Genomic DNA, 57,671 nt, shown 5'->3' on the forward strand with positions numbered 1-57,671 from the left:
CTTGTCTAAAAACATTTGTGCTTACTTTGAAAATCGCTATTCTTTAGAAGAACGTTTAGCTGTCAAATCGGTTGTCATCGATTTAAATGCCAATTACCAGCTTTTCATCAGACGACTTTTTCCGCATGCTAAAATCATTATTGATCGCTTTCACATTGTTCAATTGGTAAATCGGGCTTTCGATCAGCTTAGGGTTACAATTTTAAAGCAACAAAGCGATAAGCATAGCCGGATTTACAAAGCTTTAAAAATCAATTGGCGTTTGTTTCATAAAGATACTGAAAAAATCAATCGTTCAAAAACGCAATATTTCAGAGGGCTTAACGAATATATGACACAACAGAACCTAATTGATTTAGGGCTTAGTACTAATTCAAAGCTTAAATATACCTATGAAACAGCTCACCAAATCCAAGAAGCAATTAAAAAACAAGATTCAAAAAAGCTCAGACAAGTGCTAACTAATTACCAAAAACAACAATCTCCAATGGATACTTCAATTACAACCCTGAAGAAAAATTTGAAATATGTTTCAAACAGCTGTGAATCAGCGTTTCCTAATGGGCCGATCGAAGGCATCAATCGCAAAATTAAAGCACTTAAACGGATCTGTTACGGATTCAAAAATATGGACCATTTTTATGCCAGAATTCTTTTAATTGTAAAATAAAGAAGCCCCCTATTCAGAGGACTTCATGGTTCCACCAATACGATTTGACGGAGACCCAAAAAACCGACTACTCAATTAATATTGATATAGTCGGTATTTTTGTTATGCGCTAATAAAGCTTATTTAAAAGGTAATTAATAATTGTTAGCTCCCTGCTTTTCAGCTGCCAAAGCCCGCTGACGATACTTAGGGATCTCTGCTTCGGAACAACGGACAAATCTGCCAGGTACGATTTCTCGTAATTTACGAGGCTGATCAGGAAGATCTTTTTCCTGACTAGCATCATAAACAATTTGTTTCCGCTGACGTTCGTATTCAGGATCAGGAACTGGCACGGCGGAGATTAAGCTGGCAGTATAATCATGCAGTGGATGTTCATAAACATCATCGGCTGGCCCAACTTCCAACAATTTACCATAATGCATAACCCCAATACGATCAGAAATATATTTGACCATTGATAAATCATGGGCGATAAACAAATAGGTTAAGCCATGCTTTTCTTGCAATTCTTTTAATAAATTAACTACTTGCGCTTGAATTGAAACATCCAACGCTGAAATTGGTTCATCAGCAATGATAAATTTTGGCCGAACTGCCAGAGCACGGGCAATGCCAATTCGCTGTCTCTGCCCGCCGGAAAATTCGTGAGGATAACGACTAGAATGATCACGATTTAAACCAACTGTTTCCAAAAGATCCTCAACAATTTGACTGCGTTCTTGATCATTTTTAGCTAAATGATGAATATCAAGCCCTTCCGCAACAATATCCTTAATCTTCATCCGCGGATTTAAAGAAGCATAGGGATCTTGAAAAATCATCTGCATTTTGCGCCGAAAAGCTAAGAATTCCTTACGTGTCTTTAACTTGCTAATATCCTGACCGTCAAAAATGATTTTCCCAGCAGTTGGTTGGTACAAATGAATAATACTGCGTCCCGTTGTTGTTTTACCGGAACCGGACTCGCCAACTAAACCGAAAGTCTCACCTTCATAAATATCAAAACTGACATCATCGACCGCTCGGACTTCGTTAGCTTTTCCCACATTAAAATACTGTTTTAGATGCTTAACTTCTAAAAGCTTTTTACGATTTTCTGTCATGGATATTCTCCTCGGTCTTTATTTGGCTTTGTCTTTCATCATTCCCGCATAAATCTTCCACCGCCGCTGAATTTCCGCTGGAGGAGTGATCTTAGGTGCATCAGGATGCAACAGCCAAGTTGCTGCATAGTGGGTATCTGTTATCTTGAAAAATGGTGGCTTTTTTTCTGCATCGATCTTCATTGCGTATGGATTACGAGCTGCAAATGGATCTCCCTTGGGTGGATCCAGTAGATCCGGCGGTGTTCCTGGAATAGCCTCCAGTTTTGTACTAGAAAGCGTCGGCATCGAATTCAATAGTCCCCAAGTATAAGGATGCTGCGGATCAAAGAAAATCTCATCAACTGTGCCGTATTCAATAATTTCCCCAGCATACATAACAGCTACGCGATTCGCCATTCCTGCGACAACACCTAAATCATGGGTAATAAAGATAATTGAAGTTTCAATTTTGGACTGCAATTCCTTCATCAAGTCTAAAATCTGCGCCTGAATCGTCACATCTAAAGCAGTTGTCGGTTCATCAGCAATTAAAATTTCCGGATAGCAAACCAACGCAATTGCAATCACAATTCGCTGACGCATCCCGCCGGAAAACTGGTGCGGATAATTATTGATTCGCTGTTCAGCATCTTGAATGCCAACTAGTTTCATAATTTCTAATGCCTGCTGCCAGGCTTTCTTTTTATCCATGTGCTTATGCTTAATTAGCGGTTCAGCAATCTGCTGGCCAATTTTCATTGTCGGATCTAATGAAGTCATTGGATCTTGAAAAATCATTGCAATATCTTTACCACGAATATTTTGCATTTCTTTTTCAGTTTTTTGCAGCAAATCTTGACCATGATACATGATTGAACCACCTATCACGCGCGCATTATTAGCCAATAAACCCATAATACTCTTCGTAGTTACTGACTTACCTGACCCAGACTCACCAACAATCGCTAAAGTTTCACCCTTATTTAGATGGAAACTAACATCACGAATTGCTTTGACTTCTCCGGCATAAGTATGAAAGTCAATTTTTAAATTTTTAACGTCTAAAATTCTCTCTACCATGCTGCCACCTACCTTCTCGTCTTCGGATCAAATGCATCACGCAAGCCATCACCTAGCAGGTTGAAGGCAATCATCAAGACACACAAGACAATTGCTGGATACCACATTTGATACGGCAAAAACTGGAAGTTCTTTTGGCCATCGTTTAACAGCACCCCTAAGGATGTCTGTGGCGAGCTGATCCCGATTCCAATGAAGCTTAAGAAAGCCTCAAAGAAAATGGCAGTTGGGATGGTATACATCGTTTGAATAATAATGATACTCGAGAGATTCGGCACCAAATGCTTGATCGCAATCTTGACCGGCGATTCTCCTAACGTTCGTGCTGCCAAAACATACTCTTGTGATTTCAGTGAGAGCGTTTCGGCGCGAATCATTCGGGCCATCGTTGTCCAACTGGAAATCGCAATTGCACAAATAATTGACGTCATTCCAGGTTTCAAAACCAACAGCATCAAAACAACAATTACTAAGTTAGGAACTGAAGAAATAATTTCGATAATCCGCTGCATGACATTATCGACTCGGCCACCTTTCCAGCCGGAGATAATGCCATAAGCAACTCCAATCGTCAAATCAAAGAAGGTCGCCACAAAAGCCACAATCAAAGAAATTTTTGTTCCATAAATAATTCGTTCAGCTAATGAACGTCCCAAATAATCTGTTCCTAAATAGAAGTATTTATCACTTGGAACATGATTTTGCTTGTATTCATCAACCCATTGACCACTAACTTTTAACTTGCCATTAAAACCGTTAATATCAATGCCCGGAATTTTTGCTGGCAAATTGGCATACTTAGGAGCTGACTTAACCAGTGAATCATGATCAATAAATGGTGTTGAACCAAAAGCAATCACAACCATTACCACAATGATCCATAAAGAAATTACCGCTCCTTTATTCTTTTTGAGCCGCAGCCAAGCATCTTGTAAAAAAGTCAATGATGGGGCAGCGATTTTTTCATTATCAAGCGACTCTGCTTTAGGTAACGGCTGAAAACTATCTGCGCTTAATTTGATTTTTTCTTCCATGCTTAATCCCCATTTCCGCTTAATCGAATCCGTGGGTCAATGATCCCATAAACAATATCTGTTAACAAAATTACCGCAACTAATCCCGCTGAAAAGAGCATCGTTACACCCATGATTGTCGGATAGTCATTAACCAAAATTGATTTAACAAATTGTTCACCAATTCCTGGAATTGAAAAAATGTTTTCAATGACCATTGAACCAGTCATTAAAGCCACTGTATATGGTCCAATTAAAGTAACTAACGGAATCAGGCTATTGCGCAATGCATGATGATAGACGATTCCAAATTTGCTCATGCCCTTCGCTCGGGCCAGTTCAATATAATCCGAGTTTAAAACGTCGACCATCCCTGTCCGGACAAACCGAGCTGTTTCAGCCAACGGTCCAACACCCAAGGCAATCGTCGGCAAAACCGTATAGCTAAAGTTGCCCCAATCAGCAATCGGAAACCAGCCAAGTTTTAAAGCAATGTAGTATTGCAACAAAACTGCCAACACAAAGTTAGGAACTGATTTTCCAATAATTGAAACAATGGTGGCAGTTGTATCAACCCACGTATTGCGATTAATAGCCGCAATTGAACCAATGATAATGCCAAAGAAGACTCCAAAAATCATCGCTTGGGCGCCTAATTGAGCTGACGGTCCGATCCGACTAGCAATCAAGTAGGATACTGGTTGATTGCTAAATTGGAAAGATGTTCCTAAGTCGCCATGCAACATCCCCAAAATATAGATCAAGTATTGTTGCCAAACTGGTTTATTCAAACCATATTGTTCGTTCATGATGTGAATCTGTTGCGGCGTCATTTTCTGCTGATTTGAATATGGTGTCCCTGGCATCAATTTCATTAAGAAAAAGGTAATGGTTGCTACCAGAAAGAGTGTCAAAATCATGTAGAAAACACGCTTAATAAGATACTTTCGCATATTTTCCCCTCGCATTCTCTAATATGCACCTTAATAATTTCTTTAACGCGGCTTAAAGCTAATAATTGGGGGAATAACCGCAGACTCAGTTAATCCCCCAATTATTATATCATTATTTAAACAATTTATTTAGCAATATAGGCATCTTTAAAGTTATAGTTGACACCCGCTGGATTGTAAATTACACCTTTAACCTTTGATTTAACTAAAGTTGCATTTGCTTGCTGGTAGATTGGCGCAATTCCTTGATCTTTCATCAAGATCTTTTCAGCTTTAACCAAATCATTCCAACGTTTGTTAGCATTGCCAGCATCCGTTGTCTTCGAAGCTTGGATTAACTTATCATATTCCGTGTTCTTCCATTTACCATTGTTATATGAGTTATCCGAGGTAAATAAGTCTAAGAAACTGATTGGATCAGAGAAATCAGCACCCCAGCCAGAAACCACAACATCAAATTGACCATTCTCTGACCGTGATAACCGAGTCTTGAAAGGTACATTTTCAACAGAAACTTTGGCACCCTTTAAGTTTTCTTCAATTGCACTTTGTAAGAACTGAGTCGTATTATTGCCGGCATCGGTATCATCACTTAAGATTGAAAAGCTCAAGTTTTTAACCCCAAGTTCTTTCAAGCCTTCAGCCCATAATTTCTTAGCTTCAGCAATATTAGATTCGGTTCCTGATTTAACATAAGCTGCCGTGGCAAAGTCAACGCCATTGTGTTTAGCCAAGCCAGTCGAAACATAACCCTTAGCAACTGTTGAACCATCACCTAAAACTTTGTTAACAAATTGTTTCCGGTTGATGACCATGGAAATTGCCTGCCGGATCTTTTGATTCTGGAATTCCTTCTTAGTCTGATTGAATTCAAGATAGAAAGTTGTTGCACCGCGCCGAACAACGTAATCCTTCGAGCCCTTCAGCTGTTTAGCTTGTTCAGCACCAAGGTTGGTTTCATCAAGTTTGCCTGATTGATACAAATTATAAGCAGTTGTGTTGCTCTTGTTGACTTTGAAATTGATCGCTGATAACTTAACATTCTTCTTATCCCAGTAATCGTTGTTTTTCTTCAAAGTCCAGCTTAAGTTTGAACCAGTCCATTTTGTCATCTTGAATGGTCCGTCATAAACCATGTACTTCGAAGCTGTTCCGTATTTGCTGCCATATTGTTTAACAGCCTTTTGATTTTGTGGGAAGAAAACCGGGAAGCCCATCAACAGTTTAAAGTATGGTAGTTTTTTCTCTAAGGTAACGGTTAATTTATAATTGCCATCTGCCTTGATTCCCAGAGTTGAAACAGCTTTTTTACCGGCCATGATTGCATCAGCATTTTTAATCCCGCTAAACAAATAAGCATATTGGGAAGCTGTCTTAGGATTAACTGTCCGTTGCCAAGAATAAACAAAATCTTTAGCAGTAACCTTATCACCATTACTCCACTTAGCATTTTTACGTAAAGTGAAGACATACTTCATGCCATCATTTGAAACCTGTGTTTTAGTTGCTAAACCCGGCTCAATTTTACTATCCTTGCCTAACCGATAAATACCTTCCATTGAGTTATTCAACATATCAAAACTTACAACATCCGTTGCCTTCGAAAGATCCATCGTCGGCAGTTCTGAATTTTCATTCCAGTTCAAGACTTGCTTTGAAGCCGTGCTGCTCGACTTTGAACCACAGGCAGCTAAAGCAACTGCTGAAAAAGCAACAACTGCTGCAAGCTTGGCCAATTTGTTCAATTTCATTTACAACTACCCCTTTTTTGTCCAGTAAAGAAACATTATTTATAATGTCTTTGATTTTACTAGATGTAAAGATTAAATTCAAGTAAAGAACTTATATTGTTCTTAATAAAAGATCATTTATTCAAATTTCTTTTGAATCCACACCTCTTTAATTACTATGAACAAAGCAATTTTAAATTATTTTAATTTTCATAAATCTCAAATTGAATTTAATTTTTCTGAGCTCAAAAATAATTTTATTACTAAGATTCGCTAATTTACTTTCAAAAGTTAATTTTTTTATTATCGAAAGGAGTTTTTCTTAAGCAAACTAGCTTTAAAACCTCAATTTTTAATAAAAGATGCTACAATTAAAGTATTCAGGAGGAAATTATGACAAAAATTATCATCACTGGCTTAAATTTAAAAACCGCCGACTTCGATTACTCAATGCAGGAATTCGCTAATTTAGCCCAAGCTGCGGAAATGGATGTTTGTCTTCAATTGACCCAAACCACCGATCACCCGAATGCCGGAACTTATTTGGGCAGCGGTAAAGTTGCTGAATTAGCGGCTGCGATTCAAGCTAATCAAGCCGAAGCCTTATTGGTCAACGCTCAGTTATCGCCAACCCAGTTAAGAAATATTGAATCTCTAGTCAAAGTTCCAGTTATTGATCGAACTGAATTGATTCTCGAAATTTTTTCTCGGCGCGCCCAAACTAAACGTGCGCAATTACAAGTTGAAATTGCACGCTTAAAATATCAATTGCCACGCTTACGGGTCTCTGGTTTTAATAAGCTTGATCAACAAAACGGCGGTGGACAAGGTGCAAACCGTGGTGCTGGGGAAACGCAGCATGAGTTGACCAAAAGAACCTTACAAAAAAGGATTACCCAGCTGACTCATCAATTACAAGAACTTGCCACTGAGCAAACTACGCAAAGCCGGGCCCGCAAGCGCTCTGGTTTGCCATCGGTGGCTTTGGTTGGCTATACTAACGCTGGTAAGTCAACAACTTTTAATGGTTTGGTGAAACTTTTTGGTGAAAAAACTGCCCACCAAGTTTTAGTCAAAGATCAGCTCTTCGCAACCTTAGACACCTCTATTAGAAGACTGACTTTCCCTGATCAAAAAGCATTGCTACTCAGCGATACCGTCGGCTTTATCAGTCAACTGCCAGCTGATCTGCTAGAAGCGTTTAAAACTACCTTGGAAACTGTCTTAGATGCCGATCTTTTAGTCCAAGTTGTCGATTGCAGCCATCCAGAACACCAAAAAATGATCGCTGCTACCAATCAAACGCTCCAGGAAATTGGAGCCGATGCGATTCCGATGATCTATGCTTATAACCAAGCTGATAAATTAGAAATTGCTTATCCAGTCACTGAAGGCCAACAAATTACTTACTCTGCAATGGATTCAAGATCGTTGAAAATGTTGGCTGAGCTTTTAAAGCAGCAATTGTTCAAGGGATATCAAAAACTTGATTATTTAATACCTTATACCGCAGGAAAATACGTTGAAGAACTCAATCAGCAAGCTCATGTTTTAAAGACCAGCTACACGGAAACAGGAACTTTGCTTCAAGCTGAAGTTTCACCGGTTCAAGCTCAAAAATATGTTCGTTTCCAAAAACATTAATCAAAAAGACTAGCTAATTAAATCAAAGCAATCGATTTAATTAGCTAGTCTTTATTTTTATTTCGTCCGATATGCTAACTCAACTTTAAGTCGAAACGGTCGTTCTTCCTTCATGACACTTGAGCGCCCGGCAAATTTAATTGGCCCACCATAAATTGCAGCAGTGGCAACAAACAAGTGATATTTTTCAGCTGCTTGTGCTGCTGGCATTAAACCAATTGTTTTGATTTGACCAAGTTCTTTTTTTTCGATTTGATTGACGCCACCAACTAAAAACAGTTTTTTTGCTCGTCGCTGTAATTCAAAATACGGCAAAGCAATTGGCTCAGGTAAAATTGCAACTGTCTTACCCGGTTTTTTTGCCCGCAAAATATCACTATCACTTAAGCCACCATAATCTAACTGCAAATAATTCTGGGCAGCTAATTGCTTAACAATTTGATTTAAGCCGGCCTGCTCGGTAACTGAAAAGACTAATTCGGCTGGCAAAACCTGTTCATTCGTAAATAGGCCATTGGTTTGCACATACCCCGGCTGAGGACGACTAATCGTTTTAGGCTCTGACCGTGGCCGTAAGTGCAACTTAGCTTCCATCCAAGGAGTAAAATCCAAGCGCGAATTTTTCTTAGTAAAATAGTAAATAGCATTCAAATATGCTAAATATGCTAATCCAAGAAAAGCCAGAATAAATAATAATCCGCGAACCCAAAAACCGTTCGAAAAAAAACGTGAAGCTACATATAATAAATAAAAATCACCAATTGATCCCAATACGGTATAAACTTGATTTTTTAACCGGACATTCATATTGATATAACCGAGATAACTGCTGATCATTCCAATAAAACTAAACACACTGCTTCCCTCCTAGTTATTGGCTTTGAGTAGCTGTTTTAGCACTTGAAGAGCTGGAAGTACTTGTTTCTTGCTGATCCGTCGACTGACTGCTGGATGCTGACGAAGGCTGACTGCTGCTAGACTCTTCCCTTGGAGTTGAACTACTTTGTTCATCTTGGTTTTCAGTTTCATTTTGCTGACTTGACGATTCTTGAACTGAACTTTCAGCCGATGTTTGGCCAGCTTTTTGACTTGATTGCTCCCTCATAGAAGAAGTTTCTGACTTATCGCTTGACCTTGACTTACTACTGTCATCTTTAATTGAACTAACTGAGCTAGATGATCCCGACACATTACTGCTAGTAGTTGATGAAATTTTAGCTGGTTGTCCCTCGGAAGTATGAGTAGCTGTATTGACTACGACATTTGTCGCACCTAAAGCCAAAACAATCGACATAATAGCAAAAGGCGTAATGAATGGTGGCGTTGAACTTGCCATCTAAATCGCTCCATTTCTAATAAATTCCGTTATTGAATAACGTAAGTCATTTTTTTTGAGAATGCAAGGTTATTTTTTTGAATTTTTTACTAAGCTTGCACATTTAGAACATAACCCATACAGTTCAAAATGATGACCTTCTATTTGACATCCTGGTAATTGTTCAGCAAAGAAATCCATTGGACACATTTTGAGTTCCTGAACTTGGCCACAGCGGCGACAAATAAAATGATGATGATGCTGATGAACAAAATCACACTGGTATTTGACCATAGTATTGCCATTTTTAATCCGTTGTTCCACAATGCCCATTTCATCAAATTCTTTAAGGTTACGATAAATTGTATTATGGCTCATTCCCGGATACAGTTGGTGTAAATATTCATCAACTGTTGTAATATCAACATATTGATCGCGAAAGCCACTTAAATACTTTAACAAGCTCTGACGTTGCTTAGTAATCCGGTAACCATTTTTTTGTAAAATCTTGATTGCTACATCAACCACTGCCTTCATACTCCCTTTAAAAGATAACAATTACTATTAAGTTAAGTATACCACAGGCCAATTTAATTGTCCGAATGTACGTTTGCTTGAACTAGCAACTGTGCAATCAATCTGCGGGTAGTTTCCCACCTGTTATTTTTCAATATCCAGCATTTGCCCTGCAAACCTGCTGGCAGTTTTAAGTCACGCTGTCCCTCACGGCTTTGCAAATGCAAGCGGCCATCCACCCCGCGCTGCAGCAGTCGCTGATCTAATTGTGGCGCTGAACTAGTGATATACCAGCAGATTGCTTGGCGACCAAATTTCTGCAAATAGGTTTCCGCTCCTTTGGTATCAAGAATAATTACCGCCTGATCAGCAGCTTTCCAAACAAGCTTCAAAGCTTCAAGCGAAGAACCATACCAATAATGATCGTACTTAACGTATTCCAAGAGTTGCTGAGCAAAAAATGATTTCTCGGTTTCAAAGTAATAGTCCCGTCCAGTCTGCTCATTAAAACGAGGTTTCCTGGTTGTGTGGGTAATGACCCGTTTAAAACCAGCGGCTTGCACTAAATAATTGGCAATTGTTGTTTTTCCGACTCCTGGTGGCCCACAAAGAATCAATATTTTCTTCATAAATTCTAACTCCTATGCAAAAAATTTGAAAAAATCCTCGCCCAGTCCTAAGTTAAACTTGTGGTGGTTGATCTCTAAATAGATTGTACTACCATTATTAATATTTTTTAGGAGGGAGTTAGATGGATTTTTGGAAAAGAAATCACAAATGGTACTCTTTAGCCTTAGATACCAAAAAACAAGTTTTTATTGCTCAAGCAAATGCTGATCCACAGTTAAAAGTTGAAGCTTCAACAATCGAAGGAGCCTTAAATCAATTAAAGCAATTAACAAAGGATGCTCATGAATAAATTCAAAGCTAATTTGATCAACCGTTTTTCATTCAACCCATCGCCTTAGGTTAACAACCAGGCGATGGTTTTTTAATTGTTTTCTTAACTAAACTTAACTTTGAAAATATATTTGACATTTTACTTTAATTATGGGTAATATCATTAAGTATAACATTTTATTCTTAATTAAAGAGGGGATCTAGTTGAGTCTTAAAGAGCGGATTTTCAGGAAGGAAAGTTTGACTCGCTATCTGGATAAAGATGGGCGTTTAGTAAAATCAATGGGGGCTGGTGACCTAATTGCATTGGGAATTGGTGCAGTAATTGGCACTGGGATCTTCATTCTTCCAGGAACTGTAGCAGCTTTGCATAGTGGTCCGGGAATTATCCTTTCCTTTGTGATTGCGGCAATTGTTTGTTCAACAGCAGCGATGTGTTACGCTGAATTTTCTTCAGCTTTGCCAATTGCAGGAAGTGCTTATTCATTTGGCAATGTAGTCTTTGGTGAAATTATCGGCTGGTTTTTAGGTTGGGCCTTGATTCTCGAATACATGCTGGCTGTTGCCGCTGTTTCTACTGGCTGGGCCGCTTATTTTAACTCATTTATCGCCGGCTTTGGGGTCAAGCTTCCTCAAGCTATCAGCGGCTATTTTGATCCGGCTCATGGGACTTATGTTAATTTAGTTGCAATTTTAATCGTCTTATTGATTTCATTTATTTTATCCCAAGGAGTCAAGACTTCCGTTCATATCAATAATTTGATCGTTTTGATCAAGATCGCAATTATTATTATTTTCTTGCTAGTTGGGATGTTTTATATTAAACCGGCTAACTGGCATCCCTTCTTGCCATTTGGAATCAACGGCGTTTTCACCGGTGCCAGTCTGGTTTTCTTTGCTTACTTAGGTTTTGATGCCGTTTCAGCCTCCGCTGCTGAAGTTAAAAATCCTAAGAAAAATATGCCAATTGGAGTTTTGGGAACTTTGATCATTTGCACGATTCTTTACATTTTGGTTTCGATCGTCTTAACTGGAATGGTTTCTTACAAGAAATTAAATGTTGCTAATCCTGTTTCTTTTGCCTTGCAATACGTCAATCAAAACTGGGCTGCTGGCATTATTTCCCTAGGTGCTTTAGCCGGTATGTTCACCATGATGGTTACCATGATTTTCAGCAGTTCGCGGTTAATTTATTCAATTGGCCGCGATGGCCTATTGCCAAAATTTCTTGGTGAGGTCAGTCCCAAGCACCGCATCCCTAGCAATGCAATGCTGATCGTGACAATCGTGATTAGTTTGATGGGAGGCTTTGTTTCTTTAGACCAGTTAACTAATTTGGTTAATATTGGGACTTTGATTGCTTTCACTTTTGTCTCAATCGGAATTATTCCTTTACGTAAACGTCAAGATATTCCCAATAACGATGGTTTCAAAGTTCCGTTTTATCCAATCTTACCAATTATTTCCGCCTTATTATGCATCTTAATGATGACTAAATTGTCAATTGAAACTTGGATCGCCTCAATCGTTTGGTTTATTATTGGGATGATCATTTACTTTAGCTATGGTATTCGCCACAGTCAGTTAGCTAAAAAAGATTAACGCAAAATATTAGCTGCCGTTTAGTTTAAAACTAGCCGGCAGTTTTTTTGTTATAATGATGCTAATAAATGGATTCCTGGGAGGCCTATTATGTACAATAATCAATTTGCTCGGTTAAAATTATCATTACCCGCTAAAATCGCTGAGCTAAAAAAAATTGCTTTTTTAGATGATCAACTGCTAGCTTTGCAAGATCCCACTGAACTTTGGCGGCAATTGCTTAGCAAAGCTTTTCCACAAGCAAAATCTTCAACTGCTAAACAAGCCAAACTTGCCTCTTTAGCAGCTACTGCTGACAAAGATTTATTAACTTATTTAAAAACTGAACAGCCCGTCACTGTCACGAGTTTTTATAATGTTGCTTTACAGTTATTGGGGTTTTTGCCAGTAACTGATTTTGAACTCGACCAACCGTTAAAAATGATGCGTCAAACTAATCTCTCCTACAATGAAGTGCTGCAAACACCCCAAGATGTGATTGCTGCTTGGTATGATCTATTAACTACTTCAACTAAACTAGGCCAAACTTGGTTAGATAAACTGGCAGGTGATGGATATTTTGCTAACTGGCAAAACGTTACCCAACCGCTTTTCTTCAACGGCAAAGCGCAGCCGATTTTTGCAACTTCAAAATTGCTTTATGAAACAGTCTACGTCGAAACCGATTTGGATACTGACGAAGATGGTCAGGCTGATTTAGTCAAAGTTGATCTGATCCGGCCAGTCGAAACGCAAACTGGTTTGAAAGTGCCAGTTTTATTTACGGCCAGTCCATACAACCAAGGAACCAATGATCAAGCTGCTGATAAATTGATGCATAAAATGAACGTCCCACTGACTCACAAAAAGCCGGGTAGCGAAGACTTAACGCCCCCAACTGTTCCAACAGCAACTCCTAAAAAGCGGCCTGTCAATGGGATAACGCCGACTGCTCAAGAAACTTTTAGTGATGAATTTGGCTACAGTTTAAATGACTACTTTTTAGCTCGTGGTTTTGCCGTTGTTTACTCGGCTGGAATTGGAACTAAAGATTCTGACGGCTTGCGAACTTGCGGTACCGCGGCTGAAACACAAGCGGCCAAAGCTGTCATCGAATGGCTGCATGGAGATCGCGTGGCTTTTGTCAGTCGCTCCTCCCAGCAAGCAATCAAAGCTTGGTGGTCAAATGGTCAAGTTGCCATGACCGGTAAATCATATTTAGGGACTTTGGCTACTGCGGTCGCAACCACTGGAGTCAAAGGCTTGAAAACGGTAATTGCTGAAGCCGCCATTTCCAGCTGGTATGATTATTACCGTGATGGTGGTTTGGTCGTCGCTCCTGGTGGATTTCCCGGTGAAGATGCTGATGTTTTGGCCTTGGAATGTCAAAGCCGTCAGCAGGTCTACGGTGACTTTTTGCGGGTCAAAAAAATAGCAGCGCAAAAATTGACGGCCATAACAGCTGGTCAAGATCGTTCTAGTGGTAATTACAATGCTTTTTGGGATCAACGCAATTACTTGAAAGACTTTTCGAAAATCAAGGCTGATGTTATTTTGGTCCACGGTTTAAATGATTGGAATGTCAAGCCTCGCAATGCCTATCAATCCTGGGAGAAGCTTCAAAAATTGCCCATCAGCCAGAAGTTAATCTTACATCAAGGTCAGCATATCTACATTAATCAGCTGCGTTCGCTAGACTTTACTGATCTGATGAATCTTTGGCTATCATATGAACTTTATGGGATTGCTAATCAGGCACCGCAGCTCATTCCCCAAGTTTTAGTTCAGGATAATACCCAAATTGAAAAATGGCAGGCTTACGACAATTGGAAGACAGCTAAAACAGTTAAGTTTTATTTAAAACCAGCGCAATTAACTACTGACCAGTCTACTCAACATATCGTTAGTTTTAATGATCAATTACCAGCTGAAAAATTCACTTACTACCAGCAGCAGCCAGCTGCCTGGGAACATGACTTGCTTGAATCTAAAGCAACCTCGCCATTGCAAAAACATAAGCTAATCTTTACTAGTCAGCCGTTACCACAAGATGTTTTATTGCGCGGTGTGCCACACGTTAAGTTGCAAGTCGCGGTTAATAGCGATCATGGTTTACTAAGTTTAATGCTGGTCGATTACGGTCAAGCTAAGCGGCTGCGCTCAGCTCCCAGTGTGCTGTCAATGGATCAATTGCAACTGGGATACCATTGGCAAACTGCCAGTCCAGTTGATTTTCGATTAGAAAAAAATCCTAGCCCTTGGAAAATGATCACCAAAGGCCATCTAAATCTACAAAATCGCCAACATCCTTGGCAAGTTGATGAATTAAAAGCTAATACTTTCTATTCACTTCAAATTGATTTGCAACCAATGTTTTATCATTTGCCAGCTGGACGCCAATTAGGGTTGATCGTTTATGCAACTGATTTTGGCATGACTGTTCGTGGCAATCAAGATCTAACATATTCATTGCAATTGGCAGATTGTCAATTAGAACTTCCAGTAAGTAACTTTTGATCTTTGTTTGCAAATTAAAATCTATGCTATGATTAAGTTAAACTTACTAGGAATCAGGTGGAAAAATGAAACAAGGAACTACAATTTTAACTTTAAATAATGGTTATCATCTCTGGACTCATACCGAAGGCCAGGGTAAAATCAAATTGCTTTGTTTGCATGGCGGACCAGGAGGTAATCATGAATACTATGAAAATTTTGCTGACCAGCTAAAAGAGCTTGGGGTGCAAGTAACGATGTACGATCAGTTGGGATCATGGTATTCTGATCAACCAGATTTTTCTAAGCAGAAAAATATTGATAAGTTTTTAAATATGGACTATTTCATCAGTGAAGTCGAAGAAGTTCGGCAACAACTTGGACTTGATCAATTTTATCTAATTGGTCAATCTTGGGGTGGAATTTTAACTCAGGAATACGCCTTGCGTTATCAAGAACATCTTAAAGGCATCATTATTTCCAGTATGACAGATAATATTGCTGAATATGTCACCAATATCAATGCGATCCGCGAAAAAGAATTCTCAGCAGCCGATCTAGCTTTCATGAAGGAATGTGAAGCAAAGAACAGCTATGATAATCAACGTTATCAAAGCTTAATTGATGAACTGAATCGCGGCTACGTCGATCGCAAGCAGCCACCGGCCATTTCACACTTGACTAATACAGTGGCAACTGATGTCTACAATTATTTCCAAGGTGATAATGAATTCGTTGTTACCGGCAAGTTAAAAGGCTGGGATCGCCGCAAGGAGATTCATAAAATTCAGGTGCCAACTTTATTGACTTTTGGCGAACACGAAACAATGCCATTAGCAACTGCTCGCCGAATGGCCCAAACAATTCCACATGCTCGTTTAGCGACAACTCCTAATGGCGGTCATCATCATATGATCGACAATGCACCAGTTTACTTTGATCATTTAAAGCAATTCTTACGTGATGTGGAAAGTGGTAATTTTACTGATTAACCATGAGGCATCGAGTTCAAATACTCGGTGCTTTTTTGATCAGCTGGTTGAGTATAATTAGCTCAAGCAGTTGATTTTTGCTATAATGATTTTCGAAATGTGAAGACAAAATCGCCGGGTTTTGTAAAAAAATAGCGTTGGCAGTTGACAGGCGATCCTCGGATAAAGACTGACAACAAATTGGGAGGTTATTTTTTTGCAACAGCCATCATTATTACGTGAAAGCACTGGCTATATTTTACGAAATATTGCTGCTTCACTGGGAATTTCACTTTACGTAATTATTGATACTTTGTTTATTGCAACTGCTGCTGGTTCTATGGGGTTGGCAGCTTTAAATATCGTTTTGCCAGTATTTAATTTTATTAGCTCAATTGGTTTATTGCTTGGGATCGGTGGTTCAACGATCTATTCCATGAATAAGCTGCGCCAGCCGCAAAAAGTCGCTAGTCTTTATGGTCAGTTGCTGATCTTTGGCGTGATTTTAGGAATCAGTTTTACCTTGCTTTGCAACTTAGCTACTCGGCCATTATTGTTATTTCTAGGTGCGAATCAGCAAACATTACCATTGGCAAGCAGTTATTTGCGTATTATTTCATTAAGCACCACTTTTTATATCATTAATTATCTTTCAGTCAATTTTGTCCGCAATGATGGCAATCCTCGGCTAACAATGCTGGCGACTCTGTCAGAAACCAGCCTGGTGATCATTTTGGATTACTTGTTTATTTTTGTCTTTGGCTGGGGAATGAATGGTGCTGCCTGGGCCACTTTATTTTCACCGACGAGCAGTTTATTGATTTTGACGCGCCACCGAAAATTTTCGGGCCGCCAGCTGCAGTTGATTTTGACTTGGCCGCGTCTAACCAATCTTTGGCAAACAGCTAAATTAGGTTTCCCTTCTTTTTTGACCGAAATGAGTACTGGGGTCAGTATTTTAGTTTTTAATCTGGTTTTAGGAAAATTAGCTGGCAATTATGCAATTGCTGCTTATGGAGTAATTGCCAATACTGCGTTAGTGCTTCTGGCCTTCTTTAATGGAGTAGCCATGGGAATTCAGCCGCTAATGGCCCGCGAGTTTGGTCAAAGACATTGGCCGCAAATTAAAGCGATCCTGAAAGAAGGGATTATAATTTGCTTTTTGATTGCTTGTTTAGGCTATTTAATTCTTTTAATTTTTAAATATCCAATCATTGCTTTATTTGATCAAAGTCACCAGCCTCGTTTGATTACCTATGCCGCAGCTGGAATTCCGCTTTATTTTATCAGCACTTTTTTTTCCGGGATCAATCTGTGTTTGATGATTTTCTTGATTGCGATCAATCAGCCAAAATATTCTTTTTTCTTATCGCTAAATCGGGGCTATTTGATTTTGCTACCAATGATCCTACTAGCAGGAAAACTGGTTGGCTTGCAAGGAGTCTGGTTAAGTCTGCCACTTACAGAATTAATTGTCTTGCTACTTGGCAGTCTGTTCGTCCGTAACTTTTGGAAAAATCCACCACTAAATTAAGGAGCTTTAACTAATGAAAATTAAACGTGTTGATCATCTAGTTTTAACAGTTACTGATATTGCTAGGGCCATTCGTTTTTACCATGAGGTTTTTGATATGCCGATCATCAATTTTAACGCTCAGGGCGAACCAAATTGTGTTCGTTGTGGTCACCAATTGCTAGAGTTTCAAACCACTGATCGGTTGCCGAAATTAACCGCCGCTCAGCCGACCAGCAGCAGTGCTGCAATTTGCATTGTTAGCGGCGACAAGCCTGAAGATGTCTGCAATCACCTTAAGAGCTACTACATTCCAATTATTGCTGGCCCAGTAGAACAAGTTGGTTCCGAAGGCAAAATGACTGCAATTTATATTCATGATTGTGATCAAAATTTAATTGAAATTGCCAGTTATAAAGATCGGTAATTTAACTTATTTTCTTCAAGTCGTTAAAATCAGCAATCAAAGACCAGTCTCAAAATTAACTCTGAGACTGGTCTTTGACTATTTAAATTACACTTCAAAAATTTGGCCACTTATTTTTCAAGCCACCCGCCATCGATCGGCAAAACGACTCCATGAATATAGTCTGCTGCTCGACTAGCTAAAAAGAGCGTGGCCGCGGCAACTTCATTTGGCTGAGCCCAGCGTTGCGCTGGTGTTTGTCGCGCAACGGCTTTAGCCATAGCTTGATCCCCTGCAAAATCAGCTTGATTCATTGGTGTTTGAATTGCTCCGGGAGCTAAACAGTTAGCCCGAATGCCAGCAACCGCGTAATCATAATCTAATTGTTTAGTATATCCAATAATTGCATGCTTAGCAGCTGTATAGGCTGCTCCACCACCACCAGCAACCAGGCCAGCGATCGAAGCCATATTGATGATCACTCCTTGCCCTTGAGCAAGCATTGCTGGTAAAAATTGATTGGTCAAGCGAAAGACACTTTTCAAATCCGTATCTAAGATCTGATCCCACAGTTGTTCTGTTGTCTTAAGCGTTGGTCGATAAGCATCCAAGATTCCTGCCGTATTCAGTAAAATTTTGACCGCTCCATCAGCAAGAATTTCTTTGGCCGCTGATTTGATTGCAGCCGCTTGACTAACATCACAGTTTAAAAAATGAAACTGCTGCGGATAAGTTTTTTGAAAGGTTTTAACCAATGTGCTGGATTTTTGGTCTAGGCCCCAAACTATCGCCTGGTGCTGTAAAAATGCTTGCGCTTGGGCCGCTCCAATCCCAGAAGCGACACCGGTAATCACGATTTTTTGGTCCTTAAATTCCGAGAATTGACTCATTGTTCATCAACTTCAATCCAATCAGTTGCTAATAGATCACAAGTTGTCGGTTGAAACATTGACCAAGCCGGTGCTTCTGCCGTTTTGATCAAAAAATACGGATTAACTGGCTGACCAGCAAATTTTGGTTGAGCTATTAATAATATATACTCTTCAGAACCCGACCAATTTTGCCGAACCAGCTTTTTCCCTTGTTTTAAAAGTGATAGTGCTTGTTCAAAGGTCATTTTTTCACCTGCTTACTTGGTTAAATCGACTTTAGTGCTGATGATTCCAATTAAAATTGCACCAAGAATCATTGAACCTAATTCACCGAGGGCAACGCTTAAATAGGTTGCCCAAAAAGGTGCTTGACTGATTACATATAGTTCCAAGGCAATGATCCACATTGAAAAAGTACAAATAACAACGGCAATGGCTAATTTTTGCCAGGTCTTCTTGACGAGCTTACTCAATAAGTAACTAATTCCCGTCATTAAGAAAGTTTCCAGTGAGCCGAAAATGACATCGACCGCCCCTAAACTCGACCAGAGATTAGCGATCACACAACCCAAAGTCAAGGCCCAAACATAACGTTTATGAAAGACAGCTAAGTTATTTAGCATTTCCGATAAACGAAATTGCACCGGACCGTAGCTGAACATAATTAAAGCAATCGTTAAAACAACGTAAATGGCAGCGACTAAAGCTGCTTTAATCAAGCCAACCAATTTTTGATGTGAATTATCCAATTTGATTCCCCCTAGTTTTTTTATGGTGGGATGGTTTCGAACCACCAGGACGTTAATGACGCCGATGAAAATTATACCAAATTAAGTTAAAAAGATAAAGTTAGCTTATTTTTAAAATCCCAATAATAAAAGTCATAAAATCAGTGCTGAACTTCTTGATTCAAGCCTTGATTTCATGACTTCTAAAGCAAAGTAAATTAAATTTTCACAAAATAAATTTTTCAATTGCTTCCGCTACAGCTCCATGATTATTGTCAACTTGAGTAATATATCCTGCAGCTTGTTTAACGAATTCCTTGCCATTGGCGACACAAACGCCCAGCCCAGCTTGTTCGATCATTGGCAGATCATTACCATTATCACCAATCGCCATGATCTCTGCCGGTTTGATTCCCAGTCTTCGTCCCAATTCAAGTACCGCTTGACCTTTATCAGCCGTAATTGAATTAAATTCAATATAACGATCCGATGAAAAAGTAATATTCATTGGATAAGCAAAACTGGTTTGCACTTGCTGACGCATTTGTTTTCGCTGCTCTTCAACCGGAAGCAAAAAAATTATTTTCATCAGCTCAGCCGATTTCAAAAAATCCATTGTTGGCCGCTGACACTCACTCCAATTATTAACTCTGCCAGTAATGTATGAAATTTCAGCAGCATTGATGTTCCAAATGTATAAACGGTCTAGTGTATAAACATGCACACAACAGCCCTGACTGATCCCCAACTCAAAAAGTTGCTTGACTACTTCAAAAGGCATTGGTTGCGTCTGCAAAACTCGATTTTGATAATTTTCAACAATTGCCCCGCCATTATAGGAAATCACAAATTCATTTTTTTGCTGAAGCAAACCTAATTGTTTCAAATTATGCTGCACCGTCAAGAAACTGCGTCCGGTGTTCGGCACAAAATGAACTCCCCGAGCAACGGCTGCTTTAATGGCCTGCTGATTATCAAGCGTGATTTGTTTGTTATCTGCCAGCAAGGTCTCATCTAAATCACATGCGATTAATTTATACATTTAAAAACTCCCCAATTCTGCTTATTGCCGTAAACGATTGATGATCACCGTAACAATGATTGCTCCAAAAACAATGGCCGCAAAAATTCCAGCTGGGATCTCAATATCAATCATCGGAATTGATAAAAACAACTTAACAGCAATCACGGCAATCAAACCATATGCCATGATTTCGAGTTCCGGAATGACCTTCATTAACTTGATGATCACCTCTGCAACTCCACGCATACATAAAATTCCGATCATTCCACCAATCAGTACAATCACGGGATTGCTCGAAATTGCCAACGATGCTAAAACAGAATCAATTGAAAAAACAATATCCATCATTTCAATGGATATTACCACTGACCAAAATAGCGATAAGCCACGTTTTTTCCCTGCTTTCTGTTTTCCCGACGATGGTTGATGCGGATGAAAGCGCCGATAAAAATGATTAAGCGATAAATACATTAAATAACCCGCTCCCAGAATTTTGATTTCCCAGAAATTAATTAAATAAGTCCCAATTCCGATAATCAAAAAGCGGAAAAGATAAGCTCCCCAAAGGCCATAAAACAAAGATTTTTCCTGTTGAGTTTTAGTTGGCAACACTTGAGTCTGAGCTGCCAAGACAATCGCATTATCAACTGACAGCAAACATTCGATCAAAGCCAATGACAAAATGATCAGCCAATCCTCACTTGATTCAATTACAGTTGACCAATTTCCTAAATCAAAAAATGGTCCATAAAGTTTGGTAATAATTTCCAACAAAGATCTCCTTCTCTATAACTAAGCTAATTAAGCGGCAAAGTCAAGTCACTCTTGTCAGCAGCTGTCTGCTTTTTCGTTTTAATTGGATGCCGTCCTCGCAGATAGCTTTTGATCAAACCATAGACTTCTTGACGCTCCTTAGCTGATAATAAGTTTCCTTCTAATGTCAACTGCGTATTCATCGCAAAAATATCTGCCAAATCAAGTTCTTGATAAGCTCGACCAACTAAAAAATCAACTGACACGTTAAAAAAACACGCCAGTTTTAAAACCTCCAGATAAGATGGCGTATTGATTCCTCGTTCCCAGCTGCCAATTTGCGGCCCAGAATTTGGTTTGTTGCTGACTGAAAAATCCATCTCATTCAATTGTTTGGCCAGTTCATTCAAAGTCAAGCTACGACCTCTCCGTAGTGCTTTTAATCTCTCAGGAAACATAACGTCACTCCTTTTTTAAGCATAACACCATCACGACAAAGTTGATCGGAAAATAGCTAACTAAAGTTCGACTAATTGATCGGCTGCCAGTAAATAGAGATACTTATGGTTAACTGGTCGCTGCAAAATTTTTTCTAATGCTTGGCTGTACAAATTCAATTGTCCCCGATAACGTTCACAGATTTGCTGCTGTTTGGTTTGATCATGTGGCAAAACAAAATCTGTTTTATAATCAAACAGCAATACTTGATCAACGGTTGACAAAAAGCCATCAATGATACCATGAACCAAGATGTCAGCCGACTTTTTCGCAACTGGCAACAATAATGAAAAGGGAATTTCTCGTTCAACTTGTTGCGGATGAGCTAATAGCTGTCTTCCTAAAGAACTGGCAAAAAAATTCAGGATTCGCTGACGATCAATCTGACCAGCAATTGATGATTCGATCAGACCTTGATTAGTCAACTGCTGAATTAGGGCCTCCAGTGATTCTTGCGTCGGTGACTGACTTAAAGAAATCTTTTGCAAGACTAAATGAACTGCTGTCCCAATTTGCGTAGCCACTGGCTGCTTGGCTGTTGTCATAAATTGTGGCAACCGCAAATCATTTGAAACCAGCCGGCGGGCGCGAGCGGGCGGTGTCGGCCGATCCACCTCCATAAAATCCAATTCTTTTTCATCAGGATCATTAAATAACCGTTTGATTTCCGAAACCGACTGATACGCTGTTGTTTGAGTCAGCTGCCAATCAGGATAAACGTAACTCAATTGCTGCTTAATTGCGTTTAATTGCTGCTGATCAGCTGACGAAATGTGCGATAATGACTGACTGGGCTGCTGCTTAGGTTCAATTGCCAATTGATCTGGGGTGATCCATTTCAACAAAAAACTGGTTTCAAACCCTGTTAACTGCGGTAACTGCCTGATTAATGGCTGGTTGTCGGACGCTAGAGCTTTAAAATCGGGATGACGAATCAAACTGGCTCCGATCCAATCCATCAAGGAACTGGTTTTTTGCCGGATATTAGTCGGCAAAAGCAGCTGAGAACTAGCTTGAGCTGCTGTCCAAGTACTGATTGCCAGTTGCGGATCAGCATAAGCACCAGTAATGATCAACTTTTGCTTAGCTCGCGTTAAGGCAACATACAACAGTCGCATCTGCTCAGCTGCTAGTTTAATTTGAGCTTGATCATCAAACAATAACTTTGGTAAGGTTGGAACTTTGACTCGCGTCTTTGGATTAAGCCAGGTAATGCCAATGCCACCTATTTGATTAAGCTGGTAGCTGCGGCGTAAATCTTGCTGATTGATTTGATGGGTTGCATTAATCAAGAAAACAACTGGAAACTCCAAGCCTTTGCTGCCATGAATCGTCATTACCTGAACCGCATCTAAGGTTGCTTGAGCTGGAGCAGCAGCTAAATCATGCTGTTGCTGCTGCATTCGCAAAATAAAGCGAATGAACTGAAATAATCCTCGATAACTCATTTTCTCATAAACACTGGCCCGCTGATACAGCGCATGCAAATTAGCTTGACGCTGGGTTCCTCCCGGCATCCCGCCAACATAATCCAAAAAACCAGTTTTATCATAGATCCGCCAAATTAAAGCTGCCAATTCGTTGCGGCGCGCAAAGGTCCGCAAGTCCTGCAAAAGCTGGATGAACCAATCAATTTTTTGATATAAACGCTGACTAAAATCATTAGCTTGTGCTGGATCAAAATTTTTCCAAAAATGTAAAACCGACGTGTAATAATCATCGGTCCGATCATTGATCCGCAAATAAGCTAGCTCATTTTCTTTCAAACCGACGATTGGTGAACGCAAAACACTGACAAGCGGGATATCTTGATATGGATTATCAATGATCTGCAAGAAAGAAACCATGATTTGAATTTCAATAGTCTGAAAATAATTTTGAGCGTCTTTGATCATAACAGGAATTCCTAATCGCTGAAACTCATCGAGAATCATTAAATTATTATTCCTAGTTGGCACCAACAGTGCAATATCTTGATACTCAATTGGGCGAACAATGGTTTTTCCTGCCACAACTGTCTTGATTTGCAAAGGCTGCTGTTTTAATTTCAAGATTCGTTTGCCAATGAGTTGAATCTCGCCTTGAGTTAAACTCTCTGCTGAAAAATCTGACTGATAAGGCTCCATCGCTGATGACGCTTGAGCCGATGTCGCTTGGGTTTGATCGGTATACAACAAAATCTCAACTGGATCTGTTGGTAAATCATCATAATACTTAGCTCCATATTTCAATTGTGCAGTTTGATAGTAGTTGATCCCACCAATTCTTTCATCCATTAATTGGGAAAAAATTAAATTGTTAAATTCATCGATCGTTTTACTGGAACGAAAATTGTCCGGCAAAGTAATCAACTGACCCAAGGCTGGAGTTCGCTGATAGCTGTGAAATTTTTCTAAGAACATGGTTGGATCAGCCTGGCGGAACCCATAAATCGATTGCTTAGCATCACCAACCATAAAAAGATTGCCAGGCTGAGTCTGCGCAATGGCTTGCAGAATTGCCTCTTGCAGCTGATTAGTATCTTGATATTCATCAATCATAATTGCTTGATAATGCTGCTGCAAATCAGTTCTGACCTGTTGACCGATTGGTGTTCGAGTTGTTAAGATCTGATAAGCTAAGTGCTCAATGTCACTAAAATCCAAGAGCTGCCGCTGTTGCTTAGCTTGGCGAAACGCTGTCATAAAGTCTAAGACCGTTTGACTCAATTCAGCTACCAGCTGCTGTGCCTGATGCGCAACTTGCTGCAGTTGGGTTTCATTTTGACTGAAAAAGCCAGTTCTCAGTTTTTCAAATTCTTTCTTTAAAGCTTGCCGTTGTGTTGTCAGTTGCTTCTTGACTAGTTTTTGCTCATCAGTTAATTTTTGTGCTGCCGAGCGAGCCGGCTTAAAATCCCAAACAGCTGCCTGCAAAGTATCCCAGCTGACTGTCTGCAGCTGCTGTTTTAACTCCGTCACTTGTTGCTGATCGGTTGTAACTGCGGCCGCAAATTTTTTTAAGCCATTTTCAGTTGCCTGTTGTTCTAGTACCCCAAGCTGCCGTTCAATCGTTGTCAATTTAGCTTGCAAGAGCGGTGCTAACTGTTTTTGATAAAAACTGCTTTGTTGAAAACCACCAGTTTGCGGCCAAGCATAAGCAGCTGGCAGCTTTTTGACCCAAGCAATCGGCTGCGGCTGGGCATTAGCATATTCAAAAACCTTCATCACAACTGCACTTAAGCCGTCATCGCTGCGATCATTCGAAAAGTTCTGCGTCAACTGTTCAAATGCTGGGCGTTGCTGACCATATCTTTTTTCACGTACTTGCGCCCAGACATCTTCTGCCAGCAGCTGCCGTTCAGTTTCATCCGTTAACTGCCGAAAAACCGGATCTAAATGGATTACGTAATAATATTGCTGGACTAAATGCAAACAAAAGGCATCAATCGTGCTGATATCCGCCGTCTTTAATTTTAAACGCTGCTGTAATAACCACTGTTTGCGTTGAACATCTTTACTGTTTAACTGAGCCAGTTCTGCCTGCAGAGCCTGTTCGATCCGTTCTTTCATTTCCGCCGCAGCTGCTTTCGTGAAAGTTACCACTAATAACCGATCAATCCCGACTTGCTGTTGAAGCAGATTTAAAACACGTTCCACTAAGACTTTGGTTTTCCCTGACCCCGCTGAAGCGGCAACTAGTATGTTTTTCCCGCTTGTTTGGATCGCTGCCTGCTGTTGGGGAGTATAATTGATTTTTTCAGACAAAGTTTATTTGCTCCTTTCAGCTTGAATCTTTTCTAAAACCTCAGCGGCTGACATTTTACTAAGCTGATGGTAATTATTTTCCGCCAGCATTGCATCAAACTGCATGATAGCCTTGAAAGGTGAATATTGCATAGCTGACCGCTTATCTGGCCATAAAACCGGATCGATTGCTAAGTCGCCACTAAAAATCTTGGCCGCTGCTTGTTGGATCAATAGTTCATTATGCCACAACAATAATTTCAACTGATTTTTAGTAATCAGCTGCGGATCATTCTTGCCGGTTGCTGCGTAACTGCCGTCTTTTCTTCGCCGAAAAGGATAAACCAGCGAGACGCCGGACTTATCTTGAGTCAATTCTTGATCTAACAGTTCCAGCAGCTCTGGCTCGGCTAATAAAAGCCCCTCGTATTTATTTTTCTTCAACCAAGCCTGTTCAAAGGGCGTTTGCAAGACATCTTTTAAGTCCAACTTAGGATCTTGTAAATGCAGATAAACTGCCCCAGCAGGGTCGGGCTGCATCTTTGGCAACAACAAATCAAAATTCTTAATCAAAGCATCCAAGTAGGTCAGCATCTGCAAAGAAACACCGTAATATGCATCGCGAAAATTAAACTTATGCTGACTTGATTTATAATCGACGATCCCCAAATAAGTTTGCTGATCCTTTTGCAGCAGATCAATTCGGTCAATCTTGCCACGCACTCTGACTGCATGCTGTTGCGAAAGCTGAAACTCCAAAGGCCGCAAACCTTCTTGACTGCCAACTTGTCCGAACAAGACTTCAGTTTTAAAAGGCCGTACTTGTGAACGCTGCAACTGCTGATGGATTGTCCAGCTAACCTGCCGAATTGTTTTGGCTAATTGTCGGCTTAAATACTGCATGCGATTGGAACTGTTCAAGATCTGAAACTGCGGCAGCCGCAATAGCTCCTGGGTAATGGAGCGAATCTGTTGTTGGAGCTGCTGAGACGAAATTTCTGCAATACTCGTGTGCTGGGCTGCTAAATTGCGATGCAAATGATCTAAGGCTGCATGGAAGAACTCACCTGTATTAGCCGGCGAAAGTTCAAAGACATCCCTCTCCTGCAATCGCAAACCATATTTTAAGAAATAAGCATACTGATTAGTATAAAATTCTTCCAGTTTAGAAATCGACGTATTGATCGTTTTGCCATATAAGCCATCCACAATCTTTGGCTGAAGCTTTTCCGGGACATTACGATAACTCAAACTGGCAAAAACCCGCTTAGCCAGCTGGCCAACTTGAGGGTCTTGCTTCAACCACTTAGCTAAGGGCTGAAAACTAAGAGGCAGCTGTTTTTGATTCTTGCGGGCCAAGTTTAGCAGCTGACTGAGCGTTGTCCGGGAATTACCTACAAAAAAGCGGCCGAAATCTGTCACAGAGATCCCAGCTGGCGGTTCGGCTGCTATCAGTGGACAATCCAGCGCAAATTGAGCTGCCAACTGTTTCAAATATGGTGAGGCTTTTAATTCCTGACCATCACTTTCTTGTTGCGGATACGACAAGACCAAGCGTTTTTTTGGCAGCATAAACGCCAAGTAGGCCAGATAGCTTTCACTAGCTAATTGGATATTGCTGGTTTGTGCTAAATCAGCCTGTTCAAGCGGCAAATAATCAGCCAGCTGCAACCGATCACTGTCTGATAATAATGCCGGCTGAGTCGTTTGATCTGGCATAACTGCACTCGTTGCTCCGATCAAAAAGGCCGTCTGAGCATTTTGCAGTTGGGCCATCCCAGTTTCAGTGATCGTAACCTGGTCAAGGGTGGATGGCACTTGGCTATACTGAGCACCAGCAAAGCCATTCAAGAGAAGTTCTTTAAATAACTCTAACTCAACCGGCCGATCACCAAAAATTAACACATATTCATCAAGCATTTGGACAAAGGTGTTCCAAACTTCTTCTGGACGGCTGGCCGCAGCCAAATCCCCGGCAGCAATGGCTTGATCACGCCAAGTCAGCAATTGGCGGGCAACTCCAGTTTCAACTAAAAAATTGACTAAAATCTCAGCTGCCTGACGTCCAGTATGAGCTTGCATTAATTTTTCAAAAAAGGGGGGGAGCGTTGCTTGCACAAAATGACGGATCAGATTGACTTGCTGAGTCTGTTTTTCTTGTTGGCTGGTCAAAACTTGGTCCGTATCAGTCGTTTCAAAACGAAAGACCTGCCAGTCGGCTGACTGCAACCAAGCCGATCCATTTAAGCCGGTTTTTAAAATCCAATTTTCTGTCAAATCCAAGCAGTCACGAAACTCTCCCAAATCCAGCGGTTGCCCAGTGGCAGTTTGTGGCAATAAGAGTTCAGTCTTTAATAAGCGCATCACATCATCGTATTGATAATGATTCGCTTGAATATCAAATAAAGCACTGATCAATTCAACTAACGGATGCGAACTCATCTCATGTTGAAGATCAATAAAAAATGGGATCCCAGCTTGTTGGAAAATTGGTTCAATGATATTGCGATATAAATCCAAATGCCTTGTCATAACGACGAAATCACGATAATGTCCCTGTTCTTGCTGCAAAAGCTGACGAATTTTGATTGCCACTTGCCGGACTTCCGTTTGCCGATCAGCCGCTTTAAAAAGTTGCAGTGAATCAGTCGACTGAGCAGCTGATGTTGGAACAAACTCCAAGCGTGAGTTACGAATCCAATAATCTTCCAGGTTCAATAGGGAAGTCGATTCAGTTTTAGGAGCATTGGTAATCGGCAACAGTTTGACCGAAGCTTGGGAGCGCGCCAAAGCTTGATAAAGACAACTGGAACGATAAAATAGTGAATTGGGATCCTGCTTAGTCAAAAAGCTTTCTCGATCACCAACTAAAGCTAGATTGACTTCTGCGGCTTTTTTGATCAAGACTTCAACCAATTGTCTTTCTTGCTGGTTAAAATGAGAAAAACCAGCAATATAAAAATAATCATGGCTTAAATCACGCTGTTGCAGATTTTCGGCCAATAAATTCAAAACTCCTTCATTTCCAATAAATTGCTGCTGGCTTTTTTGCTGGTATTCCTGATAAACCAACGTTAAATCATGCAGCTTAGCCTGCAAATTTGCTGACAGCGGCGACTTAGCTAATTGAGTCAATTCTGCCGTTGTCACCAGATTTTGCTGTAGTTCGCTTAACTGGGCAGCTAATTGACTGACAAAACCGATCTGTACTTGGTTAGCCTTAAAAATCGTCAGCTCAGCCTGTTTGTCTTGTAAGATTGCAGCCACCAGCATTTGATTGCCGGCTTTTGACAATCGGGGAATTTTAAAGATCGGTGTGTCTTTTAAAAAATACCAGGCTAAACGAGTGAAGGAAAAAGTTTGGACATTTTTTTGTGCATAAAGTCCTTGATTACCGGATGTTTGGCGCAACTGTTTTAAAACTTTAACTTCAGCAGCAAATTTAATGTGATTTGGTACCAGGTAAAAGAAGTGGCCTTGCGGATCAACACGGCTTTTTTGAGCTAAACGATCAATCAAAAAGTGATGATGATCACAAGAAGCTTTCCCAAAATAAAAATTTACGCTCATCTTGCATTCTCCTTTGCTGCTTTTATTTTATCATCAATCAACTCTTCGCACGTGCTTGAGCCTACAAAAAAAGCAGCTGAAATCATCAACTGCCCCACCGAAAACTTATGCCAACGAATCCCATGGTGCCAAATTAATTGGTGTCTGTTGTAAAATTGCCAACTCTTTAGACTGTAGGAATTCTTTTTTTACGATTACTTCATAAACAAAATCATCAAACCAGCGATCACTCATTATGAAATACCCTTGCTGGCCATTTTTTTCACCCCAGCTATTTTCTACCTTCCATTTTGTCGGCCGACCAGCAACTAGATCAACACCGACTAAAGTCATTGCATGCGAAACTGCCGCCTCGCGACTTCGCAACCGATCTGCTTTAGAAAGATCTAAATCCGCTCCAAATAATTCACCACGCTGATAAAATTCTGGCGCTAAAATCCCCTGCTGGCGATCTGAAGCTTTTAAAACATCATTGCCAAACCAAACCGTCAGTCCAGCCTTTAACTGAGCAATGGCTGCCTGTTTCAAAGCCGTGATTTCAGTATTAACAAAAGCAATTTTTTGGCCGTCAAAAATATAATCTTCACTCGGCAGGCCATAAACTTGCCCGAGTTGATGATCAGGTGCATTCGTCAAACAAACATAATCATCAAAGTCCCAGGTAAAATATTTTTGAAAAAACTGCTGCGCGGTTAGCTTTTGATCATAATGATATTCCTTTTGATCATCACGATATTCAAAATCAAATTCAGTAGGCGGCTCGCCAAAGGCAAACACGAGCATTCGATAAACAACACTCAAAAATTCCATTTTTAACTGCCGAAGTTCTTCAGCGCTCTGCCCGCTTTCTTTGGCGTCCCTTAAAGCTAGTCCATCTTTGCGCAGCTTCAAGTTCAAAGCATCATTAATCTCAGCTGTATTTTCACTATTATATGTTTCTGGCATGACTGCTTGCGGAACAACTCCATATTTATTGATCAAGGCCGCTGCATTGGACCACTGACCGCCATCACTATTTGGTTCGTCAAAAAGATTCATTACTCGCCGATCAGCTAAAGGCAACGCAGCTGTTTCAAGCACACTTTCATAAAACTTATTAGCTTTTTCCAAACGATCGTAAAATGAATTGTAATTTTGGGACAATTGAAAATCCTTAACTTGATATTTCTCAGCAAATTGATGCCGCAAAGTATTTAAGGTTGAAAACAGCCAGCAACGACCGCTTTTTTTCTGATTAGTAACTTTACCAGTCTTGACTTCAACTGAAAAAACTTGGTTCAGATTCTGCCGAGCAGCATAATTCTCACTTGCAGCGGCCACTCCATTTTTTTGGACCGTCCGCGCGAGAATTTGAGCTTGCTTTTGAGCTGCAAACTTCTTTTTCAATTGTGCTAAGTCAGTTGGTAGAATATCTTTTTCCATAATTATACCTTCATTCATTTTAGATTAGGTTCAGTATACAAGATAATTGGCCGCGACGATCGTGGCTGGACTTGCCGGGCATTAGCTTGCAAAAATTGCTGATGAAGCTGTTGCAGCTGAAATTTAGCGGCTGACAATGGTCGCTGGAAGACCCACCATTCAACTCCCCGCGTCAATGGTTGGGGTAGTTAACGAGCCTAAATAATTAAAAACTGCTCACGAATGCTGTTTTTGGATCTCAGGCAATGCCAATTTTACCGATAGCAATCGTTTTTGCCCCTCATTGAAAGAAAAGTGCTGATAAAGTTGACTTTGCCAAACTGTTTGGTGCAAATAATCAAGCATGTCTCGCTCTCCTTTTAATTTCCATTAAAGATTTTGTTTAGTGAATAAAGAATCAACTGACTGATTATGATAAATTAAATCAATTGCCTTAGCAAAGGTCTTTGAAACAGAAAGAACCCTTAATTTAGCAAATTGTTTTTCTTCAGGAATTTGAATCGTATCACTCACCACAACCTGTGTATATTCTGAATCCTGCAAGCGTTCAACTGCACCCTTTGAAAAAATTGGATGAGTTGCACAAGCATAGATATCAGTTGCCCCAGCAGCTTTGAGTGAGCGCGCAGCCAAGGCCATTTTGCGGCCAGTATCAATCATATCATCAAAAACGATGCACCGGCGACCTTTAACATCACCAATAATCGTGACTTGATCATCGAGGATCGACTGATCTTCATCACCGCGTTTATCAACAATGGCAATTGGCGCTTTCAATAAAGTTGCTAAGTTACGAGCAGCTTTAACACCGTTATGGTCTGGAGCAACGACCACTACGTCATCTTTAATACCAGCTTGGGTAAAGTACCTGGCCTGAACAAAAATTCCTAATAAATGATCAACCGGGATATTAAAGAAGCCCTGTAATTGACCTGCATGCAGATCCATCGTCACTACCCGATCGGCACCCACCATTTGCAAGAAATTAGCAATTAGCTTAGCGGTGATCGGCTCACGTGGCCGAGCTTTGCGATCAGCACGAGCATAACCATAATAAGGAATTACAATATTAATGGTCCCGGCACTTGATCTTCTTAAAGCATCAATCATGATCATTAATTCCATAAAGTTTTCATTGACTGGGTCGGAAATTGATTGGATCACGAAAACATCTGATCCGCGAATACTTTCATTGATGCTGATTTGAATCTCACCATCACTAAAATGCTTAACAGTTGCCTGACATAAAGATACCTGCAATTCATCGGCAATTTTTTGTGCCAATGGTAAATTTGAATTCAAAGCGAATAATTTTAAGGCCGATCCCGCCTGTTTTCTGCTCATGACTGCCTCCAAAAAATAATTTATTTACTATAATTATAATCAAATCAAAAGGTAAATTCTATCTTTTTTATTGGTCTACTGACGAATCTGTCCCGTGCCGCGAACCTGATACTTAGTTGTCGTTAATTCAACTAATCCCATTGGCCCTCGCGCGTGAAGTTTTTGCGTTGAAATACCAATTTCGGCTCCAAAACCAAATTCAAAACCATCAGTAAAGCGTGTCGAAGCATTGACATAAACAACAGCCGCATCGACCTTAGCTAGAAACTCTTGACTTCGTTGATAATCATTAGTAATAATCGTCTCAGAATGCTTGGTTCCATGCTGATTAATGTGATCAATTGCGGCTGTTAGCGAAGGAACGATTTTGATTGCCAAGATCAAATCATTATATTCGGTATCCCAATCACTGGCAGTTGCAGGAATCACTTGCTGGCCTAAGAGTTGCTGCACTTGAGCATCACCACGTAACTCAACCCCAGCAGCTATCAACTTAGCAGCTACTTGCGGCAAAAATTCAGCCGCCGCTTTTTCATGAACCAACAATTTTTCCATTGCATTGCAGACCGCTGGGCGTTGACATTTGGCATTGAGAATAATTTTTTCAGCCATAGCAAAATCAGCCGTCTGATCAACGAACACATGACAATTACCAGCACCAGTTTCAATTACTGGAACTTTTGCATGTTGAACTACCGCTTGAATCAGCCGAGAACTGCCCCGCGGGATCAAAACATCTATATACTTGGTTAATTGCATCAGCTGATTAGCTGTTTCATGTGAGGTATCTCTAATTACCTGAATAGCATCCATTGGCAAAGCTAATTTTTGCAAAGCTGTGCGCAAGATTTGACCAATTTGTAAATTAGTCCGAATTGCTTCTTTACCACCACGCAAAACAACAGCATTCCCTGACTTAAAACATAAAGCAGCAGCATCAGCAGTTACATTAGGCCGAGCCTCATAGATAATTCCCACAACACCTAAAGGAACTCGCTTTTGAACAATTTGCAAACCAGCATGATTCACCCAGCCACGCGTAACTTCACCAATTGGGTCCGGCAATTGGGCAACTTGTTCAATCCCCACTGCCATTTGTTCGATTCGCTCAGGAGTCAAACGTAAACGATCAAGAAACTTACTTGGTAATTTTTGACTAGCTTGCAGATCAGTTTCATTGGCGGCTATAATTGATGCTGCTTGTTCTCTTAACTCTTGCGCAAGTGCTAACAAAGCTTGATTCTTCTGAACAGTTGTTAACTGACTCAAAATAAAAGCTGCGTGTGCTGCTTGTGAACCAATTTTTTCTAAATCATAAACTACCATTGATTTCCTCCTTAACTAAGCCTAAGCCTGAAAAAGCGTACCTAGTTCTTGACCGGCAACTAATTTAAAAATAATCGATGGATTAGCACCATTGGCTAAAATTACTGAGCCACCTGCAGCCATTAGTAACTTAGCTGCCCGGAGCTTAGTCAACATTCCGCCAGTACCCAATTTAGTGCCATGCCCACTTGCTTGAGCGAAAGTCGCCGCATTAATCTGTTTAACTCGTTTGATTAAGCTGGCATCAGCATATTTACGGGGATTTTTATCAAAAAAGCCATCAATATCTGATAACATGATCAAAAGGTCAGCCCCAATCATTTTGGCAACGATTGCTGAAAGCTGATCATTATCACCAAAGCGGGTATGGTGATCCAATTCATCGACTGCGACAGCATCATTTTCATTAACAATTGGAATTATTTTATTTTTTAATAAATTTTCAAAGGTATTTAAGACGTTTTGCCGGCTTTTAGGATAGTCGACAACATCATGAGTTAATAAAACTTGCCCGATTTTTTGACCATAAACTGCAAAACGCTGCTGATAAACGGTCATCAACTGCGTTTGTCCAACTGCCGCGACCGCCTGCTGTTCAGGAATCGCAACTGGACGTTTGTCTAACCCTAATAATCCTAAACCCGCACCGATCGCACCAGAAGAAACCAAAACGATTTGTTTGTTTTCGTTGACTAAGCCACTTAAGGTATAGCATAATTGATCGATTGCTTTTAAATTAAGTTTGCCATTTTGATGGATTAAGGTACTCGTCCCAATTTTGACAACGATTCGTTTGCTGACAATATGTCGCATAGTCCTAATTACTCTCCTTTGAAATTTGCTCATTATTTTGAGGTGTGTCTTTATTTTCTTCAACATGCCGGCGAACTTCCAGCCAATCAATATAATTTCGGTTAAAATCAGTAATTTTTAAATCAAATTGTCCTAGTGTAATTACCATATCCTGCTTAATTTGATAATTTTCCAATAGATAACCAGCAATCGTAACACTATCTGACTCATCAAAGTTGCGATTTTTAGCACGGAAAAACCGTTCAAAATCGTATAAAGTAGTTTTACCAGAAACTTTGTAAGAACCACTCTTATTTTTAATAATATACTCACTCGAAACGTCATCTATTTCATCTTTAACGACCCCAAACAACTCTTCATAAATATCCTTGTCCGTGACAATTCCGCTTGTTCCACCATATTCATCTAAAACAACGACGATTGGCGTCTTTTTACTGATCATCTGCTGCAAAAGTTTTTGAATTGGTGTTACTTCAGGAACAGTAATGATCGTTCGCAATAACTTGCTGACACGAACATTAGCATCAACTTGAGCCTGACGAATCAAATCATAAATATAGACGTAACCTAAGATCCGATCTTTATCATTATTAGCAACCACTGGAAAACGACTAAAACCCTTGCGCAAATAATAATTGATTACCGTTTTGACAGTATCGGTGATATCAACAACTTCCAAGCTAGTCCGATCGACCATGATATCTTTAGCAACTTTATCGTTAAAGTCAAAGGCTCTTTGCATATAAAGCAGGTCATTTTTGTCAAGCTGTCCTCCGCTGACTGCATTCCGAGATAATCGCAGGATCTCAGCTTGTGATAAAACATCATCACTTTCATCAGCCGGCTTGAGTCCCATCAAATGAATGATTACTCCAGCCGAAGCATTCAACAATCTAACAAATGGATAAAAAATGATATGGAAATAATGCAAGGGATTAACAACCCGCATCATCATTCTCATTGGCATATCAATGCTCAGGTTCTTAGGAACGATTTCGGTTAAAACAACCTCTAAATAAGTCAACAATAAAACTCCTAAAATCGCTCCAATAATGCTGAGACCGCTGCGCTCGATCGGAGTAACCTTTAATAAATTAACAATCAGCAATTCAATTGTTTCTTCACCGATCCAGCCGAGAATAATCCCCGAAAGTGTTACTCCGACTTGAGTTGTTGACAAGTACTCATTTAAGTTCTGCACCATTTTTAATGCGCGCAAGAGTTTGCGCCGGTTTCCTTTGCCAGCTTCCAAGACACTCTCCAAGGCACTTTTTCTAGTTTGAACTAAAGCAAATTCCGCCGCCACAAAAAAAGCAGCAAAGAAAAACACAATTAGGATAATAAGCAAGTTAATTGCTAGCTGACCATCCGTCAAATTTTCATTCCCCATTTCATCAAGATTACAAGTAATATCATAACATTTTTTCAACAATCTTTGATAGCCTATTAACCTAAATTACGGCAATCGTGAAAATTTTGTTGGTTTTGTTAAAAAAAATAGCGTTGTATTTCAAACAACGCTGTTTTTTCTTTTCTAATCAACTAGTTTTTAGCTTCTCGACTGTTTTCAAATATTTGCTGCAAGTCTGTTTGCAAAACCTGAGCAATTTTCTGAACTAATGATTGTTGTTTTTGTTCAGCTTCACTAACCATGCCACAGCTATCGATCCGTAACCCTGAAGCATTAATTTTATCAGCAATAACAATCAAATTAATTATCACATCTGTTTGTTTTTCCAAATTAAAAAAATTATCAATATGCTTGACATTGGCAAATGGCAGATTAATGATTCCCGTTTCAAGCAGGATCGAAACTGTTTGTCCATTAAAATTCAACGGCTGTTCGAGTCGGCTCAACGCTTGCTTTGTCAACATTTTTTCAAATTGCTCAACTAATTTTTGGGTGAGTCGTAAAACAACTGATTGATCAGCTGCTTCCGTTAATTTTATTTGTGGCAGCACTTTTTCTTGGTAATCTTCATTTTCCACCTGGTGGATAAAATCAGCGACCTTGATTTTCATATATTCACATCCAAACTGCTTTTATAATATCAACTTAATCCTATTCATCTTAAAAGCTAGTTTACGGATTGTCAAACTTACTTGATATTTAATTGCTTAATAAATTGTCACTGATTTTTGCAAGAGCCGACTTTTGCCCCCTAGCAAGACATGCTTGACTTCAAGGGCAAACTGCTGGCGTGAAAGCGGCTGCCACTTTGCCAAGTAGTGGCCAAGCAATGGTAAATGCTGACCAAATAATAGCAACTGAGCTAATATCCAAGTGCTTTGACGCTGAGGATGATAAATCAAGCTTGGATAAAGAAAGACTGCTCTTGTTTTCAGTTGCTCAGTTAATATTTTTTCAGTTTCACGTTTAGTAACTAAATAATTTTTCAGCACTCTTGGAGCAGTTTGGGCTGATACAAACAGCATTTTTACTGATCGATTTTCCTTAATTGCTGCTACTAGCGGTAAAATTGGCTTAATTGTCAATTGCTGATACGCTTGCTGGTTTTTAGCCAACAATACTCCTAATAAATCAACTACCCAATCTTGATCAGCAAGGATTTCAACCCACTTGGGCGTTTGTTTTTGCAAATCTGCCCTCAGCCATTTAACTTGCGGAAATTTTTCTTTTAATTGTAAGCTTCCACCTGAACGAGAAATACTAGTGATGCCAAATTGCGGATCCTTAGCCAGCTGCTCTAATATTCCTTGACCAACAAAACCGGATCCTCCTAGCAAAACTATTTTAATTGTCATTTTCCCACCACCAATTTTGACTATCATACCAATTTTAAAACTAAAAATAAAATAACAGGCCTCGTCGTAACGAAACCTGCTATTCCAGCTAAACTTTATTTTTAGAAGAATTGCCGCATAATATCTTTTAACGGAGGTAATTCAGGAATCTTCCAATAATTTTCAAGATACTCCTGACCAAATTTCATGTAGCCTTTAGCTTCATCCATGACGATTTTGCCTGGCAATGGAGCATTATCTTGAACATAAGCATTAATCAAAACTGGCTTGTCAGTCACTTTATAGGCCTTATCAAGCGCCTGCTTAAATTCAGCGTTGCTTTTGACGTTAAAACCAATCCCGCCACAAGCTTCAGCAAATTTAGCATAATCCAAATCAGCCAGATCAATTTGGTAATTCAGTTGACCAGCTGACTGTTGTTCATATTCGATGAATGCTAATTTTTGATTGTTCAAAACCACACAGATAATGGGCAGCTTATATTTAACAGCAGTTACAAAGTCTTGCATCACCATTGCAAAAGCACCATCACCATTCAGCGTCAAGACTTGGCGATCAGGATAAGCAACTTGAGCAGCAATTGCTCCTGGCAAACCACAACCCATAGTACCGAGCCACGCAGAGATCGCAAATTGCTGATCTTTTTTTACATGCAGATAGCGAGCACTCCAAGATGTTGAAGTTCCAACATCAATTGAATAAACCATATTATCAGGTGCTGTTTCATCAATGTAAGCAACTAAACTTTCCGGTGATGCTGGCGCTGTATCCAGTTTACGTTTAGCTTGCATCCATTTGTTCCAGTTACTCATATTCTTTTGACAAGCATCCAAGAATTTATCGTCTGAACGCAACTGGCCTTTTTGATTTAATTGGGTAATAACTTTAGCAACATCGCCCTGAATAGCTACATCAACGCTGTAACGTTTGCCAAGATTTTCCGCTTTAATGTCAACTTGGATACATTTAGCTTGTGCCTTATTAGGCAAATATGGACGATATGGATAGTTAGTCCCTAATAAAACCAACAAGTCCGCACTCTTCATTGCTTCATAAGCCGGTTTAGTTCCTAATTTACCAACATTGCCCAATGAATTAGGGTGATCATCCGCAACTGTACCTTTCGCTGGCAATGTTTCAATAAATGGAATCTTATTTTGTTCCACAAACTGTTGAATAGCAGCTCCCGCCGCTGATTCCTTAGCGCCAACGCCTAATAAGACGATTGGTTTAACAGCCTGCTGAATCAACTCAGCAGCTTGATCTAATTGATTTGAATCAATTTCTGGTTTGCTTAAAGCAAAAGCCTTGGCAGAAGACTTATAAGCTGTTTTTAATTTCTGATCTGGAATATCATCTGGAATCGTCAAGACAGCTACGCCTTTATTTTCATAAGCGCTGCGAACGGCTTGATCAACAACTTCAGCTAAGTTATCGACTGAAGAAATTGAACGGTTGAAAACAGCTACATCATCAAAGAGCTTAGCCGTATTAACTTCTTGGAAATAGCCCTCATTCAAAGATTTTGAGGTTACCTGACCAAGAAGTGCTAAAACTGGAACATGATCCATCTTGGCATCATATAGACCATTAAGTAAATGAATGGCACCTGGGCCACCAATTGATAAACAAACACCTAATTTGCCAGTATACTTAGCCTCAGCTGCCGCTGCTAAAGCGGCTACTTCTTCATGTCTAACTTGAATAAATTTGACCTGATCTTTTTGCCGCCGCAAAGCATCCACAGTCGTATCAATTGAATCGCCAGGTAATCCATAAACCGTTTTTACTCCCCAATCCACTAATACATTAACTAGCAGATCCGCACCTTTTAAATTTGCCATACTAACACTCCCTATTTAATCTAGTTCCGAAAAACTGAATCTAAATCTATTCTAACGCAAAAAAAGTTTTGCACAACAATAATCTGCTTGATTTTCACAAAAAAATTACTTTTTTCGGCTTGAAATCAGTTTTTTCACAAATTTTAAACTCAGGAGTCCTCAGATTTGTCACCAGATTCCAAACATATTCACAAACTTCAAAGCTTTCGTTCGATTTTGTAGGTAATTTCACAATAAAATAAAAAACCAAAAAGGGCACCCTCTCTGATTTTTCTATTTTGTTAGTTACGTTCAATTAACATCGTCGTATTCGCTGGAATATTTCGATAAAACCACTTGGCATCCCTGACCGATAACCAGATATTGCCTTGCGTGTTCGGAATATCTTTTTGATCTCCTAACGAAGCGGCCTCGGTACTAATAAAGTCCCGATTAACATTGGTCGGCACAGATTGAATTAAGTTTTTCCCTGACTCTTTCCAAGCAATCCAGTATTTGCCGCCTTGATTAGTTGCAGGATTATAGTAAAATTCACCACGATTACCCCTTAATTGATATGTTCCAGGCAATACCCGATCAGCCTGTTTATTTTTTTGCCAGCTAGCTGAAATGTACATCGTATAAATCTTTTTATTCTTGGAATACAAATAAAGTTTTTGTTTAGCTAAACTAACTTTAACTTTTAATTCATCCACGCGACTGTTTTTAATCTCTGGATATTTAATAGTTTGTGAAGATTTATGCCAATCAATTGGATAGCGTAAATGATTACTATGAAGCTGCTTCGCCTTTTTGGCGTCTTGTTTAAGTTCAATTGCTCTTTGCTGCTCAGCATGTTTAACATAAAAATAACTAGCACCAGCTGCTACTACTAAGAATAGTGCAACTACCCACGCGATAAACTTTTTCATCGTTTATTTCCTCCCAAACGAATATTTTCAACATTTAGAACCTGATCGATCCATCCCTGATAAAAATCAGCTTCATGCGTAACTAGTAAAACATTTCCCGCAAAAGCCTTCAAAGCTTGCTTCAAAGCCGCCTTCGTCTGATCATCCAAATGGTTAGTCGGTTCATCCATTATTAAAAAATTTGCTGGCGTCAATGCAAGCAAACATAGCTTGACTTTAGTCTGCTCACCGCCACTTAATAACTTGATTGGCTGCATAATGTTCCCGGCACTCAAGCCCACTCGCGCTAAATGTTGCCGAATTATTTTAGGCTCAAGCTTTGGGTATTGATCATGAACAATTTTTAACGGTGTCTGTTGTGAATTAGGCCAAATTAGATCTTGACTGAAATAACCAACCTTAGCTGCTGCTACAAAAGAAGCTTTGCCGCCAAAAACTGGGATCAATCCCAAAATCGACTTGATTAAGGTTGACTTGCCAACCCCATTAAAACCCTTTAAAACCATTTTTTCACCATGACTCAAGGTAAAAGAAACCGGCTTAAGCAATGGTCGTTGGTAACCAACCGATAAATTCTTGACGGTCAAAGTTTCAGCTGATAGCAATTCCAAATAAGGAAAATTAAAATGTGCCGTCCGAGTATTTTCTGGTGGATCAACCAAAGTTAATTTATCTAATCTTTTCTGCCTAGATTTTGCGAGTGTTGAACGTGAACCAGCTTTATTCTTTCGGATGTAAGCTTCATCTTTTTCAATTTGACGTTGCTGTTTTTCATAAGCTTTTTGCTGACTTTCCAAACGCTGCTGTTTTTGTTTGATAGCTGCTTGAAAGCTTCCAGTATACTTAGTAATCTTCCCCAGTGAAACATCAATAATTGTATTTGTAACTCTCTCTAAGAAATTAAAGTCATGTGAAACGACCATGAAACTTCCCGGAAACGAATTCAAATAGCCAATCAACCATTCAATATGTTGCGTATCTAAATAGTTAGTTGGTTCATCAAGTAATAAAACATTCGGTTGCTCCAACAACAGTTTGGCCAAAATAATTTTGGAACGTTGACCGCCACTACAACTTGAAACCTCACGTTCTTTCCCTAAAGCATCAATTCCTAGCCCGGTCATTACTTGATCAATCTTGGTCTCAAGTTCATAAAAATCACCTGCTTCAAGCAGTTCTTGATAGCGACCAGCCTTTTCCAACAATTGATCAGCTGGTGCTTGGGCGTATTCTTCGTAACATTTAGCCTGCAATTCACTAATTCGATAAAGCTTAGCAAAGGCCGATTTCAAAAACTCAAAAATCGTCAAGCCGTGAGCTGTTTGGACATACTGATCCAAGTACCCGATTGTAATTCCCTTTTGCCAACGAACATTTCCTTCATCTGGAAGTTGTTGACCAGTAACAATTTTAATCAAAGTACTCTTGCCAGCACCATTTTGACCAATCACCCCCATATGATCTTCCTTATTCAACTGAAAGCTAGCATTCTGGTATAGTCGTTTATCAGCAAATGACTGCGATAAGCCTTCAACTTCTAAAATACTCATTTTTCTCCCTCTTACTTGGAATTATAACACCTAAAAAAATGCAAAAAAAAACCATCACAAAACGAAAACGCCTTATGCTGGTTAATTCTGATCAATTAATTAGCTTTCTTTTCTAATTCTTCTCGGTCTTTTAAAAATGCTAAAACAGCTTGATGCTGTGCACGACGCTTTTTAATATTCTTTTGATTTACCGGGCGACGATCATTTGCGACCCCGACATGCGTATTCTGGGACATTTCGCGGTTCTCCTTTCAATTAAACTAAGCATTTACATATTTTACACTGAAAGTTATCAACTTTCAAGTTATCTCCGTTATCAAACTCTCCGCTGACGACTACTTTCTTGCAAGCGGGTACTTAAAATATCTTGTAAAATAGTAACTTGTTTTCGATACATATCTTCTAAGCCTAATTTTTGATATAATTCGAAGGTCGCTGAAATCGCTTTAATTCCTTCTTCATAATCGCCATCATCAATTACTTTCAATCCTCTAAAGAAGTTTTTGCATCCCAACGCAAAAACATTGTCAGGTGATGTTTTAGTCTGTTCCAGCATTGTATAATATAAAGCTGTATCATTTTTCCGATTGGTCTTCATAAATAGTAAGATAACCCGACATAATACTCTGACTTTAAGATTCTCCATGCGAATATCACGCGACCCATCATCGCTAAACCATTCATGGCTTTCCAAAAGCTTTGCTAAAGAAGACCCATCAAATAAGAATAACGCATCAACCAATAGAGTGTATTCATAACGTGTCCAATACTGGCTGCGTGATAAAAAATGAATGATCTCATGCCTTTCTGTTAAAAAGCTTTCATTCTTGCTTAGATACTTTTTCATACCACAAGCTAAAATCTCTAAATTATAAAATCTAACTAATTGATTGTTCTGATAGCTCCGTTCAATTTTTCGTTCTAAAACTTTGATTTCATTTATATTTCGTTGTTGAAAAGCATCAATCAAGTTTTGATGATATTCCTGATAATGGGTATGTTCATTATTTTGTCTTTTGAAAAGCATAATAAATTCAGCTGCCCCAAGATTTAAACGATCTAAAATATGTAAGAAAGTATCTGCTGTTGTTTCAACCAGACCACTTTCATACTTGTAATACATTGATCTTGACAATAAGCCACCATAAATGGTCTTAGCTTTGATGCCTTTTGATGTTCTAATACTCCTAATTAATTCTCCAGTTTTCATGAAAACGTTTCCTCCTCCACTTCTTACACCTATTTATCAAGTACAGAATTAGGTTTATTAAAGGTCATTTAACTTAGATTTAAAAAAATGGTGTTTATTCCTGAAAACCCGCTTAAGCACCTAAGAAAACAAGCAAAAAATCACTGCTAAAAATTTAAAAATTAATTATAGATCTCAACACCTGGTGCTTTTATCCCTTTGTATTTGATAATTGTTCTCATTCTACATAAACAGAGTAGTCGTCAATTAACAATCAAGATGATTGAGCTCGACAATCGAACTCACAAGCTACTCAAAATTCCAAAATTAGCATCATTTTTCATCTTAAATCAGCTCTAGTGTAATTAATCGGCTCTTCTTACAAAAAATCAAGTATTTATTCAACAAAATTCAACTATCTGAATTATTTTGATTGACTGACCTAATAAAATTATCAAACGCTACCAAAATTGATTAATAAATTAGTAAAATAGAAAAATTTTCATAAAAATCATTATTTTAGCTTGTTTGTAAGAATTAAGTAAACCTAAAGAAATGAGGAGTTCTTACCATTTAGCATTATTTTCCATTTTCTTTTAATAAATCGCGAATTTCTTCTAAAAGTTGGACTTCAGGAGCTGCCACTGGTTCCTCATTCTTTTTGCTAACAAACTTATTAACGACTTTCACTAAAATAAATACCACAAATGCAATTATCAGAAAATTAATAACAGCATTTAAAAAGCTACCAACTCTAAAAGTTGCTCCAGCAATCTTAAAAACCCAATCTGAAAAATCAATTCCGCCAATAAATAATCCGATCAAAGGATTAATTAAATAATCAACTAACGATTTGACAATTGTTGTAAAAGCACTACCAATAATTACGCCGACAGCTAAATCAATTACATTTCCTCGTGAAATAAATTCTTTAAATTCCTTTATCAATTACTTTCACCCCAGTATTCTGATTACTCTTACTGTACCAATACAAAAAATCATTTTCAAGAGAATATTTACAATTTGTTAGTAATGTATAAATCTTTCCTTTAGTAATTGCCTATGTTAAATTTAAATAAATACTAAAAAAGGATAGATTATTATCATGAAATCACACTACTATCAGCTGAAAACCAAAAAAGTTTTAAAAATGCTCCATTCTTCTGAACAAGGTCTAACTGCTAGTCAAGTTGAACAACGCCAAAAAGAATCCGGAGCAAATTCTTTAGCGGAGCAAAAAAATCATTCCTTGGCAGAAAAATTTATTGCTCAATTTAAGGATTTAATGATCATTATTTTGATTATTGCGGCTGTCATTGCGGGAATCACTGGTGATTTATCTGATGCAATGATCATTTTTTTAGTCGTAATCTTAAATGCAGCCTTTGGTGTCTTTCAGGAAACTAAAGCGGAAAATGCCATTCAAGCTTTGAAAGAAATGACAACAGCAACTTCACGTGTTAAACGCGATGGTCAAGTCAAAGTAATCAAAAGTTCTGAACTAGTTCCCGGTGACTTAGTAATTCTTGAAGCTGGCGATATTATCCCAGCTGATCTGCGCTTATTACAAAGCAGTTCTTTGAAAATCGAAGAAGCAGCTTTAACTGGTGAATCTCTGCCAACTGAAAAAAGTACCGCTCCACTATCTGAAGCCGAATTACCATTAGGCGACCGTGAAAATATGGCTTTTATGAATACCAATGTGACTTATGGAACTGGTATGGGAATTGTAACCGCCATCGGGATGCAAACCGAGGTCGGAAAAATCGCTAAATTATTAAGCGAAACTAAACAAACTATTACACCGCTACAACAAAGCATTACTCATTTAAGCAAATTACTGAGTATTTTGATTTTAGCAATTGCAGTGATTGTCTTTCTAGTCGGTACAATCGTCAATCAAACCTCATTTTTAGCGATGTTGCTAACGGCGATTTCTTTAGCAGTTGCTGCGATTCCAGAAGGTTTACCGGCAATTGTAACCATTACGTTGGCTCTGGGCACCCAGGTCATGGCGCGAAAAAAGGCCTTGGTCCGGCGCCTACCAGCTGTTGAAACTTTAGGTGCTACTGAAATAATTGCTTCCGATAAGACTGGAACATTAACTCAAAATAAAATGTCAGTTGAAAAACTTTATCTTCCTGACGAACTGATCACTGCTAAAAATTATCAGCCTACTGCTAGCGATCATTTGATTCAATCAATGATTTTAGCCAATGATACCCAAATTACCGAACAAGGTCTGACCGGCGATCCAACCGAGACGGCTCTGATTCAATTCAATCTTAACCAACAATTTAAAGTAGCCGCTTTACAAAAAGACTTTCCCAGAATTGCTTCATTGCCATTTGACTCGGAAAGAAAATTAATGTCAGCAATTGTAAAAGCAGCCGATGGGGATATCATCATGTATACCAAAGGGGCCGTTGATGAACTACTTGAGCGAACTAATCAAATCTTTGATCATGGCACTATACGGTTAATTACTGAAATTGACCGCAAACAAATCAAACAAGCCAACCAGCAATTAGCAACTCAGGCTTTGCGGGTTTTAGCTTTTGCCTACCGTCCTATGGAAAAATTTTCTTCCAATGTTCAACCAAGTCCAATCCTTGAAAATCAGCTGATCTTTGTTGGCTTGGTTGGCATGATCGATCCTGAAAGACCAGAAGTCAAGCAGGCGATTGTCCAGGCCAAAACTGCTGGGATCAGGACCTTAATGATTACTGGAGATCACAAAACTACCGCTGCTGCGATTGCTCAACGATTAAAAATCATTGCCCAACCGACTGAAGAAAATATTGTGACCGGAAGTCAACTTGAAAAAATGAGTGAAGCTGAATTAAAACGGCGAGTCCCTGAAATTTCTGTTTATGCCCGCGTAGCACCTGAACACAAAGTTCGCATTGTTAAAGCTTGGCAACAACGAGGTAAAATTGTAGCCATGACTGGAGATGGTGTTAATGATGCACCAGCATTAAAGACGGCTGATATTGGCATTGGAATGGGGATTACGGGAACCGAGGTCTCAAAGAATGCCAGCGACATTGTTTTAGCCGACGATAATTTTGCTACGATCATTACTGCAGTTCATGAGGGTCGGCGTGTTTTTGCTAATATTCAAAAGGCCATTCAGTATCTGCTCTCAGCTAACTTAGGTGAGGTTTTAACATTATTCTTTATGACCTTACTCGCTTGGGATATTTTGGCTCCAGCACAAATTTTATGGATCAATCTAGTCACCGACACTTTCCCAGCAATTGCTTTAGGAATCGAAAAAGCTGAGGCAAATGTCATGAAAAATCGGCCCCGAGGTGCTAAATCAAATTTCTTCAGCAATGGTGTCCTAGCCAGCATTATTTATCAAGGAATTTTAGAAGGCAGCTTGACTTTGGGAGTTTATTGGCTTGCCATTCAATTTCCATTTCATCATTCCAATGAGTTGATCCACGCTGATGCGCTAACAATGGCTTTTGCAACGTTAGGCTTAATCCAATTATTTCATGCTTTCAATTCAAAATCGATCCATGAAACTATCTTTACCCGCCGAACTTTTAACAATCGCATTTTTAATTGGTCAATTATTATCTCTGCTTGCTTGCTTTTTTCAACGATTTTAATTCCGGCTTTTAATGCAACCTTTAAAGTCACAGCTTTAAACTGGCAACAATGGTCCATTGTCTTATTAGGCGGAATCCTAATGTTGCTAATCGTCGAAACTGTCAAATTAGTTCAACGTCAACTGCAAAAATTCTAAAAATCAAGGATTGGGGAAAATAACTTTTCCAATCCTTGATTTTTGGACAAATATTTCAAATCAGCCTAAATAACTTAGAAACCTTGAAAAAGCTTATCGATTTGATCGAACTCTTCCATTGACAATTCAATTGTCGCTGCCTTAGCATTGCTCAAAACTTGGTCCGGTTTCCTTGCTCCAGGAATTACAATTCCAATTGCTGGATTTTTCAAATACCAAGCCAAAATTACTTGAGCAACAGTTGCTTGATGCTTTTCAGCAATTTGACGAATAAATTTAAGATTATCAATAATTTGTTGAAACTGCTGACTGGTAAACTGGGTAAATTTCCCACTATCGGATTGATTGTATTTACCAGTCAATAATCCCGAAGCCAGTGGGAAATAAGGAACAAAGGTAATTTTATTTTTAGTTAGATATGGTAGCAGTTCTTTTTCAGCCTGACGATGAACCAAACTATAATGATCTTCCACAATATCTACTCCACCATCTTGGTTAGCTGCTTTAATTTGTGCCAAACTAAAATTTGAGACACCGACTGCTTTGATTTTACCGGCTTTTTTTAATTCGGTTAATGCCGCTACTGCCTCAGCTTTTGGTGTTTTTTCATCAGGAAAATGAATATAGAAGATGTCGATATAATCCGTTTTTAAACGTTTTAGTGCATCGTCAACCGCTTTTTTCAAAAAGGCCGGCTGATTATTTGGCTTTAAATTCCTACTTTGATCTTGCGCAGCTTTAGTGGCAATGACCACTTGCTCCCGCCTGTAATCTTGCAAAACATCACCAATAATTTCTTCTGACCGGCCTAAGCCATACATAAAAGCTGTATCAAGCATTTGGACTCCATTATCTAACGCTGTTTTCACCACGGCGTAACCATCTTGATCTTGCAGATTTGGAAAAAGATTATGCCCGCCGACTTTGTTGGTTCCTAACCCTAACTGTGTCGTAAGCACCTCACTTTGACCAACTTTAATCGTATTCACGATTGAAAACCTCCCTTATTTTGGTAATTTTATTATAGAAAGTTTGGGCTCTAAAAGCATTTAATCTGCCTATATTGTTGATGGCACATAACAATTGATAAAGTGGGGATGCCATGAAATGCTCAACGGCAAAAATGGCCCCGGGTCACCATCAATTCGCGTTGAAATCCGCTCATTTGCAAAACTGCGAATAATTATTTTTTTAATATCAAATGAAGTTAGTGTAGTTGACCGCCGCAAATTACCTGTTAATGCAAAATAACTGTAATTAAATAACTTATTGAGTTTTAAATTATTCAACATCGTCAAGTGCAGTCCGTCATCATCTTTTTTTAAATATTTACGACCGCCAATGTAATTTGAAGTTGATAGCAAACAAAACCAAACCTTGGCCTGCAGTGAAAATTCATTATTAAAAAATTCGATTGGCTGAGATTTTTGCTGAGGCAATTTTTTGAACGCTTGCCAAATGTAAATTTTCAAACCATAACGTTGTTTGTCCCTTTGCCGAACTTGATTTGATACTTCAGCTAAACTACCAAAAATCAATGAACTAACAATTGCTTGACCATTACATTCTCCAATATCAATTGCTTGTTGATTACCATTTAAAATATTTTCTAATGCTGGTTTAGGTTCCAATGGGATCTTCCATTTACGAGCAAAATTATTGACAGTTCCTGCTGGAATCAAGCCAATAGTTGGTTGAACTTGACTTTTTAAAAGGACTGTCAAGACCAAGTTCAAAGTCCCATCACCGCCGATACAAATCAGCCGCTCAAATTTATTGATCCGTTCCTTAAGCTCTTGTTTGGCAGCCACAGCATTAATAGCTAAGGTCTTCTCAGCTATTTGACCATGATTTTTTAACTCCTGAATTACCCAATTAGCAACTTCTTCGGCCTTTCCATTTCCCGAATGGCGATTATAGAAAATTAAATTTTTTCTTTTCATTGATCTCACTTTCCTTTCAACGGCTTACAATATTTTTTTGTAAGGTGTACCTAAAAATAGTTTTAATTGTGTTAAATCTGGTGTACAATGAAAACAGCTTGAAAATATGAAAGGTGGTTATTTATTTTGAGCAAGGAAAAAAATACACATCAACGGCATAAATTAATTGAATATGCCAATGGACCATCGCTAGAAGAAATCAATGGCACGGTCGATGTTCCACATGGAAAAGGATTTTGGCGAACCTTATTTGCTTATTCCGGACCTGGTGCCTTGGTTGCTGTTGGCTACATGGATCCTGGTAATTGGTCAACTTCGATCACTGGTGGACAATATTTCGAATACTTATTAATGTCCGTTATCTTAATGTCAAGCTTGATCGCGATGTTGCTGCAATACATGGCAGCCAAACTTGGGATTGTGAGCCAGATGGATCTTGCTCAAGCAATTCGTGCCAGAACCGGAAAAGCTTTGGGTGTTGTTTTATGGATTCTAACTGAATTAGCAATCATGGCAACTGATATTGCTGAAGTTATCGGAGCAGCGATTGCTTTATACTTGTTGTTCCATATTCCTTTAGTCATTGCTGTTTTCATTACTGTTTTCGATATTTTGCTCTTATTGTTATTGACTAAAGTTGGCTTCAGAAAAATCGAAGCTATTGTTGTTTGCTTGATTTGCGTTATTTTATTTGTTTTCGCTTATGAAGTTGCTCTATCAGCCCCTGTATGGGGTGATGTAATCAAGGGCTTAATTCCAACTGCCAAAACTTTTTCCAGTTCTCCTGAAATTGGTGGCGAAAATCCTTTGCAAGGTGCTTTGGGTATCATTGGAGCAACTGTTATGCCTCATAACTTATACTTACATTCAGCTATTTCTCAAACCCGCAAAATTGATCATAGTGACGAAGAAGATGTTGCTCAAGCCGTTCGTTTTTCAGCTTGGGATTCCAATATCCAATTAACTTGTGCTTTCTTTGTTAACTCCTTGCTGCTAATCATGGGGGTCGCTGTTTTCAAAACAGGAGCTGTTAAAGATCCCTCGTTCTTTGGCTTATTCCAAGCTTTATCAGATACTTCCACTCTAAGTAATGGTGTTTTGATAGCTGTTGCTAAATCTGGCATCTTATCTGTTCTATTTGCGGTTGCTTTGTTAGCATCCGGCCAAAATTCAACTATTACTGGTACTTTAACTGGCCAAGTTATCATGGAAGGTTTTGTCCACATGAAGATGCCACTTTGGGCACGACGTTTAGTAACTCGTTTAATTTCTGTTATCCCCGTTTTGATTTGCGTTTCGATGACAACTAAAGATACACCGATTCAACAGCATGAAGCGCTAAACACTTTAATGAACAACTCTCAGGTCTTCTTAGCTTTTGCATTGCCGTTTTCAATGGTGCCACTTTTGATGATGACCAATAGCAAAAGTGAAATGGGCAATCGTTTTAAAAACTCTACTTGGGTCAAGATCTTAGGCTGGATTTCAGTTATTGGCTTGACCATCTTAAATATGAAGGGCTTACCAGACCAGATCGAAGCTTTCTTTGGTGCTAACGCTACTAAAAGTGAGTTAGCCATTGCTGATGGAATTGCTTACGTTTTGATTGTCGCAGTCATTGCTTTATTAATTTGGACCATTTATGAATTGCATAAGGGAAACAAACGTTATGAAGCTAGTCAAGCGGAAAAAGTTACCGCTGAATAATCATATCCTAGTGAAAGTGGTGAATATTTATGGAAGATGATTTTAAGAAAATCTTAGTTGGTGTCGACGATTCAGAAGATGCCTTACTAGCATTTCGTTATGCGATGAAGCGAGCACGGGCAACTAATGCTGAATTAATCATTGTTTCTGTTCTTGAAAGTAACGAAATGAGCGTTTATCAAGCCTTGAACAAGGATTATATTCATGGTGAACGGGAAGATTTGGAAAAACATATCTTGAAATATCAGAAATTAGCTCAAGATGCCGGCGTCAAAAAGGTTCGTTCGATCGTCGCTGAAGGAAATGCCGGTGAAGCAATCGTCAAAGATGTTATCCCACACGTTCAACCGGACTTGTTGATTATTGGATCTTATTCGAAAAAAGGGTTAGCTCGTCATTTTGGCAGTCAAGCTGCTTACATGGCTAAATATGCACCTGTTTCAGTTTTAGTAATTCGTTAATTGATAATCTATTACTACTAAATCTCGAAAAGGGCAAACGATTATTATAATAATCATTTGCCCTTTTACTTTTAGTCAGATCATACTCGTGAATCAATTTTTAAGTTTACACTACTACTCAGTTAAGAAAACGAACAATGATTTCGTTACGATTTAACTTTTGTCAATAACCAAGATACCAGCCAAACTAAGATAACTGCTCCAATAATCGATGGAATAATCGCCATTCCAGCTAACTGAGGTCCCCAAGAACCCAAAATAACTTCTCCTAATGAAGAACCAATCAAACCAGCAACAATGTTACTGATCCAGCCCATCGATTTTCCTTTGCTAGTGATTGCCCCCGCAATCGCTCCGATAATCGCACCAACGATCAAAACCCATAACCAATGCATAAAATTTCCTCTCTTTCTAAGCGACTTTTTTATTTATTAAGCTTATTTTTAACCTCTTCCTTGGCTTCTGCAAGCTTATCCTTAGCTTTGCCTAGCAAATTCTGCCCTTTTCCCTGTAATTCACGGGCTTTATCATTTGTCACTTTACCTTCAGTTTCTTTAACTTTACCAGCAACCTGATCTTTAGCACTGTCTAAGTTCTTTGCCATAAATTAATATCCCCTCCTAAATTTAAGTAAAGAGTAAATAAATTGTTGATAACTCAACAACTCCTTGAATTTAGATTATCATGGCATAAAATGTTAATCAATTTTTATGCTTAGTGTTTAAGTTAAAAATGTTTTTTTATATTTTGTTTCAAATTTCACTACTTGCAATGTCTATCGGTAAACCGTATTATTTTAAGTGGCTGCAAATTTAAATTAAAGGATATTTTTATGCAATCAAAAAACAATCGTTTATGGATCATGCTGGCAATTTTTGTGGCCACATTCATGACTTCAGTTGAAGTTACGATTGTGACTACTGCGTTACCAGAAATTATTGCTGCGTTACATGGCTTAAAATATCAAAGCTGGATTATGAGTTCATATTTGCTAACAACCGCTATTTCTACTTTGATCTATGGTAAATTAGCCGATACTTATGGCCGAAAATTATTATTCAAATTGGGGGTAGTCCTTTTTACAGTTGGTTCATTATTAAGCGGATTAGCCCCGAACATTTTTGGGCTAATCCTCGCGCGTAGTTTGCAAGGCTGCGGTGCCGGGGCAGTCATCCCATTAACTTTTACAATTATCGCTGATCTATATTCCTTCAAGGAACGGGCCCGAGTTTTGGCTTTTACTAATACTGCTTGGGGCCTTTCAGCTTTGATTGGCCCATTGTTAGGTGGCTTCTTAGTTGAAAGGCTTTCTTGGCATTGGGTGTTCTTTGTCAATGTTCCCTTGGGAGTTTTCGTTTGGTTAGTAATCACTATTTTCTACCAGGACCGCTATCAACAATCAGCAAACTTTAATTTTGATTTAGTTGGCTGCTGCTGGTTGGCTGCTAGTTTGACCTGTTTGTTGCTTGGCATCCAGTTACTTCAAAATCAACCAATATTGGGGAGCACTGTAATAATTCTTGCCGGCTTAGGCAGCTGGCATTTTATTAGACAAGAAAAAAAGGCTGCCTATCCTTTGCTGCCTTTACAAATTTTTAATAACCAAACTTTTAATGTTCAAATTATAACTGCCACAATTCTTAGTGGTGTCTTGATTGGCTATCAAGTTTATTTTCCAATTTGGTTGCAATCAATTTACCAAGCGAATGCTACAAAAGCTGGGTTAGTCGTCACCTCAAGTTCGGTAATGTGGTTAGCAACCTCACTAGCTGTTGGTCCATTGTTAAATAAATTTTCACCACGAAGAATTGCCTTGAGCGTCATTTTTCTGCAGGCGTTTAGCTACCTTAGCTTATTATTTGTCGGAAGTCAGCCGAACGACTGGATCTTTTATCTGATTGCTGCAATCAGTGGCGGTGGAATGGGAATTGTAATCACGATGAATATTATGCTTAGCCAGCAGCTAGTCACTAAAAAATTGATTGCTTCTGCTAGTGCTTTAATCACCCTGGGCCGTTCACTTGGTCAAACAGTCATGACCGGTATTTATGGAGCAGTCTTCAATACAATCCTAAGCCTCGACTTGCCGTTAAGTCTACAAAAGAACGCTAATCAAGTCATTAGTGGTCGCCGAACTGGCTTAACAAATCATGAACTAGCAATTATCATTAATTCTTTACTGCTAGCTTTGCATGTTGTTTTTGGCGTTGTTTTAGTCTTGTTTATCCTGGTTCTGATTTGCAATTGGTTAGATCCTAACCATCATCGCCTCAGCTAAACTATTTTTTGAAATTAATCGTATCAGCAAAATCATTTTTCAAAAAAACTTGCAGGCCATGCGGTAAACCAAGTTCATCCATTTCGTTTGGATCTAACTGATAACGAATTGATGCTTCAGCTTTAGCTTGGACTTTTTTCAGCCATTGAGGTTCACGTAATAATTCGCGTCCCATGGCCGCAAAAGTCGCACCTTTTTCAAGAGCCGCTGTCACTTCTTGTGGTGTACATAAACCGCCAGTAACAATCAGCGGTTTTTTTTGTTGAAGTCGTTTTAAAATTTGCAAATTGATTGGGTCTTGATCAGCTGTTTGATTAATCGCCGGACGCCAAGCCTTGCCTAATGAAGTATGCAAATAATCCACTGAACTATTTGCTAATTGATCGACTAAATTCAAGGTGTCAGTTAATCGAATCCCAGGAGTTTCCAATTCCTCTGGGGAAAAACGGTAGCCCAGAATAAAGGGCCGTCGTGCATAACGCCGGATTGCCTGATGGACTTCGTTAATTACTGTTAACGGTAATTTCATTCGCTTTTGCAAATTTCCACCCCACTGATCATTACGCCGATTACTATGGGGTGAAAAGAATTGCTGTAAAAGATAAGTATTAGCCCCTTGAAGCTCCACTCCATCAAAACCAGCTAAAATTGCTCGCCGCGTTGCTTGAACAAAATCATCAACGGTTTGGATGATCTCAATTTCCGACATAGCTTCTGGAACCTCAGCTTGCGGACGTAAAGCTGGAATCGCACTAGCGCTTTGTGGTTTCTTTCCATGCAAAATCCAAGAATTTGTCATCCGACCAGCACTAAACAATTGCAAAATCGCTCGACTGCCATTAATTTTAATGGTACCTGCTAACTTTTTCAGGCTAGGCAGCAACTGGTCACCAGCTGCTGATAATCCTCCCTCAAATCCTTTGCCGCGTTCATTAACGTTAGCTGTTTCAGTGATAACCATGCCTACTCCCGAACGTTGCCGATAAAACTCCAATTCATCTTGAGTAACACTGCCATCAAAAAAGCTTGATTTAGTTGTTATTGGAGCCATTACCAACCGGTTATCAATTCTTAATCCATTTTGAAATGTATACGGCTGCAAAAAATTATCCATGTTGCTTGCCCCCTTTAATTAAAGCGCTACCAATTGTCACTTATTAATTATAAGTTGGCGGTTCCCGATAAGCAACTATCATTATAAATTAACCTTCAGGAGAAATTTATCCAATCTTTACTTAAATAATATTGTTTTTTTACTAACCACCTCTATAATTTAAAACGGTAAATAAATTATTGTGAGGAAGAGAAATTATGTCATTAAAAACATTGATTTTCGGTCATCGCGGTTTCCCTGCTAAATTCCCTGAGAATTCATTAGCTGGCTTTCGCTATGCACTTACACACCAAATTGATGGGATTGAATTCGATGTGCATTTAACCAAAGATCAAGTTCCGGTGATCATGCATGACGAAACTATTGATCGAACAACAAATGATTCAGGCGAAATTTGCAGCTATTCTTTAAATCAATTACGTCAGTTCCAGCTTAAAAACCAAGAACCGATTCCAACTTTAGCCGAATTCTTGCAGTTAGTTGGCCAGCATGAAGTTCAATTAAACTTAGAGTTAAAAACCGACCAGATTCACTACCCCAATATTGAAAAAATTGTTTTAGCTCAAGTTAAACAATTTTCTTTGGTTAAACCAGTGATTTTTTCATCATTCAATTTAGCAACTTTGAAAAATTGTCAAAAATTAGATCCCCATCAACAATATTGTTGGCTAACCAAACAACAGGTGGCTGAGCCAGAAGCTTTTGTTGAACATGAACACTTAGCTGGCTTGCACTTGCACCAATTTCAACCAGGCATCAAGTGTCAGCGAATTTGGACAATTGATGATCCTAAAACTGCTAAGACCCTCCTAGCACATCATGTTGCCGGAATTATCACGAATGATTTTGAAAAATTGAGACAATTATGCAAATAATTTTTTCAAGTTAATCTGCTAACCATTTTGTGCAAGATCCTTTTTGTGTTATTATAACATTAAAAGTAACAGCAAAAAGGAGGAACTCGCGATGGCTAATAACCGAGTAAGCGACTTATTGCACATTTTGGTTTATATCAAAATGCATGATCATGATAAACTAACGAGTGATCTGATCGCTAGCAGCCTGAATACCAATCCTAGTTTAGCCCGGCGTATGATGAGCCAACTGCGCAAAGCTGGCTTATTAGAAACCACTCAAGGTGCAGCTGCTCCTAAGCTAGCCAAGGATCCACAAGAAATAACCGTCCTGGATGTTTATCTGGCAACTTGTCCGGAAGCACCCTTATTAAAGGTTGATCATAATACTTCCAAAAAGTGTGCTGTCGGTAATACTGTACCAGTTGTTCTTAATAAATACTACTTGGACATTCAAAGTGCGGCTGAAGCAAAAATGCGGCAAATAACTTTACAAGACATCATAAACGATGTTGAAATGAGTATTGAGCATCATCAGCGAGCTTTAGCAAGTGCCGAATAACTTTTTAAAGCTATTGACAGAAACCAGATTTTTTTCTATACTCAAAAGTAATTACTGAAGAAGGGACGAAAGATGATGAAAAACTTTAGTTTGACCGAATTAAATCTTGCTTGGCAAAGCCGGTAAAGCAGATTGTAGTTCGTAATGGGCGGATGCAATCTGGCAAACAGTTTGTATCCGTGCCGGCTGAAGTTTCAACATGATCTTAATCAAGCCTGCATGGGTCAAAACAACAGGCTTGTCTAAGGGCAAATCAACAAGCTTGTTGGTTTGCCCTTTTTATTTTGCATTCAACCCTAGTTATCAATTCCAGGGGGAAGATTATTTATGAAGAGAATGTATGCACTAATTACCGCCTTAGTTTTATTTTTAGGTTTTGCCTTTTTTGCAACACAGAAACAAACAGTAAAAACCAGTCAAAAGAAAGTTCCAACAGTTGGAATCTTACAATTGATGACTCATCCTGCTTTGGATCAGATCCATCATGGATTTGTTGCTGGTTTAAAAGAATATGGCTATATTCCAGGTAAAAACATCAAAATTGATTTTGAAAATGCTCAGAATGATCAAAGTAATTTGAAAACGATGAGTACCAAATTTGCCAATGAAAAAGTTGATCTAATGGCTGGAATTGCTACTCCAGCTGCACAAGCACTAGCAAATGCCGCTGATAAAAAAACACCGGTGATTTTAGCTGGAATCACTGACCCTAAAGGCGGTAACCTAGTTAAATCAGACCAGCATCCTGGTGGCAATATTACCGGAACTTCTGGGGAATCCCCGTTGAAAAAGCAGCTCAAATTAATCAGAGAAGTTATGCCGCAACTCAAAACAATTGGGATTATCTATACTTCTTCAGATCATGGCGGCTCTTATAATGCCAAAAAGTTTGCGAAGATTTGTCACCAAGAAGGAATTAAATATAAGTTGTATACCATTGCCAGCACGAATGATATGCAGCAGGTTGCTGAACAAATGGTCACCAAGGTTGATGCGGTTTATGCTCCACAAGACAATGGTGTTGCCTCGGCAATGAAAACTTTGGTCAACGTTGCCAATCAAGAAAGGGTCCCAGTTTTTCCTTCCGCCGACACAATGGTTAAAGATGGTGGCCTAGCATCTTATGCTATCAGCCAATATGATTTAGGCAAGGTTGCTGGTGAAATGGCTGCTCAAGTCTTGCGTGGTCGAAAAACTGCAAACTTCCCAGTTGCTTATATTACTAAGGGAAAATATGTTATTAATACTAAAGAAGAAAAACTGCTAGGAATTAAGTTGCCAGCCAAAGTAGTTAAGGCGGCTGAAACGAAAGGAGAAATCTTTAAATGAGTATGGTTGTTTCAAGTATCGGGCAAGGGCTGCTGTGGGCCATTCTTGGGGTTGCTTTGTTTTTGACTTTTAGGATCTTGAATTTTGCTGATATGACCGTTGAAGGTACCTTTCCTTTAGGTGCAGCTGCTTCTGTGACCGCATTAAGCCATGGCTTGTCGCCATGGCTGGCAACCTTGCTGGGCTTTTTAGTTGGCGCAATTGCTGGAATGATCACTGGCCTTTTGTATACCAAAGGAAAAATTCCAATTTTATTAGCCGGGATTTTGGTCATGACCGCTTGCTTATCAGTCAATTTGCGCATTATGGGGGGCTCAAATATCTCACTTTTAGGTAAAAAGACAGTTTTCAGCAGCCATTTTCTTGAATCATTGCCCAAATATTTTGACATTGTCTTCTTAGGCTTCATCGTAATTGCAATCACAACCATCCTTTTGGTTATTTTTCTGCAAACCGATTTAGGTCAAGCCTTTATTGTAACCGGTGATAATCCGTTCATGGCCCGCTCAATGGGGATCAGTACTGACAAAATGATTATTATGGGCCTAGCACTGTCAAATGGAATGATTGGCCTTGGTGGTGCTTTGATTGCCCAGAGCAATGGTTATGCTGATGTCAATATGGGAATTGGAACAATCGTTATTGCTTTAGCCTCCATCATCATCGGCGAAGTCGTGTTTGGAGAATTAACGCTTAATCAACGTCTAGTCGCTGTAACTTTAGGCAGCATCTTGTATCGTTTTGTTTTACTGATCGTCTTGCAGCTTGGCTTTAGTACTAATGATCTTAACTTATTATCAGCTTTGATCTTAGCAATTTGCTTGATGCTGCCAAATCTGAGTCGATTACTCAAATTCGATCGGGTAATCAAGAAGGGAGCTGCTAAATAATGGAAACACCTTTATTACAATTAAAACAAGTAACAACTGTTGTCAATCGCCATACTCCAAACGAAAAAGAGATCCTTAAGCAGCTTAACCTTGATGTTTATCAAGGTGACTTTATCACTGTTTTAGGTCCCAATGGTGCTGGCAAGTCAACCTTCTTCAATACCATTGCTGGAACTTTACCAGTTGATAGCGGCCAACTTTTAATCCGCGGTAACAATATCACTCATCTTTCTGTTGAAAAACGAGCGGAATTTATCGGGCGAGTTTTCCAGGATCCAAAAATGGGAACTGCTCCGCGAATGACTGTGGCAGAAAATCTGTTGTTAGCAAACAAGCGTGGCCTAGTCCGCGGTCTAAAGCTTCGTCATCTTAAAGCTCATCTAGCTGAATTTAAGAAACTAACGGCTTTAATGGATAATGGACTTGACGAACGTTTACAAACGGCGACTGAGAATCTTTCCGGCGGTCAGCGGCAAGCTCTAAGTTTTCTAATGGCGACAATTAAACATCCAGAAATTTTATTATTAGATGAACATACAGCTGCTCTTGATCCCAAAACCAGTGCTCA

At 39.2% G+C, this 57,671-nt stretch carries 54 protein-coding genes and 1 riboswitch (1 of these 55 running past the window's edge); of the genes, 17 read left to right on the forward strand and 37 right to left on the reverse strand.

Translation table 11 applies throughout. The annotated features are described in order from the left end of the window. The coding region (locus ON15_RS08940; protein WP_026049557.1) for an ISL3 family transposase at positions 1-670 on the forward strand (670 nt) is incomplete at its 5' end. Between the two features lie 134 nt (positions 671-804). Here ON15_RS08940 and ON15_RS08945 read toward each other — a convergent pair. The 5 genes from ON15_RS08945 to ON15_RS08965 form a co-directional block, all read right to left on the reverse strand. Further along, positions 805-1,776: an ABC transporter ATP-binding protein gene (locus ON15_RS08945; protein ID WP_010581146.1), complete on the reverse strand. Its 972-nt coding sequence runs from the start codon at positions 1,774-1,776 to the stop codon at positions 805-807. Between the two features lie 18 nt (positions 1,777-1,794). Then, positions 1,795-2,838, reverse strand: a complete 1,044-nt coding sequence (locus ON15_RS08950; RefSeq protein ID WP_010581147.1) for an ABC transporter ATP-binding protein — start codon at positions 2,836-2,838, stop codon at positions 1,795-1,797. 8 nt (positions 2,839-2,846) lie between these two features. After that, the gene (locus tag ON15_RS08955; protein WP_010581148.1) at positions 2,847-3,872 is read right to left on the reverse strand and encodes an ABC transporter permease; all 1,026 of its coding nucleotides are present in this window, start codon (positions 3,870-3,872) and stop codon (positions 2,847-2,849) included. Positions 3,873-3,874: 2 nt separating this feature from the next. Beyond that, positions 3,875-4,804, reverse strand: a complete 930-nt coding sequence (opp3b, locus tag ON15_RS08960) for an oligopeptide ABC transporter permease (RefSeq protein ID WP_010581149.1) — start codon at positions 4,802-4,804, stop codon at positions 3,875-3,877. 125 nt (positions 4,805-4,929) lie between these two features. After that, positions 4,930-6,555, reverse strand: coding sequence for a peptide ABC transporter substrate-binding protein (locus tag ON15_RS08965; RefSeq protein WP_010581150.1), 1,626 nt, complete (start codon positions 6,553-6,555; stop codon positions 4,930-4,932). Positions 6,556-6,927: 372 nt separating this feature from the next. Here ON15_RS08965 and hflX point away from each other — a divergent pair, with 372 nt between their 5' ends. Continuing rightward, positions 6,928-8,178, forward strand: a complete 1,251-nt coding sequence (gene hflX, locus ON15_RS08970; protein ID WP_010581151.1) for a GTPase HflX — start codon at positions 6,928-6,930, stop codon at positions 8,176-8,178. 57 nt (positions 8,179-8,235) lie between these two features. Here the strand turns inward: hflX and ON15_RS08975 are convergent, their stop codons facing one another. From ON15_RS08975 to ON15_RS08990, 4 genes are all read right to left on the reverse strand, one after another. Then, a complete protein-coding gene (locus ON15_RS08975; protein WP_010581152.1) occupies positions 8,236-9,033 on the reverse strand; it encodes a DUF6681 family protein in 798 nt (265 codons plus the stop codon). Between the two features lie 16 nt (positions 9,034-9,049). Beyond that, entirely contained in the window at positions 9,050-9,514 is a 465-nt protein-coding gene (locus tag ON15_RS08980; RefSeq protein ID WP_010581153.1) for a hypothetical protein, read from the reverse strand. 69 nt (positions 9,515-9,583) lie between these two features. Then, a complete protein-coding gene (locus ON15_RS08985; protein WP_010581154.1) occupies positions 9,584-10,021 on the reverse strand; it encodes a Fur family transcriptional regulator in 438 nt (145 codons plus the stop codon). A gap of 62 nt (positions 10,022-10,083) precedes the next feature. Then, positions 10,084-10,638 (reverse strand): guanylate kinase, encoded by a 555-nt coding sequence (locus tag ON15_RS08990; protein WP_010581155.1) that lies wholly within the window; start codon positions 10,636-10,638, stop codon positions 10,084-10,086. 122 nt (positions 10,639-10,760) lie between these two features. Between ON15_RS08990 and ON15_RS11810 the strand changes: the two genes are divergently transcribed. The 6 genes from ON15_RS11810 (at position 10,761) to ON15_RS09015 (ending at position 17,897) form a co-directional block, all read left to right on the forward strand. Next, on the forward strand, positions 10,761-10,928 hold the full coding sequence (locus ON15_RS11810; protein WP_010581156.1) for a hypothetical protein: 168 nt from the start codon (positions 10,761-10,763) through the stop codon (positions 10,926-10,928). Between the two features lie 185 nt (positions 10,929-11,113). Next, the gene (locus ON15_RS08995; RefSeq protein ID WP_010581157.1) at positions 11,114-12,511 is read left to right on the forward strand and encodes an APC family permease; all 1,398 of its coding nucleotides are present in this window, start codon (positions 11,114-11,116) and stop codon (positions 12,509-12,511) included. Between the two features lie 90 nt (positions 12,512-12,601). Next, positions 12,602-15,007 carry a Xaa-Pro dipeptidyl-peptidase gene (locus tag ON15_RS09000; protein ID WP_010581158.1) on the forward strand — a complete coding sequence of 802 codons (2,406 nt, stop codon included), beginning with the start codon at positions 12,602-12,604 and terminating at the stop codon, positions 15,005-15,007. 65 nt (positions 15,008-15,072) lie between these two features. Further along, positions 15,073-15,978 (forward strand): proline-specific peptidase family protein, encoded by a 906-nt coding sequence (locus ON15_RS09005; RefSeq protein ID WP_010581159.1) that lies wholly within the window; start codon positions 15,073-15,075, stop codon positions 15,976-15,978. Positions 15,979-16,174: 196 nt separating this feature from the next. Further along, a complete protein-coding gene (locus ON15_RS09010; protein ID WP_010581160.1) occupies positions 16,175-17,491 on the forward strand; it encodes an MATE family efflux transporter in 1,317 nt (438 codons plus the stop codon). 13 nt (positions 17,492-17,504) lie between these two features. Continuing rightward, positions 17,505-17,897: a VOC family protein gene (locus ON15_RS09015; RefSeq protein WP_010581161.1), complete on the forward strand. Its 393-nt coding sequence runs from the start codon at positions 17,505-17,507 to the stop codon at positions 17,895-17,897. Positions 17,898-18,007: 110 nt separating this feature from the next. Here the strand turns inward: ON15_RS09015 and ON15_RS09020 are convergent, their stop codons facing one another. The 23 genes from ON15_RS09020 to mscL form a co-directional block, all read right to left on the reverse strand. Beyond that, positions 18,008-18,766 carry a 3-oxoacyl-ACP reductase gene (locus tag ON15_RS09020; RefSeq protein WP_010581162.1) on the reverse strand — a complete coding sequence of 253 codons (759 nt, stop codon included), beginning with the start codon at positions 18,764-18,766 and terminating at the stop codon, positions 18,008-18,010. Continuing rightward, positions 18,763-18,993, reverse strand: a complete 231-nt coding sequence (locus ON15_RS09025; protein WP_010581163.1) for a DUF2829 domain-containing protein — start codon at positions 18,991-18,993, stop codon at positions 18,763-18,765. The genes ON15_RS09020 and ON15_RS09025 overlap by 4 nt, the downstream gene beginning before the upstream one ends. A gap of 12 nt (positions 18,994-19,005) precedes the next feature. Further along, positions 19,006-19,497: a QueT transporter family protein gene (locus ON15_RS09030; protein ID WP_010581164.1), complete on the reverse strand. Its 492-nt coding sequence runs from the start codon at positions 19,495-19,497 to the stop codon at positions 19,006-19,008. Between the two features lie 5 nt (positions 19,498-19,502). Further along, positions 19,503-19,548, reverse strand: a riboswitch (PreQ1 riboswitch). A 154-nt stretch (positions 19,549-19,702) separates the two neighbouring features. Next, complete coding sequence (locus ON15_RS09035; protein ID WP_010581165.1) at positions 19,703-20,518, reverse strand: Cof-type HAD-IIB family hydrolase; 816 nt, start codon at positions 20,516-20,518, stop codon at positions 19,703-19,705. A 21-nt stretch (positions 20,519-20,539) separates the two neighbouring features. Then, a complete protein-coding gene (locus tag ON15_RS09040) occupies positions 20,540-21,271 on the reverse strand; it encodes a TerC family protein (RefSeq protein WP_010581166.1) in 732 nt (243 codons plus the stop codon). 26 nt (positions 21,272-21,297) lie between these two features. Then, positions 21,298-21,669, reverse strand: a complete 372-nt coding sequence (locus ON15_RS09045; protein WP_235720449.1) for a helix-turn-helix domain-containing protein — start codon at positions 21,667-21,669, stop codon at positions 21,298-21,300. A 102-nt stretch (positions 21,670-21,771) separates the two neighbouring features. Then, the gene (addA, locus tag ON15_RS09050) at positions 21,772-25,494 is read right to left on the reverse strand and encodes a helicase-exonuclease AddAB subunit AddA (RefSeq protein ID WP_010581168.1); all 3,723 of its coding nucleotides are present in this window, start codon (positions 25,492-25,494) and stop codon (positions 21,772-21,774) included. A gap of 3 nt (positions 25,495-25,497) precedes the next feature. Then, the gene (locus ON15_RS09055; RefSeq protein ID WP_010581169.1) at positions 25,498-29,043 is read right to left on the reverse strand and encodes a PD-(D/E)XK nuclease family protein; all 3,546 of its coding nucleotides are present in this window, start codon (positions 29,041-29,043) and stop codon (positions 25,498-25,500) included. A 105-nt stretch (positions 29,044-29,148) separates the two neighbouring features. Further along, positions 29,149-30,465 carry a C1 family peptidase gene (locus ON15_RS09060; protein WP_010581170.1) on the reverse strand — a complete coding sequence of 439 codons (1,317 nt, stop codon included), beginning with the start codon at positions 30,463-30,465 and terminating at the stop codon, positions 29,149-29,151. A gap of 14 nt (positions 30,466-30,479) precedes the next feature. Next, the gene (locus ON15_RS11815) at positions 30,480-30,641 is read right to left on the reverse strand and encodes a hypothetical protein (RefSeq protein ID WP_156397521.1); all 162 of its coding nucleotides are present in this window, start codon (positions 30,639-30,641) and stop codon (positions 30,480-30,482) included. Between the two features lie 40 nt (positions 30,642-30,681). Beyond that, a complete protein-coding gene (locus ON15_RS12170) occupies positions 30,682-30,810 on the reverse strand; it encodes a hypothetical protein (RefSeq protein WP_268869598.1) in 129 nt (42 codons plus the stop codon). 24 nt (positions 30,811-30,834) lie between these two features. Continuing rightward, complete coding sequence (locus tag ON15_RS09065) at positions 30,835-31,809, reverse strand: ribose-phosphate diphosphokinase (RefSeq protein WP_010581171.1); 975 nt, start codon at positions 31,807-31,809, stop codon at positions 30,835-30,837. A 75-nt stretch (positions 31,810-31,884) separates the two neighbouring features. After that, positions 31,885-33,135, reverse strand: coding sequence for a glutamate-5-semialdehyde dehydrogenase (locus ON15_RS09070; RefSeq protein WP_010581172.1), 1,251 nt, complete (start codon positions 33,133-33,135; stop codon positions 31,885-31,887). Positions 33,136-33,156: 21 nt separating this feature from the next. Next, the gene (gene proB, locus ON15_RS09075; RefSeq protein ID WP_010581173.1) at positions 33,157-33,948 is read right to left on the reverse strand and encodes a glutamate 5-kinase; all 792 of its coding nucleotides are present in this window, start codon (positions 33,946-33,948) and stop codon (positions 33,157-33,159) included. A 4-nt stretch (positions 33,949-33,952) separates the two neighbouring features. After that, positions 33,953-35,323 (reverse strand): hemolysin family protein, encoded by a 1,371-nt coding sequence (locus ON15_RS09080; protein ID WP_050999221.1) that lies wholly within the window; start codon positions 35,321-35,323, stop codon positions 33,953-33,955. A gap of 167 nt (positions 35,324-35,490) precedes the next feature. Continuing rightward, entirely contained in the window at positions 35,491-35,970 is a 480-nt protein-coding gene (locus tag ON15_RS09085; RefSeq protein WP_010581175.1) for a hypothetical protein, read from the reverse strand. Between the two features lie 96 nt (positions 35,971-36,066). Further along, positions 36,067-36,714 carry an NAD-dependent epimerase/dehydratase family protein gene (locus tag ON15_RS09090; RefSeq protein ID WP_010581176.1) on the reverse strand — a complete coding sequence of 216 codons (648 nt, stop codon included), beginning with the start codon at positions 36,712-36,714 and terminating at the stop codon, positions 36,067-36,069. A gap of 101 nt (positions 36,715-36,815) precedes the next feature. Beyond that, positions 36,816-38,558: a pyruvate oxidase gene (locus tag ON15_RS09095; protein WP_010581177.1), complete on the reverse strand. Its 1,743-nt coding sequence runs from the start codon at positions 38,556-38,558 to the stop codon at positions 36,816-36,818. A gap of 281 nt (positions 38,559-38,839) precedes the next feature. Beyond that, positions 38,840-39,469 carry a L,D-transpeptidase family protein gene (locus ON15_RS09100; protein WP_010581178.1) on the reverse strand — a complete coding sequence of 210 codons (630 nt, stop codon included), beginning with the start codon at positions 39,467-39,469 and terminating at the stop codon, positions 38,840-38,842. Beyond that, positions 39,466-41,019 (reverse strand): ABC-F family ATP-binding cassette domain-containing protein, encoded by a 1,554-nt coding sequence (locus ON15_RS09105; protein WP_010581179.1) that lies wholly within the window; start codon positions 41,017-41,019, stop codon positions 39,466-39,468. The genes ON15_RS09100 and ON15_RS09105 overlap by 4 nt, the downstream gene beginning before the upstream one ends. 95 nt (positions 41,020-41,114) lie before the next feature. After that, positions 41,115-41,255 carry a hypothetical protein gene (locus tag ON15_RS11820; RefSeq protein ID WP_010581180.1) on the reverse strand — a complete coding sequence of 47 codons (141 nt, stop codon included), beginning with the start codon at positions 41,253-41,255 and terminating at the stop codon, positions 41,115-41,117. An 80-nt stretch (positions 41,256-41,335) separates the two neighbouring features. After that, positions 41,336-42,229 carry a helix-turn-helix domain-containing protein gene (locus ON15_RS09110; RefSeq protein ID WP_010581181.1) on the reverse strand — a complete coding sequence of 298 codons (894 nt, stop codon included), beginning with the start codon at positions 42,227-42,229 and terminating at the stop codon, positions 41,336-41,338. Positions 42,230-42,787: 558 nt separating this feature from the next. Continuing rightward, positions 42,788-43,156, reverse strand: coding sequence for a large-conductance mechanosensitive channel protein MscL (mscL, locus tag ON15_RS09115; protein ID WP_010581182.1), 369 nt, complete (start codon positions 43,154-43,156; stop codon positions 42,788-42,790). A 157-nt stretch (positions 43,157-43,313) separates the two neighbouring features. Between mscL and ON15_RS09120 the strand changes: the two genes are divergently transcribed. Continuing rightward, positions 43,314-45,965, forward strand: a complete 2,652-nt coding sequence (locus tag ON15_RS09120) for a cation-translocating P-type ATPase (protein WP_010581183.1) — start codon at positions 43,314-43,316, stop codon at positions 45,963-45,965. A 74-nt stretch (positions 45,966-46,039) separates the two neighbouring features. Here ON15_RS09120 and ON15_RS09125 read toward each other — a convergent pair whose 3' ends face one another. Beyond that, positions 46,040-46,957: an aldo/keto reductase gene (locus tag ON15_RS09125; RefSeq protein ID WP_026049560.1), complete on the reverse strand. Its 918-nt coding sequence runs from the start codon at positions 46,955-46,957 to the stop codon at positions 46,040-46,042. Between the two features lie 66 nt (positions 46,958-47,023). Further along, positions 47,024-47,908, reverse strand: coding sequence for a diacylglycerol/lipid kinase family protein (locus tag ON15_RS09130; protein ID WP_010581185.1), 885 nt, complete (start codon positions 47,906-47,908; stop codon positions 47,024-47,026). A 126-nt stretch (positions 47,909-48,034) separates the two neighbouring features. Between ON15_RS09130 and ON15_RS09135 the strand changes: the two genes are divergently transcribed. Then, entirely contained in the window at positions 48,035-49,615 is a 1,581-nt protein-coding gene (locus ON15_RS09135; RefSeq protein WP_010581186.1) for an Nramp family divalent metal transporter, read from the forward strand. A 29-nt stretch (positions 49,616-49,644) separates the two neighbouring features. Further along, complete coding sequence (locus ON15_RS09140) at positions 49,645-50,076, forward strand: universal stress protein (protein ID WP_010581187.1); 432 nt, start codon at positions 49,645-49,647, stop codon at positions 50,074-50,076. Between the two features lie 146 nt (positions 50,077-50,222). On the opposite strand, the gene ON15_RS09145 is transcribed toward ON15_RS09140, so the two are convergent. Further along, on the reverse strand, positions 50,223-50,471 hold the full coding sequence (locus ON15_RS09145; protein WP_010581188.1) for a GlsB/YeaQ/YmgE family stress response membrane protein: 249 nt from the start codon (positions 50,469-50,471) through the stop codon (positions 50,223-50,225). A gap of 29 nt (positions 50,472-50,500) precedes the next feature. Further along, entirely contained in the window at positions 50,501-50,680 is a 180-nt protein-coding gene (locus tag ON15_RS09150; protein ID WP_010581189.1) for a CsbD family protein, read from the reverse strand. Between the two features lie 228 nt (positions 50,681-50,908). On the opposite strand from ON15_RS09150, the gene ON15_RS09155 reads away from it, so the two are divergent. Further along, the gene (locus ON15_RS09155; RefSeq protein ID WP_010581190.1) at positions 50,909-52,354 is read left to right on the forward strand and encodes an MFS transporter; all 1,446 of its coding nucleotides are present in this window, start codon (positions 50,909-50,911) and stop codon (positions 52,352-52,354) included. A 1-nt stretch (position 52,355) separates the two neighbouring features. Here ON15_RS09155 and ON15_RS09160 read toward each other — a convergent pair whose 3' ends face one another. Next, positions 52,356-53,468, reverse strand: coding sequence for an NADH-dependent flavin oxidoreductase (locus ON15_RS09160; protein ID WP_010581191.1), 1,113 nt, complete (start codon positions 53,466-53,468; stop codon positions 52,356-52,358). 197 nt (positions 53,469-53,665) lie between these two features. Here ON15_RS09160 and ON15_RS09165 point away from each other — a divergent pair, with 197 nt between their 5' ends. From ON15_RS09165 to ON15_RS09185, 5 genes are all read left to right on the forward strand, one after another. Beyond that, positions 53,666-54,343, forward strand: coding sequence for a glycerophosphodiester phosphodiesterase family protein (locus tag ON15_RS09165; RefSeq protein WP_010581192.1), 678 nt, complete (start codon positions 53,666-53,668; stop codon positions 54,341-54,343). 91 nt (positions 54,344-54,434) lie between these two features. Then, on the forward strand, positions 54,435-54,884 hold the full coding sequence (locus ON15_RS09170; RefSeq protein ID WP_010581193.1) for an Rrf2 family transcriptional regulator: 450 nt from the start codon (positions 54,435-54,437) through the stop codon (positions 54,882-54,884). A gap of 327 nt (positions 54,885-55,211) precedes the next feature. Next, complete coding sequence (gene trpX, locus ON15_RS09175) at positions 55,212-56,213, forward strand: tryptophan ABC transporter substrate-binding protein (protein WP_010581194.1); 1,002 nt, start codon at positions 55,212-55,214, stop codon at positions 56,211-56,213. After that, positions 56,210-57,103 carry an ABC transporter permease gene (locus ON15_RS09180; RefSeq protein WP_010581195.1) on the forward strand — a complete coding sequence of 298 codons (894 nt, stop codon included), beginning with the start codon at positions 56,210-56,212 and terminating at the stop codon, positions 57,101-57,103. Before trpX ends, ON15_RS09180 begins: the two co-directional genes overlap by 4 nt. Beyond that, positions 57,103-57,671, forward strand: partial view of an ABC transporter ATP-binding protein gene (locus tag ON15_RS09185; protein WP_010581196.1) — the 5' portion only. Its footprint extends 205 nt past the window's final position; only the first 569 of its 774 coding nucleotides appear in the window; it begins with the start codon at positions 57,103-57,105; its stop codon lies off the right edge, out of view. Before ON15_RS09180 ends, ON15_RS09185 begins: the two co-directional genes overlap by 1 nt.

The sequence above is a fragment of the Liquorilactobacillus vini DSM 20605 genome, assembly GCF_000255495.1.
Taxonomy (GTDB): domain Bacteria; phylum Bacillota; class Bacilli; order Lactobacillales; family Lactobacillaceae; genus Liquorilactobacillus; species Liquorilactobacillus vini.

What these genes read in the sequence shown, in the direction of transcription:
- ON15_RS08945 (WP_010581146.1), bottom strand. Translation starts at nt 1,776, where the DNA reads ATGACAGAAAATCGTAAAAAGCTTTTAGAAGTTAAGCATCTAAAACAG.
- ON15_RS08950 (WP_010581147.1), bottom strand. Translation starts at nt 2,838, where the DNA reads ATGGTAGAGAGAATTTTAGACGTTAAAAATTTAAAAATTGACTTTCAT.
- ON15_RS08955 (WP_010581148.1), bottom strand. Translation starts at nt 3,872, where the DNA reads ATGGAAGAAAAAATCAAATTAAGCGCAGATAGTTTTCAGCCGTTACCT.
- opp3b (WP_010581149.1), bottom strand. Translation starts at nt 4,804, where the DNA reads ATGCGAAAGTATCTTATTAAGCGTGTTTTCTACATGATTTTGACACTC.
- ON15_RS08965 (WP_010581150.1), bottom strand. Translation starts at nt 6,555, where the DNA reads ATGAAATTGAACAAATTGGCCAAGCTTGCAGCAGTTGTTGCTTTTTCA.
- hflX (WP_010581151.1), top strand. Translation starts at nt 6,928, where the DNA reads ATGACAAAAATTATCATCACTGGCTTAAATTTAAAAACCGCCGACTTC.
- ON15_RS08980 (WP_010581153.1), bottom strand. Translation starts at nt 9,514, where the DNA reads ATGGCAAGTTCAACGCCACCATTCATTACGCCTTTTGCTATTATGTCG.
- ON15_RS08990 (WP_010581155.1), bottom strand. Translation starts at nt 10,638, where the DNA reads ATGAAGAAAATATTGATTCTTTGTGGGCCACCAGGAGTCGGAAAAACA.
- ON15_RS11810 (WP_010581156.1), top strand. Translation starts at nt 10,761, where the DNA reads ATGGATTTTTGGAAAAGAAATCACAAATGGTACTCTTTAGCCTTAGAT.
- ON15_RS09000 (WP_010581158.1), top strand. Translation starts at nt 12,602, where the DNA reads ATGTACAATAATCAATTTGCTCGGTTAAAATTATCATTACCCGCTAAA.
- ON15_RS09005 (WP_010581159.1), top strand. Translation starts at nt 15,073, where the DNA reads ATGAAACAAGGAACTACAATTTTAACTTTAAATAATGGTTATCATCTC.
- ON15_RS09015 (WP_010581161.1), top strand. Translation starts at nt 17,505, where the DNA reads ATGAAAATTAAACGTGTTGATCATCTAGTTTTAACAGTTACTGATATT.
- ON15_RS09020 (WP_010581162.1), bottom strand. Translation starts at nt 18,766, where the DNA reads ATGAGTCAATTCTCGGAATTTAAGGACCAAAAAATCGTGATTACCGGT.
- ON15_RS09025 (WP_010581163.1), bottom strand. Translation starts at nt 18,993, where the DNA reads ATGACCTTTGAACAAGCACTATCACTTTTAAAACAAGGGAAAAAGCTG.
- ON15_RS09035 (WP_010581165.1), bottom strand. Translation starts at nt 20,518, where the DNA reads ATGTATAAATTAATCGCATGTGATTTAGATGAGACCTTGCTGGCAGAT.
- ON15_RS09055 (WP_010581169.1), bottom strand. Translation starts at nt 29,043, where the DNA reads ATGAGCGTAAATTTTTATTTTGGGAAAGCTTCTTGTGATCATCATCAC.
- ON15_RS09060 (WP_010581170.1), bottom strand. Translation starts at nt 30,465, where the DNA reads ATGGAAAAAGATATTCTACCAACTGACTTAGCACAATTGAAAAAGAAG.
- ON15_RS12170 (WP_268869598.1), bottom strand. Translation starts at nt 30,810, where the DNA reads ATGCTTGATTATTTGCACCAAACAGTTTGGCAAAGTCAACTTTATCAG.
- ON15_RS09065 (WP_010581171.1), bottom strand. Translation starts at nt 31,809, where the DNA reads ATGAGCAGAAAACAGGCGGGATCGGCCTTAAAATTATTCGCTTTGAAT.
- ON15_RS09070 (WP_010581172.1), bottom strand. Translation starts at nt 33,135, where the DNA reads ATGGTAGTTTATGATTTAGAAAAAATTGGTTCACAAGCAGCACACGCA.
- proB (WP_010581173.1), bottom strand. Translation starts at nt 33,948, where the DNA reads ATGCGACATATTGTCAGCAAACGAATCGTTGTCAAAATTGGGACGAGT.
- ON15_RS09085 (WP_010581175.1), bottom strand. Translation starts at nt 35,970, where the DNA reads ATGAAAATCAAGGTCGCTGATTTTATCCACCAGGTGGAAAATGAAGAT.
- ON15_RS09090 (WP_010581176.1), bottom strand. Translation starts at nt 36,714, where the DNA reads ATGACAATTAAAATAGTTTTGCTAGGAGGATCCGGTTTTGTTGGTCAA.
- ON15_RS09095 (WP_010581177.1), bottom strand. Translation starts at nt 38,558, where the DNA reads ATGGCAAATTTAAAAGGTGCGGATCTGCTAGTTAATGTATTAGTGGAT.
- ON15_RS09100 (WP_010581178.1), bottom strand. Translation starts at nt 39,469, where the DNA reads ATGAAAAAGTTTATCGCGTGGGTAGTTGCACTATTCTTAGTAGTAGCA.
- ON15_RS09105 (WP_010581179.1), bottom strand. Translation starts at nt 41,019, where the DNA reads ATGAGTATTTTAGAAGTTGAAGGCTTATCGCAGTCATTTGCTGATAAA.
- ON15_RS11820 (WP_010581180.1), bottom strand. Translation starts at nt 41,255, where the DNA reads ATGTCCCAGAATACGCATGTCGGGGTCGCAAATGATCGTCGCCCGGTA.
- ON15_RS09110 (WP_010581181.1), bottom strand. Translation starts at nt 42,229, where the DNA reads ATGAAAACTGGAGAATTAATTAGGAGTATTAGAACATCAAAAGGCATC.
- ON15_RS09120 (WP_010581183.1), top strand. Translation starts at nt 43,314, where the DNA reads ATGAAATCACACTACTATCAGCTGAAAACCAAAAAAGTTTTAAAAATG.
- ON15_RS09130 (WP_010581185.1), bottom strand. Translation starts at nt 47,908, where the DNA reads ATGAAAAGAAAAAATTTAATTTTCTATAATCGCCATTCGGGAAATGGA.
- ON15_RS09140 (WP_010581187.1), top strand. Translation starts at nt 49,645, where the DNA reads ATGGAAGATGATTTTAAGAAAATCTTAGTTGGTGTCGACGATTCAGAA.
- ON15_RS09145 (WP_010581188.1), bottom strand. Translation starts at nt 50,471, where the DNA reads ATGCATTGGTTATGGGTTTTGATCGTTGGTGCGATTATCGGAGCGATT.
- ON15_RS09150 (WP_010581189.1), bottom strand. Translation starts at nt 50,680, where the DNA reads ATGGCAAAGAACTTAGACAGTGCTAAAGATCAGGTTGCTGGTAAAGTT.
- ON15_RS09155 (WP_010581190.1), top strand. Translation starts at nt 50,909, where the DNA reads ATGCAATCAAAAAACAATCGTTTATGGATCATGCTGGCAATTTTTGTG.
- ON15_RS09160 (WP_010581191.1), bottom strand. Translation starts at nt 53,468, where the DNA reads ATGGATAATTTTTTGCAGCCGTATACATTTCAAAATGGATTAAGAATT.
- ON15_RS09165 (WP_010581192.1), top strand. Translation starts at nt 53,666, where the DNA reads ATGTCATTAAAAACATTGATTTTCGGTCATCGCGGTTTCCCTGCTAAA.
- ON15_RS09170 (WP_010581193.1), top strand. Translation starts at nt 54,435, where the DNA reads ATGGCTAATAACCGAGTAAGCGACTTATTGCACATTTTGGTTTATATC.
- trpX (WP_010581194.1), top strand. Translation starts at nt 55,212, where the DNA reads ATGAAGAGAATGTATGCACTAATTACCGCCTTAGTTTTATTTTTAGGT.
- ON15_RS09180 (WP_010581195.1), top strand. Translation starts at nt 56,210, where the DNA reads ATGAGTATGGTTGTTTCAAGTATCGGGCAAGGGCTGCTGTGGGCCATT.